Genomic DNA, 57,671 nt, shown 5'->3' on the forward strand with positions numbered 1-57,671 from the left:
TTAATATTTATAACCAAGCGGCTGAAGGCGATGAAGATAAAGTCGATCCCGCTTTTGATCGTTTTAACCAACTGATACAGCAAGAAGGCGCGACACCGTTAACCTTGGTTTATCTTGGTAGTGCCGAAACCTTAAAAGGGCGAGATGCCATGATGCCGTGGACAGCGATGAAATACGTTGAACAAGGATTAGCAAAAATTGGCAAAGGCTTAAATTTATTGGCAAATGAAAATACGCCGATATCAGAGCAAGACATTATTTCAGGCATTCCAGAATCGTATTTAACCCGCGCATTAGCAGCAGCAACGTATTCGCAACTGCCAGATATGTTCAATCACTTTGAGCGTGGTTATGACCTTTATTTAGGGCTTCTTTCTGAGTCTGAATTTCAACAGCAGCCTTATCAAGCAACAGCGTGGGTATACGGTTATGCAATACAAGCCGCATTGCGAGCGGATGATCTTAACCAAGCCAATCAGTGGTTAGACGTCATGTTAGATAAAGATAAAAATCATCCTGAAACGCGTAAAGCACAAACGTTGTTAGCGGCGAATAAGTGATCTCAATAAAAAAGAAGGAGAGTGCGATGATCAGTTTTAATGGAATACAAAAAACCTATCAATTGGGATCACAGCAAGTCGAAGCGTTAAAAAAGATAGAAGGCTTTATCATTAAAGGTTCAATGGTTGCGCTATGTGGCCCATCAGGATCAGGAAAAAGTACCTTACTAAATATCCTTGGTCTATTGGATATGGATTACAAAGGTAAGATCAGAATGGATGGGAAAGCTTATCCGAAAGATCCCATTAAAGCGGCTACGTTACGCCGTCACCAATTGGGATTTGTATTCCAGAGATTTAATCTTGTTCCTGTGATGACGGCTTTAGAGAACGTTGCTTATCCATTGCAATTAAATGGCTACAGCAGAGAAGAACAAAACAGGTTAGCCACTGAGATGCTAGAAAAAGTAGGCTTAGGAAATTTTATTCACCACAGACCGGATAACCTTTCTGGTGGTCAGCAGCAACGTGTTGCTATCGCTCGTGCGTTAGTTCATAAGCCAAGCTTAGTGATTGCTGATGAGCCGACGGCCAGTTTAGACAGTAAAACCGCAGAAGTTGTGATTGATATTATGAAGTCGTTAGGGCAAGAAATGGGGACGACGTTTATTATTGCTACGCATGATTATCGTATGGCACAACACTGTGATAGCTGTATTAATTTATTAGATGGAATGATCAGCAAGGAGAAAATATCATGGGCAAGTTAATCACCTTATTTCCTGATTCATTGCGTCTTGCTTGGCTGAATTTATTGCGAAATGGCCGCCGTAGTGCGCTTTCAATTCTTATTATCACTATTGCTGTTTTTGCGCTAACCAGTGCTGGTGGTTTTGGTCTATATACCTATGATTCACTGAAAGAATCAACAGCGCGTGATACCGGACATTTAACATTAAGTCAGCCGGGTTATTTTGAAAGCGATGAAGAGTTGCCATTAAGCAATGGTCTTTCTGATACCTCTCAATTAACCCGAAACATGATGAAGCATGATGAAGTTCGTGGTGTTCAACCTCGAATATATTTCACAGGCTTAGTCTCAAATGGAATGAAATCGACCATCTTTATGGGGACTGGGGTTAATGACCGAGAGTTCGATATGAAAGGGCCGTTTCTAGATATGAAATCAGGAAAAACCTTATCTGATATTAACTCTAGCCGTTATGATCCAATGGAACCAGAAGTGATGTTGGGCGTTGATCTTGCTAAAAACTTAAACGTAACTATTGGTGATTGGATTACCTTATTAAGCACCACCAGTGAAGGTGCATTAAATGCCTTAGATTTTAAAGTACGAGGGACGTATTCTACAGGCGTGCCTGAACTTGATAAGCGTCAACTGTATATTCATATCCAATCGTCACAAGACTTATTGATTTCAGATAAAGTCAGCACATTGTCTGTTTTTTTATTTGATACTGAACAAACGGAGCTTATGAACCAACGATTAAATGAAGAAGTAAACATCACGCAACAAGATATTGAGATTACGCCATGGCAAGACAGAGCGTTTTTCTACAATAAAGTAAAAAACCTTTACGATCTGATTTTTGGTGTGATGGGCTTTGTGATGGGATTAGTCGTTTTTGTAGCCTTGTTTAATACCATGACGATGTCCGTGACTGAGCGAACGCGTGAGATCGGCACGTTATCAGCACTTGGCAGTTACCCAAATGAAATTATCCATTCATTTTTACGAGAAGCTGGGCTATTAGCTGTCATTGGTGTAATTTTTGGGGCGTTAACCACCGCGATTACCACAGTGTTACTTATGGTTATTGATGTACAAATGCCACCGCCTCCGGGCAGAACCGACGGTTATCCATTAAATATCTATTTCTCATTTGAGTTGCTCGCTTATGCAGGCATTGGTGTGTTGTGTATCTGCTTACTTGCTGCCTATTTATCTGCTCGCAAGGGCGTAAAAAAACCAATCACGGAGGCGCTTATTTATGTCTAAATTTAACTTATTATCTGCACTGTGTTTGTTTGTTGGGCTTCAATCTCAAGTTGCAGCAACAGAGCTGAATCAATCAGAAAAAGAGGTGAGTGATACGCAAGTTAAGCAAATGATTAAAGCGGCGGATGAGTTTCGGTTAGATAACGCCGCGGCAAAAGTGGTATCAGAAGTGCTGCTGTATAAAAACAATGAGTTAGATAAAACGCGTCAATACACGGTCTATATGCGAGAAAACAGAGAATCATTAGTGCTGTTTAACTCTCAAGTAGAAGCGGGACAAAAGATGCTGATGCTGGGGGATAACTACTGGTTATTGATGCCAAAAAGTCGTCGCCCAATACGAATTACCCCAATGCAGAAACTATTGGGTGAAGCCTCTGTTGGTGATATTTCAACTCTGACATGGAGTGAAGATTATCAAGGACAATGGCAAGGGAGTGAATCGCTTACTTTAGATAGTGGTAAACAGCTAGAAACGGAAAGGCTCAAATTAAAAGCGATTACTAAAGGGGCGAGTTATTTCACTATTGATTTGTGGTTAGAGCAGGGAACTTATTTTCCAATTAAAGCGGATCTCTATTTACGCTCAGGAAAAATGGCGAAAGAAGCGTGGTTTACCAAAGGGCTTCGAGAAGGAGAAACCAGAGTGGTAGCCATGATATTGAACGACCAAATTCAAACCAATCAAAAAACAGTCATTGAGTATAAAGAGATAGTCGCTACCGAAATTGATGATAAGTATTACAACCCCGCTTATTTATCGCGCACCAAAAACTTGGATCTTTAGCTATGACTAAGAGAATGAGATCAAGAGTATTAACAATCGTGGTTTTGCTCTCGTTTAATCTGGCGGCTTCAGAGCTTACTTTTGAGTGGGATTGGATGTTGAGTACCCAAACGACGGCACAAAGAGAAACCGCTTTTGTGCCATTAACGGAATCACAACATAAAGAGTCAATTAATGGGGTGTTAGATGTTCAGATTGGTTATCAAGGTTGGAATGCAGTGGTGGCATTAAAAGGCAATGATCTGTATTACGACTCAAGCATCCCAAATCAAGATCAATCTTCAGAAGCAGAATTAATCATTAGCGAATTGTTTTGGCAGCATAGTATGGATGTCTTCGATCTGCCTTTGGATTTTCAATTAGGAAAAGTCAGAGTAGATTGGGGCGTAGGTTATGGCTATCGTCCTCTGGATATTTTTACTCCATCTCGACGCAACCCTGTTGGTATTCAAGTAGAAGAAGGGGCGGGAGTTGCCTCGGTATCTTATTTTGATAACCAAGGCGAATGGTCATTAATCTATACCGATTCTTCATGGACACAGCAAGAAGGCAGTGAACTAGAAGAGCAGAGCGAACAACAAGGGTTTGGTATAAGGCGCTATGGATTAGTGGGGGATAGCGAATATCAATGGTTGGCTTATTATGATGATGTCCGCCAAGGGTTATTAGGTGCAAGTATTGTAACTGTGATTGATGCGTCGTGGGAGTTTCATGGCTCGGCGTTGTATCAATCAAAATACTTAGCCTATCAGCAGCCTAATTATCAAAAAACTAACTATCAAAAACCAAATTCAATGTATGCGCCTGTGAGGTTGGAAAAAGAGTCCAACGCCTATCAAGCATTAGTGGGTTTTACTTGGGCAAATGAAATAGGCAATACTCTTGTTGTAGAATATTGGTATGACAGCCGCACGTGGGGAGAAAATGAATGGGAGAATGCATTGAATATTGCGTCACCTTCATATCAACAAGGGTATCTTCATGCCAATATAGTGCAGCATAACATGATGTTTCATTGGAGTTTAGACCCAAACGCATGGTCGAATTGGCAATGGAGTCAAAATATCGGGTGGTTAAGTGAGTTAACACCAACGTTTGATGTGCTTTATTCTCCACAAGATAATGGCGTAATTGCGACTCAATGGCTTAATTATCTAGTACATGATTCTGGTCACTCAAGTGTTGAAATGGAACTTGCCGCGCGTTTTTTAACAGGAAAAAGCGATTCTGCGTATGCAAACCTAACAGATAAGCATATGATCTTACTGAACCTAAAAGGAAGATTTTAATGGTTACGATAAACGAACAAAAAGAGCCAACGTTTAGATTACTAAAAAGTGTCTCTATCACCACTTTATTCTGTATTGTTATTGCGATGGTAACCAGTAATCTTTGGTCATCTCCATTTTATGAACACGTTCTTATTAGCCTTGGTTATGGCTACAGTGCGGTTTTCTCTTCATACGCGCTAGAGACACTTTTTCCCTTATTAAAAAAAGCATATTCCACCTTTCTGGCTATGGTGCTCTCTATTGGGTTAGGCACATTACATGCATTTATATGGCTAAAAAAATACGATGATTTTGCAACGTTAGAAGCATTAAAACCAGTCGTGTTATTAGGATTAATATTTACCGCGATCTGTTTTTATTACTTCCACTCGAATGAACAGAAATTATTGGCAGAACAAGAACTAGAAGTGACTAAGCGTAAGCAGTCAGAGCAAGAAAAAGCACTAGTACTGAGCCAGTTGAGCCAATTACAAAGCCAAATAGAACCGCATTTCTTATTTAATACATTGGCGAATATTAGTGCATTAATTGAGTTGGACAGTAATAAAGCAAAGTTGATGTTAGAAAAACTCACCGATTTACTGCGAGGTACATTAAAAACAAGCCGTAAACCACTAATCAGTCTAGAACAAGAGACCGAACTACTCAGCGCTTATTTAGCTATTCAGCAAATTCGCTTAGGTGACAGATTAAACTATGACATTGATAATCAGTTGACTGATTCATTGTCATTGCCCCCATTATTAATCCAACCTTTAGTAGAAAATGCCATTACACATGGTATTGAACCTAAAGCGAGTGGTGGGCAGATAAAGGTACAGTTTAATCAACTTGATGATGTCTTTAAGGCTACGATTTCTGATAACGGATTAGGTTTAAATTCAACGAGTTCTACTGCGGGTAATGGCATGAGTTTGAATAATATAAAACAGAGATTACACGATTTATTTGAAGGTAAAGCATCGTTAACTATCGCTGAAAACAAGCAAGGTGGGGTAACCGCGGAGTTATCAATACCAATGGAATGTTTAGAACTGCTGAACAAGGAATATTCATGAATCAATTGATTACCGCTATTATTGCCGACGATGAGCCTTTACTACGTTTTCATCTTGAAAAAATGCTCTCTGATTTATGGTTAGATTTAGAGATTGTCGCTACTTGTGCTAATGGTAAAGAAGCACTAGAAGCAATAGAGTTGCATCAACCAGACATCGCCTTTTTGGATATAAAAATGCCAGAGTTAGATGGCATGACGTTAGCGGCTAAATTACAAAAATCAGCTACACCACCGTTAGTGATCTTTATTACCGCCTATAATGAATTTGCCATAAAAGCCTTTGAAAATAATGCGATAGATTATGTATTAAAGCCAATATCAGAAACAAGGTTAGTAGTAACGTGTGAGAAGATAAAACAGAGAATTACTCAACAACGGTTTTCTAAACAAAGAAGTTCATCAGATCCTTTGAACGAAGTAAAAAATACGCCAGACCAAGGCATACTTAGTGATTTGTTAGTTCAAATACAGCAGTTATCAGCTCAAAAAAAACCAGACTATTTAACTTGGATTAAAGCCTATCAAGGAGACGATTTACACCTAGTCTCGATTTCTGATGTGCTTTATTTTAAAGCAGAAGATAAGTACGTTTCTGTTTATGCGCAACAAGCAAATAATAAAGTGACCGAGTATTTGATCCGTTGTTCACTTAAAGAACTGCAACAAAAGATAAACCCTGATCATTTTTGGCATATTCATCGCTCAAGTATTGTCAACGTCGCAAAAATAGACAGAGTAAAAAAAGATCTGATAGGGCATTTATATGTGCATATTGGAGAATCAAAGCTGCCCGTTAGTCGCAGCGCACAAAGTTTGTTTAAAGGGATGTAAGAATAAAAAGAGGGAGTGAGAGTATAACGCCCCATGTCAACAGCATAAGGGCGCTACAATGATGATAACTACAGTCTTACAACAATACTTTGATACGGTGCGAGTGTTAGCTGTGACCCTAAATGAGCTACTGGTTCTAAATTCGCAATTAAACACTCTACTTCTTTATTCGCTAAATGCTCTGGCAGAGTTAACGTCTGAGATTCAGCAGTAAAGTTATTTAGTACCACCAAATGTTGATCTGCATCTTTACGTTCATAAGCAAATACCGCAGGGTGATCTTCAAACAGAGGAATGAAATCACCATACACAATCACAGGATTCTGTTTTCTCAGTGCAATCAGCTTTTGGTAATGATAGAAAATGGAATCTTTATCTTCCAAAGCCGCAGCAACGTTTATCTCAGGGAAATTCGGGTTCAATGAGATCCAAGGCGATCCTTGAGTGAAACCTGCGTGCGCAGAATTATCCCAATGCATTGGTGTACGCGCGTTATCACGACTATTAGCATGAATGCCTTTCATCATGGTTTCATGACTGACGCCTGATTCCGTTTTTACTTTATAGAAGTTAAGCGTTTCAATGTCTTTGTATTCATCTAACGTATCAAACGCCACGTTAGTCATGCCAATCTCTTCACCTTGGAAGATATAAGGTGTGCCTTTTAGTAGGTGCAGCGTTGTCGCTAACATCTTCGCTGATTCAACACGATATTGACCATCACAACCGTACTTAGAAACAACACGAGGCAAATCGTGATTATTCCAAAACAGTGAGTTCCAGCCATTATTGCTTAACTCAAGCTGCCATTTAATCATCACTTGTTTAAAGGCATTAAGATCTAACGGTTTTGGTTTCCACTTATCGCCGTCTTCCCATAACAGAGTAATGTGTTCAAACTGAAACACCATCGATAGTTCGTTACGATCAGGGTTGCTATAAAGCTGCGCGGTTTCTGGCGTGGCATCCCATGTTTCACCCACGGTTAATAAATCGTTATTGCCAAAGGTCGCTTGGTTCATTTGTTGAAGAAGCGGGTGAAGACGTTCGCCATTCCCCGTGATCTTTTTGTCGATTTCTTTACCGATCAAATCAATCACATCTAAACGGAAACCACCAATACCTTGGTCTATCCACCAGTTCATCATATCAAACACTTTTTGATGAACAGCAGGGTTTTCCCAGTTTAAATCTGGCTGACGTTTTGAAAATAAGTGGAAATAGTATTGTTGATTCTCTTCATCCCATTCCCATGCAGTGCCACCAAAGATAGATCCTAACTCACTTGGGGCTTCACCGTTTTCACCAGCATCACGCCAGATATAAAAATCACGGTATTCACTGTCTTTGTTGTTTTTTGCTTCAACAAACCAAGGGTGCTCATCTGAGGTATGGTTAACCACTAAATCCATTACAATTTTAATGCCACGTTGCTCAGCTTTGTGCATTAACTCACGCATATCATCCATGGTGCCAAATTCAGCAGCAATGGCTTGATAATCAGAGATATCATAACCGTTATCATCCATTGGAGATTGATAAACAGGAGAGAGCCAAATAACGTCGATACCAAGGGTGGTTAAGTAATCGAGTTTGCTGATAATGCCTTGAAGATCACCAATGCCATCATTATTTGAATCACAAAAGCTGCGTGGGTAAATTTGATAAACCACACTATTATGCCACCAACGTTTTTCCATCTTGATATCCAATATTCATTAAAGAAAGTAACGTTAATATAGCGAAATAAAATCAGTATGAATAATTGATAATTTGAACTCTGATATAGAAAAAATTTATATCATGAGTATGGTGTAGGTAATGTTTATTATGGATTGTAATCATGGAAAAGCAGTACCGATATTTTTATGAAGTGGCTCGCCAAGGCAGCATTAAAGCCGCAGCAGATAAATTGTTCATTAGTCAACCAACACTCACGACAGCAATCAAAAAATTGGAAGATTTACTGGGAACACTTTTATTTCATCGAAAATCTAAAGGGGTTGAACTCACCAGTGCTGGCTGGGTTTACTACCGCTATATACAAGATATTTATGAAAAACATGGCCAAATGATGCATCAACTTTCTGACATGAAAGCCCGTAGCCAAGGTAAAATTAAAATCGGCATTGGTGAAGCGTGGTGGGAATGTTTTGCCGCGGATGTAATTAAACAGTTTATAGAGACGCATCCCAATAATTCGCTTTATATTGAGTTTGGTAATGGCTTATCAATGTTAAGTCATTTGCTTAATGGTGACATTGATCTCTTTATTGGTCATGAAATAGAAAATATTGATTCTCGTAACCGAGTGCGTTTTATTCCATTATTTACAGAGCGCGAAGCCTTATATGTTAGAGAGGGGCACCCTTTATTAAGTAGAGGAGAACTAAACTTGCATGATTACCCACAGATAAAAGTAACGCCAGATCATAGTCGAGATGGAAAGGTGTTGAATGATAAAGGCGCAGAAACCTTCGCCTTAAAAGCACAACAAGCCAAAGTTATTTATGAGTTTGATTCATTAAAAGCCAGCATAGATATGCTCAAAATGAGTGATACCATTATGCCGTATACCGATAAAATAAAATCGAAAATGGCACAGCAAGGAGTTGTCGTCTTACCTACTGAACAATGCAAAACTGGTGTGGTTGGGATTTACTCGAATACTGAAATATTATCAGAAAACATGGAATACTTAGTTACGTTATTCAAACACTAACTCTTGGCATATAAGTAAATAAAGTAAAGATCAGGCTGTGGTGAACTAGAATTAAGCAAAGTTATGTTACTGTAGCCGTAATATAAATAAAAATGAGAGTCACTATCATGTCGAGCCTAGCTCATTGGAAAAATCCTAAAACTTTTTTGATTTTAATTTCCATCGTTGTTCCCATTGCTTTTTCTACGTGGAATGCTTTACTAAATAACTTTGTTATCGAAAAAGCCGCTTTTACTGGAGCCGATATTGGGCTCTTACAAAGTGTGCGTGAGATCCCTGGTTTTCTAGCTTTTACTGCTGTCTTCGTCCTTCTTTTTATTCGTGAGCAGAAGTTCATGATCCTCTCTTTAGTGATGTTAGCTGTTGGTGTGGCAATTACAGGGTTCTTTCCAAGTGTTTATGGACTGTTATGCACTACATTGTTGATGTCGGTCGGCTTCCACTATTTTGAAACCTTGAAACAGTCGTTATCGCTGCAATGGTTAACAAAAGAAGAAGCACCAGAGATGTTAGGGAAACTGATCTCGATTGGTGCTCTTGCATCATTATGTACATATGGTGTGCTGTGGGTATTACTTGAGTTAGTGCAATTAGAGTTTAAATGGATTTACTTAATTGCCGGTACAATTGCCCTTATGGTGACCGTTTTTATGTGGTTGTCTTTCCCGAACTTTGAAAGTGAAACACCACAAACGAAGAAATTGGTTTTACGTAAACGTTATTGGTTGTACTACGCACTTACATTTATGAGTGGTGCTCGTCGTCAGATATTTATGGTGTTTGCAGGCTTTTTAATGGTTGAAAAATTTGGTTATTCAGCTGCTGATATCACTCTATTATTTCTTGCTAACTATACATTCAATTGGCTTTTTGCTAAAAAGATTGGCCGCTGGATTGGTGTTGTAGGTGAGCGAAAGGCATTAATGTTTGAATATATTGGTCTTATTTTTGTCTTTGTTGGCTACGCATTAGTTCAAACCTCAGAAATGGCTGCTGCGTTATATATTATTGATCATCTATTTTTCGCATTAGCTTTAGCTATTAAAACCTATTTCCAAAAAATTGCAGATCCTGCTGATATGGCATCAACTGCGGGTGTGGCATTCACCATTAACCATATAGCAGCAGTGGTTATCCCTGTAAGCTTTGGCTTAATATGGTTGGTATCGCCTGCCGCGGTGTTTTATGTAGGAGCTGGAATGGCATTTATTTCACTCTTATTGTCATTAAATATTCCTGAAGCGCCACAAGAAGGAAACGAAACTCGCATTTTTAAGTGGAACTGATTAAAGTAGAGTCATTGTAAGAATTAAGAAGGAATTTTACGATGAATACGATCACTCATGATCCAGATAACAAATGTTATTGTGTGGCCTTAGAAGGCGATGCGGTTGCTAAAGTATATTATGAAAAGAAAGGTAATATTCTTGATGTGATAAGCACACGGATTCCAGATGAGCTGCAAGGTAAAGGCTATGGAAAAGTGATGATGGAAGCCTTTTTAACAGAGATGAGGGCCTCTGGATTATTGATTGTACCCGTCTGCTCTTATGTGGTTCATTACATGAATAAAAACCTGCAGTGGCAAGATTTATTAGCCAAATAGAAAAGACCTAGGTGGAGATTCTGCCTAGGTTTTTTTGTATTAAAAATATCACTTAAAGATAATGACTTTAGATAAACAAGGAAGAACTCATGGCGTTACGTACATTTATTGAAAAATTGAATACTCAACCTGAGTTGGTCGAGTTTACTGAGACAATGGCTGTTATTGATAATAACTATGATTTTACGCCAACAGAGTTTTCAAATGGAAAGACAGTCAATCAAGCGGGTCAGAATAATGGTTCATGTAAGATCTTTGCATTTGCTGAGCTAAATAAACTTAGTGTTGAGCAGACCTTAGCGTGTTTTGGTCAATATTACCGTGAAGATGTATTACAAAACCCAACCAAGGATGATCACCAAAATATTCGAAATTTCATGGTGACAGGGTGGGCTGGTGTTCAATTTAACTCTGTGGCATTACAACCAAAATAAGACGTTAAACGATAATAAATATTAGAAACACAAAACCAATAAAGAGACCATTATGATCAAACTTGCTGTTATTGGAACAAACTGGATAACTGAACGATTCTTAGCGGGGGCAATAGAGTCGGGGAAGTATAAAGTTACTGCGGTATATTCTCGCTCATTAGAGCAAGCCAAAGCGTTTGCTGAGAAATTTGGTGCTGAGTTAACGTTTGATTGTTTGGATCAATTAGCACAATGCAAAGAAGTGGATGCTGTTTATATCGCAAGCCCAAATTCTTTTCATGCGCCTCAATCGATTCAAATGATGAAACAAAGTAAGCATGTTATTTGTGAAAAACCGATGGCATCAAATTACAGCCAAGCGCAATTAGCATATCAAACGGCACAAGAGAATAACGTGGTTTTGTTTGAGGCATTTATGTCACCATACCTACCTAACTTTCAACAAATTAAGTCAGATCTACCAAGCTTAGGGGCAATTCGAAAGGCCCACATTACTTATTGTCAGTATTCTTCGCGTTACCCTAAATATCTCAATGGTGAAAACCCAAATACCTTTAATCCTGAGTTTTCTAACGGCTCAATCATGGATATTGGTTTTTACTGCGTAGGTTCTATGATTGAGTTATTTGGTGAGCCACAATCGATTCAAGCACAAGCGCATTTGTTGGATTCGGGTGTTGATGGTAACGGCAGTATCATTTGTGGTTACGATGGCTTTGATGTGGTGGTCATGCACTCTAAAACCAGTGATTCCTATGTACCAAGTGAAATCCAAGGTGAGAACGGAGCTATTCTTGCTGAGATGATCTCTATTGGTGAGAAAGTAACTAAAATTACACGCAGTGGTGAGAGAGAAGAGCTCACCGTTGAGCAAAATCCAAATCCAATGTTCTATGAAGCGCTTAAATTTGCCGAGCAAGTAGAGTCAAACCAAATGGATGGTTATGCGGTTGAACGTTCACTGTTGATCTCTAAAGTAACGACAGAGATCCGTAAACAAACGGGAGTCGTTTTCCCTGTAGACGCTTAATTTGGTATAAAAAAGCCGAATGGTCTCATCATTCGGCTTTTAAACTGTTAACTTAATTCTAAAATAAGCGGCTATTAAATAGGGATTGTGCGCTTATAATGAGTAATACAGTCGCGACCATTATTCTTTGATTGATATAAACACTCATCAGCTCGATGAATAGCATCATCTAAATGTAGTGAAAGATTTGGCGTGTAATAAGTGCCGATAGATACAGATAAGGCCTTATTTCCTGTTGTAATACAATGAACGGCATTGAGTAATTGTTGTGATAGTTGCTCAAAATCATCTTGCTGTTGAATATCGCAAATAATGAGAAATTCTTCCCCGCCAAACCGAACCACTGACCCTTTATTTCCTATTACTTTTTTCATGACCTTTGCCAGATTTTGTAAGACTCTGTCACCTTTTATATGACCAAATTGATCATTAATCACCTTAAAGTGGTCTACATCCACCATCATTATTGCCAAGGGGTGTCCTGCTTTAATACTCGGTTCAATAACTTGTTGCAAAAAGAGTCGGTTGTATAGTTCAGTCAAAGGATCGGTCAGAGTCATCATTTTTAATTTAGCGGATTGAGCGGCAAGAGTGAGTTGTTGTGAGCGAATTTGTTGAGTTTGTTTAAATTGGTTGATGTATTCCAACTCTCGGCGAACACAAGCGGTTAAACATAAAACATATGCAGCAGTATAGAGTGTTAAACGCTCGACTTCTTTAGGTTGGTCGACAACATACATAGTTGGAGAAATACCAATAAGATAAATAATCAGTGAGCCAGTAAGTGCAACGGAGCTGTATTTGAGAGAGAGGCGAGAAAAGGTTCCTATATAAACAAGTACAAGCATGATACCGTCTTGATAGTTGGTATCGTTTATAGCAAAGGCTAGCTCTGCAATATAAACCAAGAAAAGAGATCCAGAAAGAAGTAAAAGTACTTCACCAAATTGGAGGTATTTAGGGCGATAATTTTTAACGTAGTAGGTCGCTGACAGCATAATGCTACATAAACTTATGCGGTACACAGCAGGCCAGAGAGCATCCTTTCCAAAATGCATATAATCGCCAACTAAAAAGCTCAAGAACATAAAAATAGGGACATAAGAGAACTTGGCATAAGGAAGGTAGATTTGATTTAAAAAGTAGCTATAAAATCGATGTCGTTGCATTCCAGTAAATTGCATAATATTCATTCCGTGTTTGAATGCAAAACGTTAGAGCTAATCACTATTAATATAAGAGAATTCAGAATGACACTCTGTTAATTAAATGTAAAGAGGTAATTTGTTGCAGATATTGTTTAATTCAGTATGTACATTACGGTGTAAAGTATATATAGTCACATTTATTGAATTTATATCTATTTCTTTTACGTTGTATCAAAAGGAACTTGTTATGGAACAAACCGACATTACCTCACTCATCCCCATTGCTATTACGCTTTTTATTTCTCTGACTACTCGCAATGTTGTCGTTGGGTTATTTGCTGGTGTATTAAGTGGTGTGGCAATGCTAAATGGTCTCTTTATCCATTTAGACCCATTTGAAAACTTTTGGTGTGATGGTTAAAAGCTATCTATCCCCACAGTTAACGGATAGCTATAATGCTGGAGTTATCGTTTTACTTGTGTTCATTGGTGGTTTTGTCGCTTTAATGGAAAAATCAGGTGGTGGCAACGCTTTTGCTGAGCGAGTAGTTCTTTGGGTGAGAAGTAAATTCCAAGCACAAACGTCTGCTTGGTTAGGTGGTATCGTTATCTTCTTCTCTGATTTAGGTACTCCTCTTATTGTTGGTCCGGTTTTTCGTCCTCTTTTTGATAAACTTAAAATTTCTCGTCAAAAGCTAGCTTTCATTATTGATTCAACGTCGTCACCTGTCGCTATTTTGATCCCATTCATTGGTTGGGGTGTGTATATTATGGGCTTGATCCAAAAAGAATTTACCGCCTTAAATGTTGAACTATCTGATTGGGATGCCTTTGTCGGCGCGATTCCATTTCAGTTCTATGCGATCTTAGCGATAGCGATCGTTCCATTAGTTGCATTTAAGAAATTAGATTTTGGCCCAATGGCAAAAGCAGAGCATGAAGCTGAGCGAGGTAACGCACATATATCATCAGATGTGACAAAAGAAATATTCACGCATAAAAATGCAAAGGCTTCATTTGTATGGGCACCATTACTTGTTATGGGATTGGTACTAAGTATTATGCTTGTACCTCTTGGCTTCCCATTTGAAAAGGTATCTGGCTCAGTGTTTCGCTCAGCGTTATCCACGGCTTATTTCTTTGCTGCTGCTACCTTGATCGGTTTAATGGCGTTTAATAAAGTTAGAAATTGGTCAGATGGAATCTCTGTCTATATGAAGGGAATGGGTAATATGATGCAAGTTGCGATCATCCTTATTCTGGCATGGACACTCAGTTCAGTTGGTAAAGAGTTGGGAGCTGCGGCCTATATTGCAGAGCAAGCCCAAAGTGGTTTTCCTTATTGGTTAGTTCCTGCCGTCGCTTTTTTATTAGCTGCAATTATTTCGTTTGCAACAGGCTCATCATGGGGAACGTTCGCTATCATGATGCCTCTGGTTATTCCAACAGCGATTGCGATTGATGCCCCATTATACGCTTGTATTGGTGCGGTCCTATCTGGTGGTTTATTTGGTGATCACTGTTCGCCGATATCAGAAACTACGATCCTATCGTCGACCGGGGCAGGGTGTGATCAGTTTGAACACTTTAAAACTCAGCTGCCATATGCATTATTGAACGGCGGGATTGCGTTAATCAGTTTTGTTATTGCGGGTTTTGTTGAGAATGCTCTGATCTTTGTTTTTGCTTTGTGTGTTCAAGTTACATTGGTATTTACATTAGCAAAAATAGCTGCTGAAAAAGAGAAATTAAAGAGTGTGAAAGTTATATAGAATAGAGATTCTTTATATAACATTAAATAATTCTCGTACTTTTATTACACAAAAAACGATCCTCTAATAGGATCGTTTTTTATTATGTAACTAAGGTATAAATTATTTACAAAAACAAGAGAGGTCGACCTAGGAATGACTGAATAATAGAAAATATGTTTGACTGTATTTGGACTAAGTATTTATATGGTGAGTTATTAACTTAATATAAACTCATTCGACCTGAATGTGGAGATAACAATGCTCTGCCAGTACAGATTAATTCCCGGGTTTCAACTTACTAAAAAAGATCTCGGTTATATGTTAACTCCCTTTGAGTTGATGAATTATCTACATCAAGAAAAAAGCCGACAGACACTTTTTGCCTCATTACCACCTCAACTACAGCGTAAATTAGCTATCACTTATGATCGAGGGTTAACAAGTTTAACTCAACAATTGGTGCGATTGGTTATTAATGGGGAGTGGGTTGCTCTCTCTTTTCGAGTCCAGAATAGAGATATTCACGATGTACGGCTTCCTTTTGGTTCTGGTTTGCAGCGACGAGTTAATAATGTGCTTAATCCGCCCCTTAATCGAAGTTTGGTTACAGCTCCCTCTTCTTTACTTTTAAATCGCCCTTCTTCAGTAGAAGGCAGTCTTATAGAAATAGAACCTAAAAATGATAATAAAATCGTCATAGAGTTTGCAGGACAATGGCCAAATAACGCGGCATCAATATCGATTTCAAAATTAAAGAGCATCAATGAAAAGACACAAAAGCCTAAAAAATGCAATAAAACTACGCACAGAAGCTTAGTTGAGTTTACAGATTTGGATACGCGAGAAAGGGCATTATATCTCACCTTACCAAGCATGAATTCAGCCAAAGAGATAAACCTGTTACTTGCTGGATCTTTATCTCTAGTTGATAAAAGTACAGAAATGGAAGAGTGGGACAACGTATTAGTACCTATAGTTCCTATGAAGAAGGAAGGCAATAAATATTCACTATATAAAACTGGCTTCTTTTATGTGGTTTGGAAGGGGGAAGTATGCAGGGCAACCGCATGAGTGGTTAAATTTTAACCTCTGAGAAAAAACCTGCCGTTAAAACAGATTCAAGCATTGAAGTATTCATCATGCATCGCTTTTGTTTACCCACGATACTCAGTTTTGTGGGCTCAGCTCTGAGCATGTTCAAGCTCATGTGTCGTAAGCAGGAAAGGTTTTCGGCACCATTATCTTTGAATATAGAGCAAGCATCTTCATTCATGCTGACATCGAGTACCCAGTGCATTGATTCGATCCCCCAATGCTCTCTGACCGCCACTGCTGCTTGCTCTGCACTTAATTCTTTTGAGCTAATGTAATAACGATATTCTAGACTGGGCTGTTTTCCTTTAATGGCACGAAAGCTTTCAATCATGATGATACTTTTTAAGCCTTTCCAACGAGAAAAGTTACCTTCTAGAGCTGTACTTGGTAATACATAACTTTGACGTGATTCAATACGGCCATGACCTTGCTCAAGGTTAATGAGTTTGTTTACTGTAGAGCGTTGATTTGAAAATGCTTTTTCAACAGATTTGCGTAGCGAGCCTTGATTGTTTTTTACTGCTAATAAGTAGTCTGCGCCCTTATCTATTATGACTTTGGCTATTGCCGTTTGGCATGCCATGGCATCAATAGTCACTAATGCGCCTTTAATATCAAGCATCTTAATAAGCTCTGGAATAGCTGTTATTTCATTACTTTTTTGCTCTGTTTTTAACTGCCCTAAAACCAATTTGTTTGAAGAGGCGTAAGCACTCACCATATGGATAGTACTTGAGCGGTCGTCTCGATCATAAGAGCCACGAAGTGTCTTGCCATCAATAGCAACGACTTGGCCTTGAGTTAAAGAATGCACTGAAGACATCCAAGAGACGAAGCATTGATGAAATTGCTCTGGTTCAATATTTGAAACAATCCTAGCAATCGTATCATCGACAGGAATGTCATTTAAAAACATACCATTACGTTCAAACCAAGCGTGATGACCAAGAATGTATTCTCTAATATCAAACCAGCCTTTTGCTCCTGCAATAACAGCACACATTGAGCCGAATAGAACTTCAAAAAGGCAATAGGTTACTTTTGCACCTTGTCTTTGGTCTGTTATTTCATGAAAGTGTTCTTTAAAATGGTCAATGTGCATCGAATTCTCCTCGTTAAAGGAGGTATATGATCACAGGTAAATCTGATCGTCAAATCGATCGTTTAATTGATTAAAAAACATTCGTGATCTTGCCCTGGGGAAGTATGGCGAGAAATTGCGATTAATAAAAATGGTTATTTTTGTGAATATTACCATCAAGACGACAATAAAGAATCGTCACAATCTTATCATGTAAATATTACAGGGTCGGAGTTTCTGCCAGAATCTAATGTCTCTTTTGAAAAATTTGAATTGTATCAAAAAGGGAAAAAAGTCTTTGTGGGTGAACTCGATCTATGTGAACAAGCAAGAGTGTTTGATTTAGGAGAAGAGGAGGTTATTTTAAAATTTATAGATTTTGAGCATGATGAAATACGCCTACCGACACATGAAAGTCCAACAAAAGATGATGGCTCAAATATTACGAAACGAATAAGTCACCCCATGCCCTCATATTTGGTTGCCTTATAAAATATTAGGTCAACAGCAAACCGATTGTTATGTTTATTATAGCCAAAGAGCATTGAATGAAAATGACATCAACGCATTAGAGGCCGATTATATTAATGTCGCGGTATCCACTGAAGAAATGTCTGTTTATAGCAAGAAGCAAACCTTTGAAGGCGATAGTATCTACAAATTACCTATAGTTGATAATTCAGTTTTTGGATCAGAATTAATCAATAAGCAAAGTGATAGCAACATTGCAGCAATCACTGTGATGCTACCAAAAAATCAAATCACATTACGTTACCGAATTTGCAGCACGACAGACCAACCTGATGATTTCTTTATGTTAAGGAATGAAGAGGAAAAGTGGTCACAGAAAGTTTATTTCAGACAAGCAAAAGCCGATGATGAAGGCTTCTTAAATCTCCCTTTTTCTGGTTGGCCAAAAGAAGTTGAAGAGGTGGATATTATTCGCGGCGCAAGTGCTGATTTAGGGACAACAGAATACGAATTATCCGTTTTGAAAACAAAAATTAAAATTTCAGAATTAATAGGCTAGCACAATGAAAAAAATACTATTACTTGCACTATTTAGCATCACTTTAATGGGGTGTAATGACCCTGAAAGTGTTGCAGCAGAAGCGGCTCAATTAAGAGCAGAGCAACACCCAGATCGTACCTATGTGGGTGAGCATAATTATTACATCATGGAAAGCAGTGAACATGCGGCGTTTGGGAGAAAAAAAGAATTAAAAGTAATGTATCAAGACTTTCCACGTTACTTTGTTGAAAAAGCCAAAGAGTGGCCAAAAGAAGATCTTAATGACGCTAGCTCATACGATTTACCGCGTTTTCAATTTGCATGGGCGAACTCAAGCTCAAAAGATGAATATGAGAGCGGACTTAAAATTTGGAGTATGAAAACCGATGGCACTGATTTACGCTTGGTTACGGATGTAACGGTAGAGTTGGTTAATGGCATTAAAAATTTAACGCGTTCTCCAAATAATCGTTACGTAGCATGGGCTGATCTAGGCGGCTATAAAACAGTATATGACATTAAAACAGGTAAAGTGGTGGAGCTAAGTATAGCAATGTCTCCTTTACCAATGCTGTGGTCTGAGGATAGTCGTTATTTGTATTTTGAAAGAGCTCGAAATCTTTATTCTCGTTGGGATTCGATGACTGGTGAGGTCAGTAAGGTTGATTTGAAAATTCGTACTGAAGCAGTGTTAACTGAAGATAAAATTATCAAAGTGACTGATGCCGCAGTTGTGGGTTATAACTTAAAGACAAATGAACGTTTATTTGTTTTAAGTTCAGACAGCTCATTAAGTGATAAAGAAAGAATTTTTAATGTAAAATCTATTAGTCCAACAGGAAGATTTGCATGGGGGTCTAATCAAGATTATGGCTGGCTGTTTGATACCCAAAAGCAGACAATCAAACAAATGGTTGATGATTTTGTTCCTGCTCAAATTTTAGGTAAAGATGCACACTATAGCGCTCTGAGTAAAATGACTTATATCACCGTTGTTGATCGTGTAGAGGACAACGTGTGGTCATGGCGTGCTTTTTCACATGGTGCCATGTCAGGCGAAGGGATCCTTTATAATGGGTTAGCTAACGATGGTTTGTGGTTTAAGGAGGATAAATAATGTCTGCCTTAAAAACCTATGATCACGGAATCTATCTATTAGGGGCTTACTTTAAAAGTTATCTAGATGAAGAGGGTGAGAGAATTGAAGCGACTTGGCATCAATCATCTGATGTAACCGAGGCTGATTTACAAAACGTTCGCCCAATCCCTTTTACGCCTGTTTTGGTTTATGATACTGAAAAGCCTGTTCTATGGGGTGCGGATAAAGACGGTTTATTGTGTCAACTAGGTTATTTTGATGAGAATACAGCACCTGAAGCCGTAGCAAAAAAACAAACTTTTTTACGCCATAAGCAGCCATTAAATGTGATTGATTTAATAATTAAAAACGTACAGATAATTTCACATTTAACAAAAATTAAAATTTCAGAATTAATAGGCTAGAACAATGAAAAAAATACTATTACTTGCACTATTTAGCATCACTTTAATGGGGTGCAATGACCCTGAAAGTGTGGCAGCAGAAGCGGCTCAATTAAGAGCAGAGCAACATCCAGATCGCACCTATGTGGGTGAGAATAACTATTACATTATGGAAAGCAGTGAACATGCGGCGTTTGGGCGAAAAAAAGAATTAAAAGTAATGTATCAAGACTTTCCACGTTACTTTGTTGAAAAAGCCAAAGAGTGGCCAAAAGAAGATCTTAATGACGCTAGTTCATACGATTTACCGCGCTTTCAATTTGCGTGGGCGAACTCAAGCTCAAAAGATGAGTATGAGAGCGGGCTTAAGATTTGGAGTATGAAAACCGACGGAACAGATTTACGCTTGGTGACAGATGCAACCATTGGTTTTGCATCTATTCGTAATTTAGCGCGTTCTCCAAATAATCGTTACGTTGCTTGGGCGGGATCTGGTGGTCAGAAAGGTGTGTATGATTTAAAAACAGGTAAGGTTTCGAATATGCATAAATTTACCTCGCCACTTGATATGCTTTGGTCGGAAGACAGCCGCTATTTGTATTTTGATGATGCTAGAAATAGTTATGCTCGTTGGGATTCAGAGACGGGAGAGATTAGTGAGGTTAATTTTCAATTTAGTAGCTTCGCTAAAATCACAGATGATACGTTAGTTAGTTTAAATGTTTATGGTGTGTATAAACTTAATTTGATATCAAATGAAGGCGTTTTGCTAAAGTCTTCAAAATCATTACCTAGAGAACAAAGAAAATTAGACATAAGATCGATTAGTCCAACTGGTCGCTATGCTTGGGGATCTAATCCTTCTTTTGGATTCTTTTTTGATATAAAAAAAGGAACCGTAAAACAGATGGTTGATGATTTTGTTCCTGCTCAAATTTTAGGTAAAGATGCACATTATAGCGCTCTGAGTAAAATGACTTATGTCACTATTGTTGATCGTATCGAGGATAAAGTGTGGTCATGGCGTGCTTTCTCACATGGTGCAATGTCAGGAGATGGAATTCTTTATAATGGATTAGCAAATAATGGTTTATGGTTTAAGGAGGGCAAGTAATGACTGCTTTAAAAACCTATGATCACGGAATATATCTGTTAGGTGCTTATTTTGATAAAACAGAAGATGAACAAGGTAATGAATTAGATAGAACCTGGCATCAATCATCTGATGTAACTGAGACTGATTTAAGCAATGTTCGTCCAATTCCGTTCACACCTGTTTTGATTAATGATGCTGAAAAACCAGTATTATGGGGAACTAATAAAGACGGTTTACTGTGTCAACTGGGTTACTTTGATGAGGATGCCGTACCTAAAACTGTAGCAAGGAAGCAAACCTTCTTACGCCATAAAGCGCCATTAACCGTTAATGAATTAAGTGAAAGTGAATCATATCCATTGACGTTTCCGCCGTTAAATGTGATTGGGCAGCTTGCTGAAAAACACACCAGTATTAAATCATTGAATGATGCTTTAACTGATATCTATTCAAATAAATTAAAATTAAAGAATAAAAAACCGATTGAATTTACCATCAGTAAAATCAAAGTTAGCCAGTTAGCTGAACCCTATAAAAAACCGCTGACAGATGAGCAGAATGACTACAAGGCTTGGTATGATAAAATCATAGCGAGTGGAGTAGAAGAAATTCAAGGCATTATTACTCCTGTTTTTCACTCAGTTGGGGTGGTGTTCAGCAGTGATTTGTATGTGGGTGCAGAAGTTTCTCTTATTAAAGTGAAATCAAAACAAGACAATTCAGGTGAAGTAGAAAAAATCTTGGCCACGAGTTTTATCACTAAACCTGATCCCAGTGATGATAAAACAAATAATCCAGAAGATTATAAGAAAATAACACCTAGTGTTGTATTTAATTTCGATCCTAAATTAATTGATGATGGCTACTTTTTGCTTCGCACGAGTTTTTGGGTAAAAGACTATTTAGATAAACAAAAAGAAATATTAGAAGAAGGAATAGACGCTATTTTTCCTGATTCAGTAAAACAAGGGCAATTAAAATTTAAAGCTAATGATAAGCATCCAGAGAATGAAAGGATACAAGATGTTTATACTTATGAGCTGCATGAAAAAGTCACTTTTAAACCAATAAGTGGTTTTGGTAAGCTGGCGATGGTATGCGGTGATTTGATCTCGCTTGAAGAGTGTTTAATTTATCAATACCCAACGGCACTGCCTAGCTATTCTGATTTTATGACACAGCAAGGAAACCCCGTTGCGTTAAAAGGCACTGGTGTAGCCACGCTTGGTGTCGCATCCGCAGTGCAAAAGACAGCGCAATCTTACGCTCAAGGTTTTGCGACAAAAGGCATTGGTGTATTTGGCGATTTATCTAGCCAGCAAATTGCAACCAGTGTGGCAAAAAATATTTGGGGTAAATTAACTGTTGAGGGTGTTTTACCTGAACCGCTTACTGCAGGGGCAAGTTTCTTATTTGGATTGCAATCGGTCAAAGATGCACGTGATGCCTTTACAAAAGCGGTGGAGACAGCAGAAACACTGCAAGGATTAGCACCGTCTCAGGTTGCTCGAAGTGTGGTTCGAAATGGTTTTGCCAATACACCTGTTATGCGTGATTTCTTTATTGATATGAGAGAGCATCTTCAAGAGCACGGGGTGTCTGTTAGCTCTCGAAATCTTGCTGCAAGTTGGTTTGAGGGAAGTGCTTATACAAAATTAGCTAAAGGCTTACCTATTGTAGACAGTATTGGCAGTATGTATGATTTTTATCAGCTAGTAGATAAACAAGGAAAATTAGAGAAAAAAGCGACTGAAGAAAAAGAGAACTTTAATAGTGCAACCACAGATTATTTGCAAAAAATTGTGATGGTAAAAGCAGAGGCGGACTGGTCGAAACAACTTTTTGATGCCACTAAGATTTTGAATAATGATGGTAAAGAGCAAATAGCTCGTATTATTACGCAAGGTACTCGCGCGATTATTCATATTAACTTCAAATTTAATTCGTCGGAGTTACCAAATACAGGTACGACATTACGCAGCGATATTGATAAAGTTTGTGAGAAAATTGCTGAACTACTAAAAACATATCCAGACTATCGAATTCAAATCGATGGGCATGCAGGGCGAATTGGCAGTGATAAGGCGAATAAGACGATTGCTGATGATCGCGCGAAGCAAGTTGAACAGGCAATTTTAGATAAAGCGAAAGAAGATAAAACATTAGCTGAGCGTATTATTACGTTGTCACATGGCAACACTCAACCAATAAGTGCAGACAGTGCTAAAGTCGATATGAGTGAAATAGGGGACGATTCAGCATTAGCGGAAGATAGACGTGTTGAAATCAGTCTATTGCCTCCCACATACTCATTGGCTTTACCACCTAGCCGAACAGGTATGATTGACTTAGAGAAAGTTCGCCAAGCAAAACAGGTGCTTGATGTAGGGCTAGATAATAATCAAAAAAAGCAAGTGTCAGCAGTATTCAACTCTTTAATGGGGGTGGCAATGTTAACGCCTATCGCCCCTGTCGCGGCTGGGGTTCTGTTAATTAAAGAGGGTGCTAGTATTGCGGACAGCGGGTTAAGCTTTTTAGATTCAATACTAACAGAAGGTGCTTACAAGGATTTTAAAGCCAAATATAAGAACGTTAATGAGCTAAACCAGTTAGGTAAAATTCACATTGAAGTATTGCAACAGTATCGTGGATTTAAGGTGAAAATCGAACAGCAGTTAACAAAAAAAGAAGAGGTAGAAGCGTTTCTAAAGGCGAATAAAACATCAGAAGAATTACAAAAACGTTTCTTACTTCGAGCTTTGGCATTAAATGGTTTAATTGAATTACTTGCCAGAATATCGTTAGGGAGTAATTCAAACAGTGATTATAAAAAAGAACTCACAAGCGATCGAGTTCAAGGCTACATAGAAACTTATATTCTTAATGATAATTGGGAAGCTCCTCGGTTTTCTTACAACACCATGGCTCAGAATTGGCTGAACCGAGTGAGAGATGATAAAACTGGCACATCGCAAGCACGCTCTTTCTTTGTGGAATATGCCAATAAGAATAAGAAAGCAACGTTAGATGAGGCAACGAAACATTTAGTTAAACGAGCTAAAATTCAAGGTAGGTTTAATACCGGATTCCCAGTGCAAACCAGCCTGTATATGGACGATAAAAAGAACGGTTTTGTTGATTTTGCTAAGTTGTTTGACAATACCGTTCAAGATTTAACATCGAGCGATATTGGCTTTAGCCGTTTGTTGATACTTAACGATCGAGATGATGACAAATCATGGATGCCTTATTCAGAGTGGAAACAAGAAGGTAAAACAAACCGTATCACACCATTCACTCGTGTTAAGTTACAAGTAGTATTAACCAAAGACGCGTCAGAAGATGCGAAGAAATTCTTTAAAGCAACATTAAGTTATGGTTTGTGACCGTGGCTGGCTTGATGTTAATGGGCCTCAATATCAAGTCTTATTATCAGCAAAAGAAGTGTCTGAGTTAACAGTGTGTAGATCATTAGACAAAGAGCTGGCTTCATACTACAAGCAACAATTAGGTGAAAACTATGCAGAAACAGAAGATAGGATAAAGACGTTAACTGCGTTTGAGTTTGAACCGCTTTATTGGTTTGGTGAATATGAGATCCCGGGTCTTAAACCTCTATTTTCAGCTTATCCATGGGAAAGCTTTAATTCATGGAAAAAAGAGGGAAAATATAAATCGCTGTCATATTTCTTTGAACTGAATGGACATAAGCTAACAGTAGAGCAATTGGATATTGGTGGTGTACTTTATGGCATGAGCTACATTAAGTATGGTATTGATGATAACAATACCTATGGTCGCCTTCAGTGTCGTACGAATGGTTCTATTGATAAAACAACTAAAGCTTTATATCTTTTTGATGGTTTAGGCAATCAAAGTGCGGTTATTAACGAAGCTGATTTATTAATCGAGAGTTTTGTTAAGAGTAATTTAGTAATTAAAAAAGCAGGTATTGACTCCTTCTTGGATGGTAATATAAAAGTGTTATCTGCTTTACATATTAACAATGAATTTAATTTTTTCGATGAAAAAGGTGGAAAAATTAAGTCATTTTCTTGGGAGAAAGAGCAAGAATCCTCAATTTATGTTGCGATCCTAGCAGATAAAGATAGAACTAACTCGTATTTGGATATGGGTTTAAACCCTGATAACGTTCAAATGAAGTTAAAGCTGAGTATTGAAGGGAAAAATCCAGTTTGGAGTGAGAGTAATAAAAATGGAAAGGGGCCGACTCTATTATCATCGAATATTATATATGCAACTGATATTACTTATCATACGAGTATGGAGAGTGAAGCTGGATCTAATTATCCGAAGATGGTAGCAACCTTCGATAAGGTTCAATTTTCTTCTACAAAAAAGATGCAGGATAAAGAAAAAGATGCATTTATTCAGTTAGTTTTAGGAAAAATAGAGAAAAAACCAACCGCATTTTTATCTGCAAACCAAATGAAAAGGAAGTTATTCATTGCTAAGTTTGAATTGAGGTATACCTCTCCAACAGGTAAAAAGGTTGAAGGATTACGTCCATTTGGCCCAATTGTTGACAGTAAGCAAAAGGGTATACTTGCATCTGAAGTGAGCATTACAGAGCTTATGCAAGAAGGTATTCTTTCAAATAAAAAGCTAGATGGTGTAATGAAAGGGTATAAGTTTGAATTACCTAAAGCAGCGAGTTACTTTGATGGAAATTTACCATGGACGGCTGTTGGTTTAAAGCAAGAGATAATATATCCATCAGCACAAGCTTATTGGGTGGAGCTGTCGAAGAAAGATAAAGAAGAGCAGAAAAAATGGTTGAAATATTGGATAAAAAATAAGGCTGAAACGTTATCGGCTCCAGAAAAAAAAGGCATTTCGTAGTTGATAATTAATTGAGTAAATCAACCACCTGAGTTTGGGTGGTTATACTACAATCTAGCAATAGTGGTTGCATTTAAAGTGTTATTAGTTCGACAAGATAAAATGTAACTTTTATTTTAGCTATTTACAAAAACAAGAGAGATTGTTCTAGGAAGCACAGAGTAATAGAGAATAAGTTTGACTGTATTTGGACTAAGTATTTATATGGTGAGTTATTAACTTAATATAAACTCATTCGACCTGAATGTGGAGATAACAATGCTCTGCCAGTACAGATTAATTCCCGGGTTTCAACTTACTAAAAAAGATCTCGGTTACATGTTAACTCCCTTTGAGTTGATGAATTATTTACATCAAGAAAAAAGCCGACAGACACTTTTTGCTTCATTACCACCTCAACTACAGCGTAAATCAGCCATCACTTATGATCGAGGGTTAACAAGTTTAATTCAACAATTGGTGCGATTGGTTATTAATGGGGAGTGGGTTGCTCTCTCTTTTCGAGTCCAGAATAGAGATATTCACGATGTACGGCTTCCTTTTGGTTCTGGTTTGCAGCGACGAGTTAATAATGTGCTTAATCCGCCCCTTAATCGAAGTTTGGTTACAGCTCCCTCTTCTTTACTTTTAAATCGCCCTTCTTCAGTAGAAGACAGTCTTATAGAAATAGAACCTAAAAATGATAATAAAATCGTCATAGAGTTTGCAGGACAATGGCCAAATAACGCGGCATCAATATCGATTTCCAAATTAAAAAGCATCAATGAAAAGACACAAAAGCCTAAAGAAGACAGAAAAAATAGACACAAGAGTCTCGTCGAATTTTTATCTTTAGATGACAAAGAACGGTCTCTGTATTTGACTATTCCAAGTATAAACTCTGCCAAAGAGATAAACCTGTTACTGAGTGAATCATTATCTCCCGTTGACAAAGAAACAGAAATGGAAGAGTGGGATAATGTGTTAGTGCCTGTGGTTCCTTTCAAAACGAAAAATACAGATTTTATCTATAAAGAAGCTTCTTTTTATCCATCTGGTTACATTTATATTGTGTGGAATAATAAAGTTTGGCGAGAGCTGAAAATTACGAAAGACTACCGATTTATGGATATAGATTTAACCAGTGAAAAAAAAGAAAGTGGAGAAGAAGTTTCAAACCGATTCGTAGATATTGCATTAACTCATCCAAAATATGGTTGTTATTTTTCAGATGAGCCATTTGATGTAAAACAAAATGGGGAAACTGTTTTTAGTGGAAAGCTTGATGTTTATGGACAAGCAAGAGTATATGATTTAATAGAAGATAAAGTAACAATTGAATTACCTCAAACGGCCGATCATTACTCAGTGGTTCTAGAAACAACTCAAGGCATATCTTGTATAAATCAAAGCGAAATAAGGCCAGTATCAGGGCATGCTCTCCCCCATATTTGGATACCGTACAAAATAGAAGGGAAGCCACAAACTCTTTATGCCTATCACAGTTTATCGCAGCTTACCTATAATGAGTTATTCGAATTAGCAAGTAACCCAAGTTTAATTGCACAGTCTATTGATGGTCTTGAATGCTATACGAAATCTCGGGAGTTTAATGATAGGGGATCTTCAATTATTACAATGCAACAATCACTTTCTGATGAAATATTACGATTTTCAGTTGAAAAACAAAGTGAACAAGGTATTGCTGCATTACTTATACGATCACCGATAAATGAAATTGTTTTTACTTATTGCCATCATTCGGCAGTTGATGAGCCTGATGACTATTTTGAATTATTTAATACGGAATATAAATGGTCACAAAAGGTCTACTTAGCACAGGCTTCAATACTTGATGATCATTATAAGCTCATTCGATTTTCAGGGTGGCCGAACGAAGTTGAAAAAGTTACTTTAAAGCGTGTTAATAAAGGTAATGAATATCATCCCGAACAACCACCTATTATTATTTATCAAGATATAGCAATAAGTGAATTAGTGTAGGGCATTATGAATATAAAATATTTATGGCTAGCATTGGTGGGGTTCATTATCCTCATAGGTTGTAATAAAAAAGATTCAGCCCTACAAACTTCAGCAGCTGAGCCCCCAAAGACAGAGGTTGAATTACTCAACGAGCAAGCGTGGGAAGACAACCGAGTTTACGTCAGTAAAGACAATTACATACTTACCAAAGAAGCCAATGGCACCATACCGGGCATCATGAAACCTTGCTTTGTGGTAAACAGCGCCAAAGAGTGGCCAAGAGAAGACCTGTCAAATGTCGATTCATACGACTTACCGAGAGTGGATTTTAGATGGAATAATGGAAAGTTTGTGAGTGCCTCAGCAAGTGAAAAGGCCATATATGAATCTTACGATAAAGTGTGGAGCGTAAAAACAGATGGTACGGATTTACGGTTAGTTACAGATGATTTTAGTGGCGATATTCGTATAATGCGCCGCTCCCCTAATAATCGATACTTAGCTTATTCATACGGTTCAAGAACCAGCGGTGGGACAGATAAAGTGGTATTTGATGTACAAACTCAGAAATCCACATTACTTGGTACAGACTTAGGCCATTCCCAATTCTTATGGGCCGAAGACAGCAGCTATCTGTATTTTGAAGACAGAGCCAAATATTGGAAGTATGACGTAACGACGGGTGAAACGATTCTAATGGACGATGACTTTCATTTTTCTGAAGTGGGGGTGATATATGGAGGTAAGCGTTACGTGGTTGCAGAGTTAGGGGTTAGTGTCTACGACGAAGCTACAGGTAGAGAATTATATGGGGTAAGTGTCTTACCTATAGAGTTAGAAAAACGTGATTATTTGAATATTAATCACGAGCGTAAAATGAGATATGTTTTAAAAAACCGTTCAATCAGTCCTGATGGTAAGTATGCGTGGGGTGAATCGAATGAATATCGATTCTTTATAAACACTGAAACTCAAGAAGTTAACAGTGAAAGAATAGTGCGCTCCGAGGTAGGACAGTATCAATATTTTGAGCAGTTAGGGTTAAATGCTAATTACGTAAGAGATGGGGCAGGAGGGGTTATTTTCCTTAAATTAAACGAAGATAAAACGGTCCCGAAGGATGAATGGGTAAACTGGCCGCAAATCTGCTCAGGCCATTCAGCCACATTGTCATGGTTATACAACGGGTTTGCCAATGATGGTGCATTTATTAAGGAAGATAAATAATGCTTTCAAATAAAGCACTGCTAATCGTATGCATAGTCATGCTCTTAAGCGGATGTAATCAAGAGGCTCCCACAACACCAGAAACTACAGTGGTTGCCGCCCCAAAAACAGAGGTTGAATTACTCAACGAGCAAGCGTGGGAAGACAACCGAGTTTACGTCAGTAAAGACAACTACATACTCACCAAAGAAGCCAATGGCACCATACCGGGCATCATGAAACCTTGTTTTGTGGTAAACAGCGCCAAAGAGTGGCCAAGAGAAGACCTGTCAAATATCGATTCTTATGACTTACCGAGAGTGGATTTTAGGTGGGACAATGGAGAATTTACCAATGCTTCATCAGATGAAAAAGCCATATATGAAGCGAGGGATAAGATTTGGAGTATAAAAACAGATGGCACCGACTTGCGGCTAGTTACAGATTTTCTAGATGTCGTACCACCAAGAGCACATAACAGAACTGTTGTTGTAAAGATGATGCGCCGCTCTCCTAATAATCGTTATTTAGCTTGGAGTAATAATGTTGAAAAAGTCATTTTTGATTTAAAAACGCAAGAGTCAATAGTATTGGGCGACGACTTAGGCCATTCCCAATTCTTATGGGCGGAAGACAGCAGCTATCTGTATTTTGAAGACAGAGCCCAATATTGGAAGTATGACGTAACGACGGGTGAAACGATTCTAATGGACGATGACTTTCATTTTTCCGAAGTCGGGGTGATATATGGTGGAAAGCGTTACGTGGTCTCTGATTTTGGAGTCGTAATTTATGATGAATTAACCGATGAGAGATTAGAGTCATTTGGATACCCTTCTAAAGAAGATGAAATATATCCACGATTTATTAAAGACGATAAATTTAGAAAAGCTTTTCATATGAAATCACGATCAATCAGTCCTGATGGTAAGTATGCGTGGGGTGAATCGAATGAATATCGATTCTTTATAAACACTGAAACTCAAGAGATTAACAGTGAAAGAAAAGATCCCAAGAAAAAAAGCCAATACCGATTCTTTGATGTGTTAGGTCTCAATGCGGATTATGTTCGCTCAGCATCGGCGGGAAGCGCAAGGCAATATCAATTAACCCCAGAGAAAAAACTATTTGAGCAAAGTCAGCATTGGGGGCAAATTTGCTCAGGCCACTCAGCCACATTGTCATGGTTATACAACGGGTTTGCCAATGATGGTGCATTTATCAAGGAGGATAAATCATGAGATTAAATCATAAAATCCTCATTACAAGCGCATTTGTTTTTCTTAATGGCTGTAATCCACAGCACTCAACGCAAGAAACTACAGTGATTTCCGCCCCAAAAACAGAGGTTGAATTACTCAACGAGCAAGCGTGGGAAGACAACCGAGTTTACGTCAGTAAAGACAACTACATACTCACCAAAGAAGCCAATGGCACCATACCGGGCATCATGAAACCTTGTTTTGTGGTAAACAGCGCCAAAGCGTGGCCAAGAGAAGACCTGTCAAATGCGGATTCTTACGACTTACCGAGAGTGGATTTTAGGTGGGACAATGGAGAATGTACCAATGCTTCATCAGATGAAAAAGCCATATATGAAGCTAGGGATAAGATTTGGAGTATAAAAACAGATGGTACTGACTTGCGGCTAGTTACAGATTTTCTAGATGTCGTACCACCAAGAGCACATAACAGAACTGTTGTTGTAAGGATGATGCGCCGCTCTCCTAATAATCGCTATTTAGCTTGGAGTAATAATGTTGAAAAAGTCATTTTTGATTTAAAAACGCAAGAGTCGATAGTATTGGGCGACGACTTAGGCCATTCCCAATTCTTATGGGCCGAAGACAGCAGTTACCTGTATTTTGAAGACAGAGCCCAATATTGGAAGTATGACGTAACGACGGGTGAAACGATTCTAATGGACGATGACTTTCATTTTTCCGAAGTCGGGGTGATATATGGTGGAAAGCGTTACGTGGTCTCTGATTTTGGAGTCGTAATTTATGATGAATTAACCGATGAGAGATTAGAGTCATTTGGATACCCTTCTAAAGAAGATGAAATATATCCACGATTTATTAAAGACGATAAATTTAGAAAAGCTTTTCATATGAAATCACGATCAATCAGTCCTGATGGTAAGTATGCGTGGGGAGAATCGAATGAATATCGATTCTTTATAAACACTGAAACTCAAGAAGTTAACAGTGAAAAAATAGTGCGTTCCGAGGTAGGAAAGTATCAATATTTTGAGCAGTTAGGGTTAAATGCTAATTACGTAAGAGATGGGGCGGGAGGGGTTATTTTTCTTAAATTAAACGAAGATAAAACGGTTCCGAAGGATGAATGGGTAAACTGGCCGCAAATCTGCTCAGGCCATTCAGCCACATTGTCATGGTTATATAACGGGTTTGCCAATGATGGTGCATTTATCAAGGAGGATAAATAATGTTTTTAAATAAGTCGCTTCTAATCGCATGCATAGTTGTGTTCCTAAATGGATGTAACCAAGACGCTCCCACAACACCAGAAACTACAGTGATTTCCGCCCCAAAAACAGAGGTTGAATTACTCAACGAGCAAGTGTGGGAAGGCAACCGAGTTTACGTCAGTAAAGACAATTACATACTCACCAAAGAAGCCAATGGCACCATACCGGGCGTGATGAAACCTTGCTTTGTGGTAAACAGCGCCAAAGAGTGGCCAAGAGAAGACCTGTCAAATATCGATTCTTATGACTTACCGAGAGTAGATTTTAGGTGGAATAATGGAAAGTTTGTGAGTGCCTCAGCAAGTGAAAAGGCCATATATGAATCTTACGATAAAGTGTGGAGCATAAAAACAGACGGTACGGATTTACGGTTAGTCACGGATGATTTTAGTGGCGATATTCGTATAATGCGCCGCTCCCCTAATAATAGATACTTAGCTTATTCATACGGTTCAAGAACCAGCGGTGGGACAGATAAAGTGGTATTTGATGTACAAACTCAGAAATCCACATTACTTGGTACAGACTTAGGCCATTCCCAATTTTTATGGGCTGAAGACAGCAGCTATCTGTATTTTGAAGACAGATCCAAATATTGGAAGTATGACGTAATGACGGGTGAAACGACTCTAATGGACGATGACTTTCATTTTTCCGAAGTCGGGGTGATATATGGAGGTAAGCGTTATGTTGTCTCTGATTATGGTCTGACTATTTTTAATGAAGTGACTGGTAAGCGGCTTTATGGAATAGCTTTAGGTACAGAAAAGGAAAATCAATTAGCACGAAAGCATATTTCAGCCGCTTATGATAAAAAATACTACTTAAAGAATAAATCAATCAGTCCGGATGGTAAATATGCTTGGGGTGAATCGGCGCAATATCGTTATTTTATAAACACAGAAACTCAAGAGGTTAACAGTGAAAGAAAAGATCCAAGGAAAAAAAGCCAATACCGTTTCTTTGATGTGTTAGGTCTTAATGCGAATTATGTTCGCTCAGCATCGGCGGGAAGCGCAAGACAATATCAATTAACTCCAGAGAAAAAACTATTTGAGCAAAGTCAGCATTGGGGGCAAATCTGCTCAGGCCACTCAGCCACATTGTCATGGTTATACAACGGGTTTGCCAATGATGGCGCATTTATCAAGGAGGATAAATGATGTTTTTAAATAAAGCACTTTTAATTGCATGCATAGCCATGCTCTTAAATGGATGTAACCAAGACGATCCCACAATGCCAGAAACTACAGTGGTTGCCGCCCCAAAAACAGAGGTTGAATTACTCAACGAGCAAGCGTGGGAAGACAACCGAGTTTACGTCAGTAAAGACAACTACATACTCACCAAAGAAGCCAATGGCACCATACCGGGCATCATGAAACCTTGTTTTGTGGTAAACAGCGCCAAAGCGTGGCCAAGAGAAGACTTGTCAAATGCCGATTCTTACGACTTACCGAGAGTAGATTTTAGGTGGAATAATGGAAAGTTTGTGAGTGCCTCAGCAAGTGAAAAGGCCATATATGAATCTTACGATAAAGTGTGGAGCGTAAAAACAGATGGTACGGATTTACGGTTAGTCACGGATGATTTTAGTGGCGATATTCGTATAATGCGGCGCTCTCCTAATAATAGATACTTAGCTTATTCATACGGTTCAAGAACCAGCGGTGGGACAGATAAAGTGGTATTTGATTTAAAAACTCAGAAATCTACATTGCTTGGTACAGACTTAGGCCACTCCCAATTCTTATGGGCGGAAGACAGCAGCTACCTGTATTTTGAAGACAGAGCCCAATATTGGAAGTATGACGTAACGACGGGTGAAACGATCCAAATGGACGATGACTTTCATTTTTCCGAAGTCGGGGTGATATATGGAGGGAAGCGCTATACGGTCTCTGATTTTGGAGTGGGTGTTTATGATGAGAAAAGTGATGAGCGTTTATATGGTGTAAGTATCTACCCAAAAGAATTACAAGAGCAGAAAAAAGAGCAAGGTTATTTAGTTGTTACTAGAGAGCATTCATTTAAATATGAATTAAAAAACAGGTCAATCAGTCCGGATGGTAAGTATGCGTGGGGTGAATCGAATGAATATCGATTCTTTATAAACACTGAAACTCAAGAGATTAACAGTGAAAGAAAAGATCCCAAGAAAAAAAGCCAATACCGATTCTTTGATGTGTTAGGTCTCAATGCGGATTATGTTCGCTCAGCATCGGCGGGAAGCGCAAGGCAATATCAATTAACCCCAGAGAAAAAACTATTTGAGCAAAGTCAGCATTGGGGGCAAATTTGCTCAGGCCACTCAGCCACATTGTCATGGTTATACAACGGGTTTGCCAATGATGGTGCATTTATCAAGGAGGATAAATCATGAGATTAAATCATAAAATCCTCATTACAAGCGCATTTGTTTTTCTTAATGGCTGTAATCCACAGCACTCAACGCAAGAAACTACAGTGATTTCCGCCCCAAAAACAGAGGTTGAATTACTCAACGAGCAAGAATGGGAAGACAACCGAGTTTACGTCAGTAAAGACAACTACATACTCACCAAAGAAGCCAATGGCACCATACCGGGCATCATGAAACCTTGTTTTGTGGTAAACAGCGCCAAAGCGTGGCCAAGAGAAGACCTGTCAAATATCGATTCTTATGACTTACCGAGAGTGGATTTTAGGTGGGACAATGGAGAATTTACCAATGCTTCATCAGATGAAAAAGCCATATATGAAGCTAGGGATAAGATTTGGAGTATAAAAACAGATGGTACTGACTTGCGGCTAGTTACAGATTTTCTAGATGTCGTACCACCAAGAGCACATAACAGAACTGTTGTTGTAAAGATGATGCGCCGATCTCCTAATAATCGCTATTTAGCTTGGAGTAATAATGTTGAAAAAGTCATTTTTGATTTAAAAACGCAAGAGTCGATAGTATTGGGCGATGACTTAGGCCATTCCCAATTTTTATGGGCGGAAGACAGCAGTTATCTGTATTTTGAAGACAGAGCCAAATATTGGAAGTATGACGTAACGACGGGTGAAACGACTCTAATGGACGATGACTTTCATTTTTCCGAAGTCGGGGTGATATATGGAGGTAAGCGTTACGTGGTCTCTGATTATGGTCTGACTATTTTTAATGAAGTGACTGGTAAGCGGCTTTATGGAATATCTTTAGGCACAGAAAAGGAAAATCAATTAGCACGAAAGTATATTTCAGCCGCTTATGATAAAAAATACTACTTAAATAATAAATCAATCAGTCCGGATGGTAAATATGCTTGGGGTGAATCGGCGCAATATCGTTATTTTATAAACACTGAAACTCAAGAAGTTAACAGTGAAAAAATAGTGCGTTCAGAAGTCGGAAAGTATCAATATTTTGAGCAGTTAGGGTTAAATGCCAATTACGTAAGAGATGGTGCGGGAGGGGTTATTTTCCTTAAATTAAACGAAGATAAAACGGTCCCGAAGAATGAATGGGTAAACTGGCCGCAAATCTGCTCAGGCCACTCAGCCACCTTGTCATGGTTATACAACGGGTTTGCCAATGATGGCGCATTTATCAAGGAGGATAAATCATGATACCACATCATAAAATCCTCATAGCAAGCGCACTTATTTTTCTTAATGGCTGTAACCCACAACACTCAGCACCAGAAATTACAGTGGTAGAACTTCCAAAGACAGAGGTTGAATTACTCAACGAGCAAGTGTGGGAAGACAACCGAGTTTACGTCAGTAAAGACAACTACATACTCACCAAAGAAGCCAATGGCACCATACCGGGCATCATGAAACCTTGCTTTGTGGTAAACAGCGCCAAAGAGTGGCCAAGAGGAAGACCTGTCAAATGCCGATTCTTACGACTTACCGAGAGTGGATTTTAGGTGGGACAATGGAGAATTTACCAATGCTTCATCAGATGAAAAAGCCATATATGAAGCGAGGGATAAGATTTGGAGTATAAAAACAGATGGTACTGACTTGCGGCTAGTTACAGATTTTCTAGATGTCGTACCACCAAGAGCACATAACAGAACTGTTGTTGTAAAGATGATGCGCCGCTCTCCTAATAATCGCTATTTAGCTTGGAGTAATAATGTTGAAAAAGTCATTTTTGATTTAAAAACGCAAGAGTCAATAGTATTGGGCGACGATTTAGGCCATTCCCAATTTTTATGGGCTGAAGACAGCAGCTATCTGTATTTTGAAGACAGAGCCCAATATTGGAAGTATGACGTAACGACGGGTGAAACGACCCAAATGGACGATGACTTTCATTTCTCGGAAGTGGGAGTGATATATGGAGGGAAGCGTTACGTAGTCTCTGATTTTGGAGTGGGTGTTTATGATGAGAAAAGTGATGAGCGTTTATATGGTGTAAGTACTCTTCCAATAAAATTACAAAAAAAGGAAGATGAGCAAGGCTACTTAACTATAACTAGAGAATATTCATTTAAATATGAATTAAAAAACAGGTCAATCAGTCCGGATGGTAAATATGCTTGGGGAGAATCGAATGAATATCGATTCTTTATAAACACTGAAACTCAAGAAGTTAACAGTGAAAAAATAGTGCGTTCAGAAGTCGGAAAGTATCAATATTTTGAGCAGTTAGGGTTAAATGCCAATTACGTAAGAGATGGTGCGGGAGGGGTTATTTTCCTTAAATTAAACGAAGATAAAACGGTCCCGAAGAATGAATGGGTAAACTGGCCGCAAATCTGCTCAGGCCACTCAGCCACCTTGTCATGGTTATACAACGGGTTTGCCAATTATGGCGCATTTATCAAGGAGGATAAATCATGATACCACATCATAAAATCCTCATAGCAAGCGCACTTATTTTTCTTAATGGCTGTAACCCACAACACTCAGCACCAGAAATTACAGTGGTAGAACTTCCAAAGACAGAGGTTGAATTACTCAACGAGCAAGTGTGGGAAGACAACCGAGTTTACGTCAGTAAAGACAACTACATACTCACCAAAGAAGCCAATGGCACCATACCGGGCATCATGAAACCTTGTTTTGTGGTAAACAGCGCCAAAGCGTGGCCAAGAGAAGACCTGGCAAATACCGATTCTTACGACTTACCGAGAGTGGATTTTAGGTGGGACAATGGAGAATTTACCAATGCTTCATCAGATGAAAAAGCCATATATGAAGCTAGGGATAAGATTTGGAGTATAAAAACAGATGGTACTGACTTGCGGCTAGTTACAGATTTTCTAGATGTCGTACCACCAAGAGCACATAACAGAACTGTTGTTGTAAAGATGATGCGCCGCTCTCCTAATAATCGCTATTTAGCTTGGAGTAATAATGTTGAAAAAGTCATTTTTGATTTAAAAACGCGAGAGTCGATAGTATTGGGCGATGACTTAGGCCATTCCCAATTCTTATGGGCCGAAGACAGCAGTTACCTGTATTTTGAAGACAGAGCCAAATATTGGAAGTATGACGTAACGACGGGTGAAACGACCAAAATGGACGATGATTTTCATTTTTCCGAAGTCGGGGTGATATATGGCGGGAAGCGTTACGTAGTCTCTGATTTTGGAGTGGGTGTTTATGATGAGAAAAGTGATGAGCGTTTATATGGTGTAAGTATCTACCCAAAAGAATTACAAGAGCAGAAAAAAGAGCAAGGTTATTTAGTTGTTACTAGAGAGCATTCATTTAAATATGAATTAAAAAACAGGTCAATCAGTCCGGATGGTAAATATGCGTGGGGTGAATCGAATGAATATCGATTCTTTATAAACACTGAAACTCAAGAGATTAACAGTGAAAGAAAAGATCCAAGGAAAAAAAGCCAATACCGTTTCTTTGATGTGTTAGGTCTTAATGCGAATTATGTTCGCTCAGCATCGGCGGGAAGCGCAAGGCAGTATCAATTAACCTCAGAGAAAAAGTTATTTGAGCAAAGTCAGCATTGGGGGCAAATCTGCTCAGGCCACTCAGCCACATTGTCATGGTTATACAACGGGTTTGCCAATGATGGCGCATTTATCAAGGAGGATAAATGATGTTTTTAAATAAAGCACTTTTAATTGCATGCATAGCCATGCTCTTAAATGGATGTAACCAAGACGATCCCACAATGCCAGAAACTACAGTGGTTGCCGCCCCAAAAACAGAGGTTGAATTACTCAACGAGCAAGCGTGGGAAGACAACCGAGTTTACGTCAGTAAAGACAACTACATACTCACCAAAGAAGCCAATGGCACCATACCGGGCATCATGAAACCTTGTTTTGTGGTAAACAGCGCCAAAGCGTGGCCAAGAGAAGACTTGTCAAATGCCGATTCTTACGACTTACCGAGAGTGGATTTTAGATGGAATAATGGGAAACATGATGCGTATTCAGTAATGACTGAAAAACAAATTTATGAAGCGAGAGACAAGATTTGGAGCATCAAAACAGATGGTAGTGATTTACGTTTAGTAACGGATTTTTTAGATGTTGTTCCAATGAATAAGCAACATGAAGCCGTTCCAATACGAATGATGCGTCGTTCACCGAATAACCGTTATTTAGCTTGGAGTGACAGTGTAAATAAAGTCATTTTTGATTTAAAAACGCAAGAGTCAATAGTATTGGGCGATGACTTAGGCCACTCGCAATTCTTATGGGCCGAAGACAGCAGCTACCTGTATTTTGAAGACAGAGCTCAATATTGGAAGTATGACGTAACGACGGGTGAAACGATTCTAATGGACGATGACTTTCATTTCTCAGAAGTGGGAGTGATATATGGAGGAAAGCGTTACGTGGTCTCTGATTTTGGAGTGGGTGTTTATGATGAAAGAAGTGATGAGCGTTTATATGGTGTAAGTATCTACCCAAAAGAATTACAAGAGCAGAAAAAAGAGCAAGGTTATTTAGTTGTTACTAGAGAGCATTCATTTAAATATGAATTAAAAAACAGGTCAATCAGTCCGGATGGTAAATATGCATGGGGAGAATCGAATGAATATCGATTCTTTATAAACACTGAAACTCAAGAGATTAACAGTGAAAGAAAAGATCCAAGGAAAAAAAGCCAATACCGTTTCTTTGATGTGTTAGGTCTTAATGCGAATTATGTTCGCTCAGCATCGGCGGGAAGCGCAAGACAATATCAATTAACTCCAGAGAAAAAACTATTTGAGCAAAGTCAGCATTGGGGGCAAATCTGCTCAGGCCACTCAGCCACATTGTCATGGTTATACAACGGGTTTGCCAATGATGGCGCATTTATCAAGGAGGATAAATGATGTTTTTAAATAAAGCACTTTTAATTGCATGCATAGCCATGCTCTTAAATGGATGTAACCAAGACGATCCCACAATGCCAGAAACTACAGTGGTTGCCGCCCCAAAAACAGAGGTTGAATTACTCAACGAGCAAGCGTGGAAAGATAACCGAGTTTACGTCAGTAAAGACAACTACATACTCACCAAAGAAGCCAATGGCACCATACCGGGCATAATGAAACCTTGTTTTGTGGTAAACAGCGCCAAAGAGTGGCCAAGAGAAGACCTGTCAAATACCGATTCATACGACTTACCGAGAGTGGATTTTAGGTGGGACAATGGAGAATTTACCAATGCTTCATCAGATGAAAAAGCCATATATGAAGCGAGGGATAAGATTTGGAGTATAAAAACAGATGGCACCGACTTGCGGCTAGTTACAGATTTTCTAGATGTCGTACCACCAAGAGCACATAACAGAACTGTTGTTGTAAAGATGATGCGGCGCTCTCCCAATAATCGCTATTTAGCTTGGAGTAATAATGTTGAAAAAGTCATTTTTGATGTACAAACTCAGAAATCCACATTACTTGGTACAGACTTAGGCCATTCCCAATTCTTATGGGCCGAAGACAGCAGCTATCTGTATTTTGAAGACAGAGCCAAATATTGGAAGTATGACGTAACGACGGGTGAAACGACCCAAATGGACGATGACTTTCATTTTTCCGAAGTCGGGGTGATATATGGAGGGAAGCGTTACGTGGTCTCTGATTATGGTCTGACTATTTTTAATGAAGTGACTGGTAAGCGGCTTTATGGAATAGCTTTAGGCACAGAAAAGGAAAATCAATTAGCACGAAAGTATATTTCAGCCGCTTATGATAAAAAATACTACTTAAAGAATAAATCAATCAGTCCGGATGGTAAATATGCTTGGGGTGAATCGGCGCAATATCGTTATTTTATAAACACAGAAACTCAAGAGGTTAACAGTGAAAGAAAAGATCCAAGGAAAAAAAGCCAATACCGTTTCTTTGATGTGTTAGGTCTTAATGCGAATTATGTTCGCTCAGCATCGGCGGGAAGCGCAAGGCAATATCAATTAACCCCAGAGAAAAAACTATTTGAGCAAAGTCAGCATTGGGGGCAAATTTGCTCAGGCCACTCAGCCACATTGTCATGGTTATACAACGGGTTTGCCAATGATGGTGCATTTATTAAGGAAGATAAATAATGCTTTCAAATAAAGCACTGCTAATCGTATGCATAGTCATGCTCTTAAACGGATGTAATCAAGAGGCTCCCACAACACCAGAAACTACAGTGGTTGCCGCCCCAAAAACAGAGGTTGAATTACTCAACGAGCAAGCGTGGGAAGACAACCGAGTTTACGTCAGTAAAGACAACTACATACTCACCAAAGAAGCCAATGACACCATACCGGGCGTGATGAAGCCTTGTTTTGTGGTAAACAGCGCCAAAGAGTGGCCAAGAGAAGACCTGTCAAATGCCGATTCTTACGACTTACCGAGAGTAGATTTTAGATGGAATAATGGAAAGTTTGTGAGTGCCTCAGCAAGTGAAAAGGCCATATATGAATCTTACGATAAAGTGTGGAGCATAAAAACAGACGGTACGGATTTACGGTTAGTCACGGATGATTTTAGTGGCGATATTCGTATAATGCGCCGCTCCCCTAATAATCGATACTTAGCTTATTCATACGGTTCAAGAACCAGCGGTGGGACAGATAAAGTGGTATTTGATGTACAAACACAGAAATCCACATTGCTTGGTACAGATTTAGGTCATTCCCAATTCTTATGGGCCGAAGACAGCAGTTACCTGTATTTTGAAGACAGAGCCAAATATTGGAAGTATGACGTAACGACGGGTGAAACGACCAAAATGGACGATGATTTTCATTTTTCCGAAGTCGGGGTGATATATGGCGGGAAGCGTTACGTAGTCTCTGATTTTGGAGTGGGTGTTTATGATGAAAAAAGTGATGAGCGTTTATATGGTGTAAGTACTCTTCCGATAAAATTACAAGAAAAGGAAGATGAGCAAGGTTATTTAACTATAACTAGAGAATATTCATTTAAATATGAATTAAAAAACAGGTCAATCAGTCCTGATGGTAAGTATGCGTGGGGTGAATCGAATGAATATCGATTCTTTATAAACACTGAAACTCAAGAAGTTAACAGTGAAAGAAAAGATCCAAGGAAAAAAAGCCAATACCGTTTCTTTGATGTGTTAGGTCTTAATGCGAATTATGTTCGCTCAGCATCGGCGGGAAGCGCAAGGCAATATCAATTAACCCCAGAGAAAAAGTTATTTGAGCAAAGTCAGCATTGGCCGCAAATCTGCTCAGGCCACTCAGCCACATTGTCATGGTTATATAACGGGTTTGCCAATGATGGCGCATTTATCAAGGAGGATAAATCATGAGATTAAATCATAAAATCCTCATAGCAAGCGCACTTATTTTTCTTAATGGCTGTAACCCACAACACTCAGCACCAGAAACTACAGTGGTAGAACTTCCAAAGACAGAGGTTGAATTACTCAACGAGCAAGCGTGGGAAGACAACCGAGTTTACGTCAGTAAAGACAACTACATACTCACCAAAGAAGCCAATGGCACCATACCGGGCATCATGAAACCTTGTTTTGTAGTAAACAGCGCCAAAGCGTGGCCAAGAGAAGACCTGTCAAATGCCGATTCTTACGACTTACCGAGAGTAGATTTTAGGTGGAATAATGGAAAGTTTGTGAGTGCCTCAGCAAGTGAAAAGGCCATATATGAATCTTACGATAAAGTGTGGAGCATAAAAACAGACGGTACGGATTTACGGTTAGTCACGGATGATTTTAGTGGCGATATTCGTATAATGCGCCGCTCCCCTAATAATAGATACTTAGCTTATTCATACGGTTCAAGAATCAGCGGTGGGACCGATAAAGTGGTATTTGATGTACAAACTCAGAAATCTACATTACTTGGTAAAGACTTAGGCCACTCCCAATTCTTATGGGCTGAAGACAGCAGCTATCTGTATTTTGAAGACAGAGCCAAATATTGGAAGTATGACGTAACGACGGGTGAAACGACCCAAATGGACGATGATTTTCATTTCTCGGAAGTGGGGGTGATACATGGAGGGAAGCGTTACGTAGTCTCTGATTATGGAGTCGTAATTTATGATGAATTAACCGATGAGAGATTAGAGTCATTTGGATACCCTTCTAAAGAAGATGAAATATATCCACGATTTATTAAAGACGATAAATTTAGAAAAGCTTTTCATATGAAATCACGATCAATCAGTCCTGATGGTAAGTATGCGTGGGGTGAATCGAATGAATATCGATTCTTTATAAACACTGAAACTCAAGAAGTTAAAAGTGAAACAATAGATCCTAAGAAAAAAAGCCAATACCGATTCTTTGATGTGTTAGGTCTCAATGCGGATTATGTTCGCTCAGCATCGGCGGGAAGCGCAAGGCAATATCAATTAACCCCAGAGAAAAAACTATTTGAGCAAAGTCAGCATTGGGGGCAAATTTGCTCAGGCCACTCAGCCACATTGTCATGGTTATACAACGGGTTTGCCAATGATGGTGCATTTATCAAGGAGGATAAATCATGAGATTAAATCATAAAATCCTCATTACAAGCGCATTTGTTTTTCTTAATGGCTGTAATCCACAGCACTCAACGCAAGAAACTACAGTGATTTCCGCCCCAAAAACAGAGGTTGAATTACTCAACGAGCAAGAATGGGAAGACAACCGAGTTTACGTCAGTAAAGACAACTACATACTCACCAAAGAAGCCAATGGCACCATACCGGGCATCATGAAACCTTGTTTTGTAGTAAACAGCGCCAAAGAGTGGCCAAGAGAAGACCTGTCAAATGTCGATTCATACGACTTACCGAGAGTGGATTTTAGATGGAATAATGGAAAGTTTGTGAGTTCCTCAGCAAGTGAAAAGGCCATATATGAATCTTACGATAAAGTGTGGAGCGTAAAAACAGATGGTACGGATTTACGGTTAGTTACAGATGATTTTAGTGGCGATATTCGTATAATGCGCCGCTCCCCTAATAATCGATACTTAGCTTATTCATACGGTTCAAGAACCAGCGGTGGGACAGATAAAGTGGTATTTGATGTACAAACACAGAAATCCACATTACTTGGTAAAGACTTAGGTCACTCCCAATTTTTATGGGCTGAAGACAGCAGCTATCTGTATTTTGAAGACAGAGCCAAATACTGGAAGTATGACGTAACGATGGGAAAAACGACCCAAATGGACGATGACTTTCATTTTTCCGAAGTCGGGGTGATATATGGTGGAAAGCGTTACGTAGTCTCTGATTTTGGAGTCGTAATTTATGATGAATTAACCGATGAGAGATTAGAGTCATTTGGATACCCTTCTAAAGAAGATGAAATATATTCACGATTTATTAAAGACGATAAATTTAGAAAAGCTTTTCATATGAAATCACGATCAATCAGTCCTGATGGTAAGTATGCGTGGGGTGAATCGAATGAATATCGATTCTTTATAAACACTGAAACTCAAGAAGTTAAAAGTGAAACAATAGATCCTAAGAAAAAAAGCCAATACCGATTCTTTGATGTGTTAGGTCTTAATGCGAATTATGTTCGCTCAGCATCGGCGGGAAGCGCAAGGCAGTATCAATTAACCTCAGAGAAAAAGTTATTTGAGCAAAGTCAGCATTGGGGGCAAATCTGCTCAGGCCACTCAGCCACATTGTCATGGTTATACAACGGGTTTGCCAATAATGGTGCATTTATTAAGGAAGATAAATAATGCTTTCAAATAAAGCACTGCTAATTGCATGCATAGTTGTGTTCCTAAATGGATGTAACCAAGACGATCCCACTGCGCCAAGTACAGCAGCTGAGCCCCCAAAAACAGAGGTTGAATTACTCAACGAGCAAGAATGGGAAGACAACCGAGTTTACGTCAGTAAAGACAACTACATACTCACCAAAGAAGCCAATGGCACCATACCGGGCATCATGAAACCTTGTTTTGTGGTAAACAGCGCCAAAGCGTGGCCAAGAGAAGACTTGTCAAATGCCGATTCTTACGACTTACCGAGAGTGGATTTTAGATGGAATAATGGGAAACATGATGCGTATTCAGTAATGACTGAAAAACAAATTTATGAAGCGAGAGACAAGATTTGGAGCATCAAAACAGATGGTAGTGATTTACGTTTAGTAACGGATTTTTTAGATGTTGTTCCAATGAATAAGCAACATGAAGCCGTTCCAATACGAATGATGCGTCGTTCACCGAATAACCGTTATTTAGCTTGGAGTGACAGTGTAAATAAAGTCATTTTTGACGTACAAACTCAGAAATCCACATTACTTGGTACAGACTTAGGCCATTCCCAATTCTTATGGGCCGAAGACAGCAGTTACCTGTATTTTGAAGACAGAGCCAAATATTGGAAGTATGACGTAACGACGGGTGAAACGATTCTAATGGACGATGACTTTCATTTTTCCAAAGTGGGGGTGATATATGGAGGTAAGCGCTATACGGTCTCTGATTTTGGAGTGGGTGTTTATGATGAAAAAAGTGATGAGCGTTTATATGGTGTAAGTACTCTTCCGATAAAATTACAAGAAAAGGAAGATGAGCAAGGTTATTTAACTATAACTAGAGAATATTCATTTAAATATGAATTAAAAAACAGGTCAATCAGTCCGGATGGTAAATATGCGTGGGGAGAATCGAATGAATATCGATTCTTTATAAACACTGAAACTCAAGAGATTAACAGTGAAAGAAAAGATCCAAGGAAAAAAAGCCAATACCGTTTCTTTGATGTGTTAGGTCTTAATGCGAATTATGTTCGCTCAGCATCGGCGGGAAGCGCAAGGCAGTATCAATTAACCTCAGAGAAAAAGTTATTTGAGAAAAATCAGCATTGGGGGCAAATTTGCTCAGGCCACTCAGCCACATTGTCATGGTTATACAACGGGTTTGCCAATGATGGTGCATTTATCAAGGAGGATAAATCATGAGATTAAATCATAAAATCCTCATTACAAGCGCATTTGTTTTTCTTAATGGCTGTAATCCACAGCACTCAACGCAAGAAACTACAGTGATTTCCGCCCCAAAAACAGAGGTTGAATTACTCAACGAGCAAGAATGGGAAGACAACCGAGTTTACGTCAGTAAAGACAATTACATACTCACCAAAGAAGCCAATGGCACCATACCGGGCGTGATGAAACCTTGCTTTGTGGTAAACAGCGCCAAAGAGTGGCCAAGAGAAGACCTGTCAAATGCCGATTCTTACGACTTACCGAGAGTAGATTTTAGATGGAATAATGGAAAGTTTGTGAGTGCCTCAGCAAGTGAAAAGGCCATATATGAATCTTACGATAAAGTGTGGAGCATAAAAACAGACGGTACGGATTTACGGTTAGTCACGGATGATTTTAGTGGGGATATTCGTATAATACGCCGCTCCCCTAATAATCGATACTTAGCTTATTCATACGGTTCAAGAACCAGCGGTGGGACAGATAAAGTGGTATTTGATGTACAAACTCAGAAATCCACATTGCTTGGTACAGACTTAGGTCACTCGCAATTTTTATGGGCTGAAGACAGCAGCTATCTGTATTTTGAAGACAGAGCCCAATATTGGAAGTATGACGTAACGACGGGGAAAACGACCCAAATGGACGATGACTTTCATTTTTCCGAAGTCGGGGTGATATATGGAGGGAAGCGTTACGTGGTTGCAGAGTTAGGGGTTAGTGTCTACGACGAAGCTACAGGTAGAGAATTATATGGGGTAAGTGTCTTACCTATAGAGTTAGAAAAACGTGATTATTTGAATATTAATCACGAGCGTAAAATGAGATATGTTTTAAAGAACCGTTCAATCAGTCCTGATGGTAAGTATGCGTGGGGTGAATCGGCACAATATCGTTATTTTATAAACACTGAAACTCAAGAAGTTAACAGTGAAAGAAAAGATCCAAGGAAAAAAAGCCAATACCGATTCTTTGATGTGTTAGGTCTTAATGCGAATTATGTTCGCTCAGCATCGGCGGGAAGCGCAAGGCAATATCAATTAACCTCAGAGAAAAAACTATTTGAGCAAAGTCAGCATTGGCCGCAAATCTGCTCAGGCCACTCAGCCACATTGTCATGGTTATACAACGGTTTTGCGAATAATGGCGCATTTATTAAGGAGGATAAATAATGCTTTTAAATAAGGCTCTTCTAATTGCATGCATAGCTGCGTCCCTAAATGGATGTAACCAAGACGACCCCACAGCGCCAAGTACAGCAGCTGAGCCCCCAAAGACAGAGGTTGAATTACTCAACGAGCAAGCTTGGGAAGACAACCGAGTTTACGTCAGTAAAGACAACTACATACTCACCAAAGAAGCCAATGGCACCATACCGGGCATCATGAAACCTTGTTTTGTAGTAAACAGCGCCAAAGCGTGGCCAAGAGAAGACCTGTCAAATGCGGATTCTTACGACTTACCGAGAGTGGATTTTAGGTGGGACAATGGAGAATTTACCAATGCTTCATCAGATGAAAAAGCCATATATGAAGCGAGGGATAAGATTTGGAGTATAAAAACAGATGGCACCGACTTGCGGCTAGTTACAGGTTTTCTAGATGTCGTACCACCAAGAGCACATAACAGAACTGTTGTTGTAAAGATGATGCGCCGCTCTCCTAATAATCGCTATTTAGCTTGGAGTAATAATGTTGAAAAAGTCATTTTTGATTTAAAAACGCAAGAGTCGATAGTATTGGGCGATGACTTAGGCCATTCCCAATTCTTATGGGCCGAAGACAGCAGTTATCTGTATTTTGAAGACAGAGCCAAATATTGGAAGTATGACGTAACGACGGGTGAAACGACCCAAATGGACGATGATTTTCATTTTTCCGAAGTTGGGGTGATATATGGAGGTAAGCGTTACGTGGTTGCAGAGTTAGGGGTTAGTGTCTACGACGAAGCTACAGGTAGAGAATTATATGGGGTAAGCTGTCTTACCTATAGAGTTAGAAAAACGTGATTATTTGAATATTAATCACGAGCGTAAAATGAGATATGTTTTAAAGAACCGTTCAATCAGTCCTGATGGTAAGTATGCGTGGGGTGAATCGGCGCAATATCGTTATTTTATAAACACTGAGACTCAAGAAGTTAACAGTGAAAAAATAGTGCGTTCAGAAGTCGGAAAGTATCAATATTTTGAGCAGTTAGGATTAAATGCTAATTACGCAAGAGATGGTGCGGGAGGGGTTGTTTTTCTTAAATTAAACGAAGATAAAACGGTCCCGAAGGATGAATGGGTAAACTGGCCGCAAATCTGCTCAGGCCATTCAGCCACATTGTCATGGTTATATAATGGGTTTGCCAATGATGGCGCATTTATTAAGGAGGATAATAATGAGTAATAAAACAGTATTGGCTGAGGGGATCTATTTATTTTCTACGCAGTTTGGATTTGTTCTTGACCAGAATAATAAAAGAATATATCAAAGTTGGCATACCAGCCCAAAAATAAGTAATTTTGGGAATGATAGAAAAAACAGTGGTGTCGACAATATTCGTCCCGTTCCTTTTACTCCCTTAATTGCCAATATAAAAGAGTTAAGCGAACAAGTAAAAAAGGAAGAAACCAATGGCATTTGGGGGACAGACAAATATGGGCTGATCCATGCACTTGAGGTGGGCGTACAAGCGATTACTGAAAGTGGTGATTTTGAATACCTTCAACATAAAAGTGTGGTCAACGATTTAGACGATGGCCTGTATTCATTGTGTTTTCCGCCTTTAGCTATATTGAGTCGCTTAACTCTCGACAATAAATCACCAATAGAGGTGGCAAAAAAACTGCTTAGTTATTCCACCATAATAAAAAAAGAAAAAGAAAAAGAAAAAGAAAAAGAAAAAGAAAAAGAAAAAGAAAAAGAAGTTAAATTTGCTTTAACAGAAATAGGGTTAGAACAATTAGCTAAGCCTTATAAACCCTCATTAGATGGCACATTAACGGATGTTCAAAAAGAGTATAACCAATGGTATGAAGAGGTGTCTAAACAGGGTAAATCACTAAAAGGGTTCTTATTGCCATCGCAAGCTATTTGTAGTGTTGTTTTTTCTTCGAAAGTTTATATTAACGCTAGAGTAAGTGTGTTGAAGTTTAAACAAGATAAAAATAGCGTTAAATGGGAAGCTATAGCAAATGATATACCTGTAACTTTTCCTGACAATGGAAGTGATGATTTTCCTAGTGCACTTATAAACGTAGACCCTGAATCCTTTCAAGAAGGGTACTATAGTATTCGAGTTACGTTTGATCCACGTGATTTCGATAATCAAATTATCCCAGAATACATTCAAAATAGTAATATCGAGAAAATCAAATGCGGCTTACTAGATGGTTACCAATACGAACTCAGAGAATATATTCGATTTGATAATCATACCCCATTAGGAAAAATGGCCATAGTCTGTGGCGATATGATCTCTCTAGAGGAATCCCTAATTTGCCAGTTTCCACAATATCTTTCTCATTTAACAGCACACTTAAAAGGAAAAGAAACAGATACCAAAGCCCTTCAAAGCCCAGCACTAACAAGTTTAGCGGTATTAACCGGAACCAAAAAAGCAAGCATGATACTTGGTATGGATTTATTGGCCGGCGGCCTCACACCACAACTTAATAACGGCCCAACGGCAATGATAAATAACATCGCTAAGTTGTATTGGGCGGAGATAAAAAACAAAAATCTTCCGACTGCAATGCAAGCAACGGGAGAGATCATCTTTGGTCTTCAATCTATTAATGAAGGTATTGGCAAATTAAACAATCTGATGCAATTGCAAGAAGGCAGTGTAGCTTATCGCGCTGAACTTGGTGGTTCTGCTCTGTTTAAAGCAACCGTTTTTGATAACGAGAAATACAATAAATTTAAAGAATACCTCGCAAAAGCTAATCAAGAATTTAAAGATGGAAAATACAAAGTGGTTGTTGGGAGACTTTCAAAATCATGGTTTGAAGGTTCAAACCTAGCAGGAAGAGGGCTAGTTATTACTGATACGGCTAAAAATATCTCATTGCTATTTAATCATGCAAAGCAAATTACAGAACAAAAGAAAAAAGCAGAAAAAGCTCGTGGGGATATGGTTAAAGTCGCCAGCGAATACCTCACTCATATTCCCGTATGGACAGAAACACAGTTAGCACTAAATAAAGAGAATCAGCAAGATTTTGAGCTGATAAATATTAAAAGTAAAACCCTATTTAATGATGAAAGCGGTTCGGGTTTTGATGTTGTGTTTGAGTTCGATAATAAAAGTACAGATACATCGCAAGTTCGCCAAAAGATTGCTGATATAGTCACTTTTATAGAAAAACAACCAAGTGTACAGATTATTATTGAAGGGCATACGTGCCAAGTCGGCACTCACAAATACAATATGGAGCTCTCACAACAAAGGGCGCAGAGTATTGCAGATCTTTTTCCTGAAAAGTTACAAAATAAAATAGACATAATTCCTTTTGGTGAAACACAACCATTAATTGCTGCCTCAGGAAGAGAGATTACCTCTAACAACCCTAAACTAAAACCTAATCGCCGAGTAAAAATAAAAACTTATTTAAAAGTGCTTGATATAGTGTATTCCCCTAGCCGAAGTGGAATGGGTGTATTAGAGCGTTCGCGCTTAATTACCTTAAATGCGATGAAAAAAGAAGATGATCTAACACTAGCTGCACAACTTGCATTATTAGAATCTCTCATCGGTGTAGCTTGTTTTATTCCAGTGATAGGGCCAGCAGCAAGAGGAATGTTATTGGCAAAAGATGGCTCAAAGATAGTCCAATCTGGCTTGAGTTTCTTAGATGAAATGATATTTGAGTACTCATATGAGAAAGTTAAACAGGTAAATGGGAATAAAAAAGATTTAAGTAATTTAGCTAAAATTCAGATGGAACTATTAAGGGAGCTAAGAAAATTTGATACCAAACTAGAAAAACAAAGTCACTAGCTATGGCGACTTAACGGCGTATCTATCTGATGATACAACCAAAAATGAGATATTAAAACGTTATCAACTTCGAGCGCTCGCTTTTAATGGGTTAATGATGGTGTTGCTCTATGCTTATGATGAGAGCGAAACCTCGTATTCAGGTAAGAGTTTTAATCAAACGTTAGAAAAATATGACGTTAAAGGTTATATCGTAAAATATTTGCAGAATGATACATGGGCAGTCAATAGCATTAATAATAATGATTTAGGATTTGATTGGATAAACCAATGTAAACAGAGAATTACACAAGATATTCAACCGTATTACCAAGTGCTTCCTATAGCAAGACCAATGACTAGCTATATCCAAGGCCAAAAATACCAAGAGAAAGGAAAAGTAGAAGGGCGATTTAACCGAGCTTTCCCTGTTCAAGGTCTATTGTATGAGCTACCAAGTGATAATAAAGAGGCTAAAACCTTATTTGAAGAATTTGCACGAAATTTTTCACCATTACCAGTAACACTCAATTTGGATAAGATTGTATTTCAGCGAATTTTAGTATCAGATCAAGAGGGAAAAAATTGGGTTGAGTATTCAAAATGGTACAAAAATGAGAACAGCTATATAACGAATCGACTTTCTCCATTTCATCGATTAAAAATTCAGGTTGTTTTAGATAAAAGTGTCAAAACGGTATTTCCATATGAGATAGCTTACCAAAGGGTTGATGGGATAAATATCGCGGGACCTAAGTTTAACGTGTTATTTAAACCAATGAAGTACGATGACTTTTCTTATAAAGATGCAAAGTTACAAAAAGCCATTGGTAATCATGATGCAGTGACAGCCATTGAATTTGAGCCATTTTACTACTTTGGAAGTCAGCGCATTTATGGGCTAAAACCTATCGTGAGTAAAGATCGGGTTAACGCTTTATATTTCCTACATTGGTTAGGAATAGAAAAGATTTTGGCTGTAAAAGAGACTGCCTATGAAGAATATGTTTCAACTGGTGGCTTTAAAAATATGCGTTACCAGTTATTACTTAAAAAACCAAAGAGTAAGCACCAACAAGCGTTGATGATGAATAAATCAGCAGATGTGTTCAAATTTGGCGTTCATAGTGAGAACAGTCATACCGTGATACTAGAAAATGAAAAAACAGGCTCAACAAAGACGCTGCCTTTTATCTCGGAAGGACGCTTATTAGAGGTGGAAGAGTTTACCTACTCTACAGAAACTGGAAAAAGACTCCCTATAAATGTTATTGATAAAGTCTTGTATCAAAGTATAGGCGCAGAATATAAAAACACCTGTTATTTAGCAAAACAGAAAAACTCCACACAGACAATAAAGGATTTTTCTTGGGATAAAGCAGATGAGTTAGATACACTACATATTTTACTATGTGGTAAAAGCAATAAAAAAGAGTATGAAACAGCATTAAAAGAGGATTGGAAAAGCGTTGATGTAATGGTGCAATTACAAGCGACAAAGTATGTTCCTGAAGAGGATAAAGTCACAAACCATTACCACCATAAAACAAATATCAATAGTTCATCACTTTATGATAAAAATCCGAGCGCAAACATAAGTATTAAAACCGTTGGTGGGCCAATATATAAATCTACATTGAAGTATGTGGGTGAGATACGCTTTGATGGGATTTGGAAAATATCGATACCAGATAGTACCGTTATAACAAGTAAAGTCAGTGTATTTTTAACGAAATCCATAGAGGAACTTAATAGACGCCGTATATCACTGGATAAGAAAAAGAGTCATGCGATCCATATTGCGTCTTTTAAACTAAAATATGGAACACCTGTGGGCATTCAGGCTTCTGGATTACGACCATTTGGTGACATCATTAAAGGAAATGATAGCTTATTTAATTTACAGGCAGTTAAGTTCAAGCAATTAAATACTGAGAATCATGTATTTTTAAATCAAAAAAGTTCAAGTAATTTTGCAATGCCCACGTTAAATAATACAAAACTGCTTGAACCTATTATGCCGTGGATGGAGCCAGGAGCAAAAGGGAAAAATGGAGTCAATGGTGATGTAGCAAGTGAATGGGGAGTGCTATCAGATGATAAACAACGTAAAGAGAGAATTAAAAAGTGGATAAAAAAAGAGCCCTCAGTTATTGAGCTCAAAGCAAAACGGTTTATATAATTATACCAATTCCAGTAATTCTCTAGTCATTATTACTGGTTAAATCACATAATAGCTTCGTTAAAAATTATTTAAGTAGAATAACTACTTATCAGGATTTTTGCCTTGCTATTAAGTGGTTTTCCTGCGTAATAAATAGACCATTTAATTAATGGCAATGGTATTACTAGAATCAATATAAGCATAAGAAAAACTGCTCCCTAAGTTTCAATGTCTGGAACTAGGGAGTGATTTCCTATGAGAATGTCATAATATGATTAATATTTACAACATTTGTTTAAATAACGTGCAATCAATTAGTTAAGTATAAAAAAAGCTTTACCTCAGCGCTCAGTGTGGCATTATCTATCTCGTTCGACGATGTGCGTACATCGTATAATGGCTATTACCTCAGCCTTCCAAGCTGATGATGCGGGTTCGATTCCCGCTGTACGCTCCAATCTCTTTTTATCCTCCTCAAGAGATTGTTCCTGTTTTTACTTATCAATAAATCACATTGACTTCATATTATTCCTTTAATTTTATCTATTAAAAACCGTTTTTAAAGGCATTAACATTTGAGTACTGTCTTTTCATATTTGAAATTGTATAGCTACGGTTACTTAATAAATAATTGATATATAACGAATTATTTATTCTCATAGGTAAGGGTATACCCATAATGGCTTGTTATGGGTATAAACGAGGATTTACCACATATCCCATACTTGAGCTTCTACTTTATCTTCAACATCATCAGGTAGGTCGCTAAAGAAATCGATTTGAGTTGCTTGCTCAACTTCATCGACAGTTGTGATAAAGGAGGATAATTCAGAAGAAGATATTTTTCTGTGTGGTAGGATAAACGCAATAGCTTCATTATAGTTAGGGTCAAGAATAACTTTGTAGAAACGTTTTGGTACATAGACACCATTGCCAATATAGGATTCACTTCCATCCCAAATAGGCCCTGATACGACATATAACTCATTATAAGTATTTGCCCATTCTCGTACTTTTTCTTCTAACCCCTTCCAACCACCACGGTTAAATCCTGGTAATTGTGGTGCCATGTTAGACATTAGAAAACTTTGTTGCATAGACTCTTTTGAGATATCCATTGTACCCGAAGGGGCTAAATGCCCTCGGTCATAGCCTGTTTTTGAATAATCATTGCTGGTTGCTCGGAAACTGGTAGGAAGCTCTTTATCAATACGAAAATTATTGGAACGTTTATAGAACGTATTCACACTTTCCTTAGTTATATGGTAAGCAACCCAATTTGATACTTTGTTTTGGTAATTATAACCTACAGCATAGCCATCCCTACAGAGTATCTGGTCGCTGTTATTTGGTGTGCCTTTTTCAAGATGCTGATGGCATTCTTCAGCATAAATGGCAGGGGATAGTGATAGGCTTAATATAGCAAGTAGTATCGGCTTCATGTTAATCATTCCTTACAATTTAATTGTATTAAAAATGAGATTTTATGAATTTAATTTGTATTTTAATATCAATTAGATATGAAGTTGTGATGCTTAATTTTTTTACTTTCCCATGATGGGATTTAGAGCACTTTATCAACAAGGCTAGTAAATTACTTCGCCTGCATATAGGTTCAGTAGAAATTGATTTATTTCAATGCAGTTTGAGTGGATATAGAACACACCTGTAACCGACAATTGAGGTATTGTCGGAATAAGTAACAGATGTGAATTAGATTAATGGGTATGTTCAGATGAGATATTATGCTTTTTCATCTTATGGTTTAAGGTACTTAGTGGCAAAGCAAGATATTCGGCGACTCGTTTGGTTTGCCAGTTATAGGTATTTAAGCATTCAAGAAGAATGTTTTTTTCATAATTACCTACAATGTGTTTGAGGGAGTTATTGCCATCTAATTCATTTTCAGAAAAAGAATTAATAGTTGGTATATTTAGATTTTCTGTGTGAATGGATTCATTATCTCCAAACTCGATAAATGAGATCGTTTCAAAATCAGAAAGAAAAACAGCTCGTTCTACGATGTTTTTAAGCTCTCTAACGTTACCAGGGTACGAATATTTAAGTAGTTGCTGTCGGACGTGATTATTAAGTAGTGGTGGTTCGATATCTAGGCTTTTGCTGATGTGTTTAATGAAAAACTCAGAAAGAGGAATAATGTCAGCTTCTCTGTCTCTTAATGGCGGTATGGTAATCGGAAACACATTCAAGCGATAAAATAAATCAGCTCTAAATTCATTCTTTTTAATTTTATCCATTAAATTTGCGTGTGTGGCAGCTAATACTCTTACATCAACGACTACTTCTTTATTTGCACCAACAGGTCTAAATTTACGTTCTTGCAATACACGTAATAGTTTTGCTTGTAATAATAGGGGCATATCACCAATTTCATCTAGAAATAATGTGCCCCCATTGGCTGCTTCAAACAAACCTATTTTATCTTTATCCGCACCTGTAAATGATCCTTTTTTATGACCAAAAAGTTCAGATTCTAATAGCTGCTCTGGAATTGCGGCACAGTTTTGTACAATTAATGGCTGTGTTGCTCGGTCAGAGTTTTCATGTATGTATTTAGCAATAACTTCCTTACCAACGCCAGTTTCTCCTCGAATAAGTACATCAACAGGTAAAGCTAGCACTTTGTTTAACCGATTTAATGTGTTTAGCATTATTTCACTTTCAGCAATAGGGCCATTATATTGGCTTTGATTACGTCGTTTAAGTTGTTTATTTTCTCGTACAAGGCTAGCGTTATCCTTTGATAACTCTTTAACCATATAACCGTAGGTTTCAAGCCATACTGCTTGGCGAATGTTAGTTGCTGCCATTTGACAAAAACCAGTTAAGCTTGTTTCATCATCAATAATATTTAAGTTGAATAAAACCAATAATCCTACTGTTTTTTGTTCGTTATCAATTAATGGCCAAGCTAATAGGTTTTGACTTTTTCTATTTAATATGGATTCTGATTGATAAATATCATCACAATAATAGCCATTATATTGGTAGAGATCATTAATCAATATGACTTCACCATTATGGTTCGCATAGTTGAAAGGATCGGTTTCATTTGTTGAATCTAATGTTAAAGGCAACCAAGGATGTTCCGCCAATATACGTTCATTATGGTGTACGACATTTGGCAGGAGAGCTTGTCCTGTTTGGTCTAAAACATAAACAATGCCGTGGTCAGCAAAAGTAAGCTGACGTGCTGCTGCCAAAATAGCATCAAGAGTTAGTGCTAATTGACTGCGATCAGCCAGAGATTGGCTGATCGCAAGTAGGGCATTATTTAGGTTGTCTGGCTTAGCTAAAGACATAACCTAAAGTTCCTTGCTCATCAATAGAAATGACAATATTCGAATGTGCTTCATCTCTGTCATGAGTAAGAAGTTGAGTTGAAAGTTGAGGTAGCAATTGGCGATTGATGACAGCATCAATATTACGGGCACCAGTTTCAGATAAGCGACAATTTGAAAGGATAAATGAAACTAACTTTTTATCATAACTTAACGTTAACTTATGGTGTTTCTTTAAACGTTTAGATACGTTATTTAGTTTGTGGACGATGATATCTGTCATTGCTTCATCATTTAATGGTAAGAAAGGCAATACATTCATGCGTGCTAGTAGGGCTGGTTTGAAGTGAGTATTTAGCGTTGGTCGAATTGCTTCTGCAACAATATGAGCATCAATATCTTTTGATTGCTGCACGAGAGATTCAATTTCATGTGTCGCTAAATTACTCGTCATAATGATCAAGGTGTTTTTAAAGTCGATGGTACGGCCCTCGCCATCATTTAATGTACCTTTATCAAAGACTTGGTAGAATAAGTTTAGTACTTCTGGATCGGCTTTTTCAACTTCATCTAATAAAACGACTGAATAAGGGCGTTGACGTACTGCTTCAGTTAACATGCCACCTTCACCATAACCGACATAACCAGGGGGTGATCCAATAAGGCGAGATACAGTATGTTTCTCTTGGAATTCAGACATATTGATGGTGGTCATGAAACGTTCACCACCAAACATTTGATCGGCAATGGCACGAGCTGTTTCTGTTTTACCTACACCACTTGGTCCAACTAATAAGAACACACCTGTTGGAGCATCTGGGTTGACTAACCCTACTTTAGCTGTTTGTAATCCTTCAGTTAAAGCCTTAATTGCAAAAGATTGACCTTTAATGTTTTCTGTTAAGGCAGATTCGAGATTTAGCGTTGTTTGAGATTCATCTTGCAGCATTTTTCCCATTGGAATACCAGTCCAATCTGAAATGACTTGGCTGATTTCATCTGGACCAACTTCAAAATGAACAAGAGGATGCTTACCACGAATATTGTCTAACTGTTCATTACAAGAGTGAATTGCTTGGCGAGTCTCTTCTTCAGAAAAATCATAACACCTTGGTTTATTTTCTTCGTCATCGATATCATTTGTTGAATCTACATTGTTTTCTAATGTTAGGCTGTGAAGGTGAGTGCGTAGTTCAATCATTTCATAGATCGAAGCTTGTTCTTTTTTCCATTGATTTTGAAGTACAGCCTGTTCTTGAAGTGCTTCTTCCATTCTCTTTCTTAATTCAGGAATGACAGCTAAAGAATATTTATCACCTGTTTGTTGTAATTTATCACGCTCTAGTGCTTCTAATTCACGCTCTAATGCTGCTATTTCTTGTTGTAAAGTTTCAATAGGTGCTGGGATGGCATTTAAACTGATGTTGACACGCGCACAAGCAGTATCTAATACATCAATGGCTTTATCTGGTAATTGTCGACCAGAAATGTAGCGATCAGATAATGTTGCAGCCGCAGTAATTGCATCATCACGGACATATACATTATGTGAGCTTTCATAGGCAGGACGTAAGCCTCGAATGATTAATGCAGCTTGTTCTATGGATGGTTCATCAAGTTTAACTAATTGGAATCGTCGTGCTAGTGCTGGATCTTTTTCAAAATATTTTTTGTATTCAGACCATGTTGTTGCAGCAATAGTTTTTACCTCTCCACGAGCAAGAGCTGGCTTTAATAGGTTTGCAGCATCACTACCACCGGCTTGGTTACCACCACCAACTAAGGTATGCGCCTCATCGATAAAAAGGATAATTGGAGTTGGGGAGTTTTTCACTTCGTCAAGTACCGCGTTTAAGCGCTTTTCAAATTCGCCTTTGACACTTGCTCCTGCTTGTAATAGCCCCATGTCTAAGCCATACAATTCAACACCTTTTAGGCAATCTGGCACTTCGCCTTGTACTATTTTAAGTGCAAGTCCTTCGACGACAGCTGTTTTACCTACACCAGGTTCACCGACAGCAATTGGATTATTTTTACGACGACGGGCTAAAATATCAATGATCTGACGGATTTCTTGATCACGACAAAAAACAGGATCAATTTCACCTTTACGTGCTTTACCCGTAAAATCAGTCGTGAATTTATTTAATGCTGAGCCATCTTCTCGCACATGAGTTTGTTCAGATGTCGCAATTTGAGATTCAATAGAACGAGAAGTTAATTCAGTAAAGTTTCGCTTTAGAGTGTCAGGATTAATAGTTTCTAATAATGAAGAGTATCCGTGTTGACCATATCGAAGTGGATTACTTATTAAAGTAAGCAATAAGGCACCTGAACGAATTCTATTTTCTGAGAGATCCAGTGAAGAGACTAACCAAGCTTC

General features: G+C 38.4%; 45 protein-coding genes, 1 tRNA gene and 2 pseudogenes (2 of these 48 cut by a window edge). 42 read left to right on the plus strand and 6 right to left on the minus strand.

Translation table 11 applies throughout. The features are described 5' to 3' along the window. The 7 genes in view from ACU5DF_RS00260 to ACU5DF_RS00290 are tightly spaced (at most 26 nt apart) and all read left to right on the plus strand, a layout consistent with a single transcriptional unit that may run on beyond the window. Positions 1-560: the 3' portion of a hypothetical protein gene (locus ACU5DF_RS00260; RefSeq protein ID WP_446712452.1), read on the plus strand. The gene continues 82 nt to the left of window position 1, outside the view; the window shows 560 of its 642 coding nt (coding positions 83-642); the start codon falls outside the window, past its left edge; its stop codon occupies positions 558-560. Positions 561-586: 26 nt separating this feature from the next. Then, a complete protein-coding gene (locus ACU5DF_RS00265; protein ID WP_061004393.1) occupies positions 587-1,270 on the plus strand; it encodes an ABC transporter ATP-binding protein in 684 nt (227 codons plus the stop codon). After that, a complete protein-coding gene (locus tag ACU5DF_RS00270; RefSeq protein ID WP_446711332.1) occupies positions 1,258-2,520 on the plus strand; it encodes an ABC transporter permease in 1,263 nt (420 codons plus the stop codon). The genes ACU5DF_RS00265 and ACU5DF_RS00270 overlap by 13 nt, the downstream gene beginning before the upstream one ends. Further along, positions 2,513-3,307 (plus strand): outer membrane lipoprotein-sorting protein, encoded by a 795-nt coding sequence (locus ACU5DF_RS00275; RefSeq protein ID WP_446711333.1) that lies wholly within the window; start codon positions 2,513-2,515, stop codon positions 3,305-3,307. The genes ACU5DF_RS00270 and ACU5DF_RS00275 overlap by 8 nt, the downstream gene beginning before the upstream one ends. 2 nt (positions 3,308-3,309) lie before the next feature. After that, on the plus strand, positions 3,310-4,596 hold the full coding sequence (locus tag ACU5DF_RS00280; RefSeq protein WP_446711334.1) for a hypothetical protein: 1,287 nt from the start codon (positions 3,310-3,312) through the stop codon (positions 4,594-4,596). 8 nt (positions 4,597-4,604) lie between these two features. Further along, complete coding sequence (locus ACU5DF_RS00285) at positions 4,605-5,657, plus strand: sensor histidine kinase (protein WP_446712453.1); 1,053 nt, start codon at positions 4,605-4,607, stop codon at positions 5,655-5,657. Continuing rightward, positions 5,654-6,490, plus strand: a complete 837-nt coding sequence (locus tag ACU5DF_RS00290; protein ID WP_446711335.1) for a LytR/AlgR family response regulator transcription factor — start codon at positions 5,654-5,656, stop codon at positions 6,488-6,490. Before ACU5DF_RS00285 ends, ACU5DF_RS00290 begins: the two co-directional genes overlap by 4 nt. Positions 6,491-6,558: 68 nt before the next feature. Here ACU5DF_RS00290 and ACU5DF_RS00295 read toward each other — a convergent pair whose 3' ends face one another. Beyond that, entirely contained in the window at positions 6,559-8,190 is a 1,632-nt protein-coding gene (locus tag ACU5DF_RS00295) for a glycoside hydrolase family 13 protein (RefSeq protein ID WP_446711336.1), read from the minus strand. Positions 8,191-8,333: 143 nt separating this feature from the next. On the opposite strand from ACU5DF_RS00295, the gene ACU5DF_RS00300 reads away from it, so the two are divergent. The 5 genes from ACU5DF_RS00300 (at position 8,334) to ACU5DF_RS00320 (ending at position 12,282) form a co-directional block, all read left to right on the plus strand. Further along, a complete protein-coding gene (locus ACU5DF_RS00300) occupies positions 8,334-9,212 on the plus strand; it encodes a LysR family transcriptional regulator (RefSeq protein WP_446711337.1) in 879 nt (292 codons plus the stop codon). Positions 9,213-9,319: 107 nt separating this feature from the next. Then, complete coding sequence (locus ACU5DF_RS00305; protein WP_446711338.1) at positions 9,320-10,498, plus strand: MFS transporter; 1,179 nt, start codon at positions 9,320-9,322, stop codon at positions 10,496-10,498. Positions 10,499-10,539: 41 nt separating this feature from the next. Next, the gene (locus tag ACU5DF_RS00310; RefSeq protein WP_446711339.1) at positions 10,540-10,818 is read left to right on the plus strand and encodes a GNAT family N-acetyltransferase; all 279 of its coding nucleotides are present in this window, start codon (positions 10,540-10,542) and stop codon (positions 10,816-10,818) included. A gap of 89 nt (positions 10,819-10,907) precedes the next feature. Beyond that, positions 10,908-11,252 carry a HopJ type III effector protein gene (locus ACU5DF_RS00315; protein WP_446711340.1) on the plus strand — a complete coding sequence of 115 codons (345 nt, stop codon included), beginning with the start codon at positions 10,908-10,910 and terminating at the stop codon, positions 11,250-11,252. A 52-nt stretch (positions 11,253-11,304) separates the two neighbouring features. Then, on the plus strand, positions 11,305-12,282 hold the full coding sequence (locus ACU5DF_RS00320; RefSeq protein WP_446711341.1) for a Gfo/Idh/MocA family protein: 978 nt from the start codon (positions 11,305-11,307) through the stop codon (positions 12,280-12,282). 74 nt (positions 12,283-12,356) lie between these two features. Here the strand turns inward: ACU5DF_RS00320 and ACU5DF_RS00325 are convergent, their stop codons facing one another. After that, complete coding sequence (locus ACU5DF_RS00325) at positions 12,357-13,466, minus strand: GGDEF domain-containing protein (protein WP_446711342.1); 1,110 nt, start codon at positions 13,464-13,466, stop codon at positions 12,357-12,359. Between the two features lie 211 nt (positions 13,467-13,677). Here ACU5DF_RS00325 and ACU5DF_RS00330 point away from each other — a divergent pair. Both ACU5DF_RS00330 and ACU5DF_RS00335 read left to right on the plus strand, forming a co-directional pair. Then, a pseudogene (locus ACU5DF_RS00330) lies at positions 13,678-15,202 on the plus strand (Na+/H+ antiporter NhaC family protein). Between the two features lie 300 nt (positions 15,203-15,502). Continuing rightward, positions 15,503-16,255 (plus strand): hypothetical protein, encoded by a 753-nt coding sequence (locus tag ACU5DF_RS00335; RefSeq protein ID WP_446711343.1) that lies wholly within the window; start codon positions 15,503-15,505, stop codon positions 16,253-16,255. Positions 16,256-16,259: 4 nt separating this feature from the next. Here the strand turns inward: ACU5DF_RS00335 and ACU5DF_RS00340 are convergent, their stop codons facing one another. Beyond that, positions 16,260-17,381: an ISAs1 family transposase gene (locus tag ACU5DF_RS00340; protein WP_446711344.1), complete on the minus strand. Its 1,122-nt coding sequence runs from the start codon at positions 17,379-17,381 to the stop codon at positions 16,260-16,262. A 252-nt stretch (positions 17,382-17,633) separates the two neighbouring features. On the opposite strand from ACU5DF_RS00340, the gene ACU5DF_RS00345 reads away from it, so the two are divergent. The 28 genes and pseudogenes from ACU5DF_RS00345 to ACU5DF_RS00480 all read left to right on the plus strand — a co-directional run bounded on the left by ACU5DF_RS00345 (position 17,634) and on the right by ACU5DF_RS00480 (position 52,443). After that, the gene (locus ACU5DF_RS00345) at positions 17,634-17,852 is read left to right on the plus strand and encodes a hypothetical protein (protein WP_446711345.1); all 219 of its coding nucleotides are present in this window, start codon (positions 17,634-17,636) and stop codon (positions 17,850-17,852) included. A gap of 52 nt (positions 17,853-17,904) precedes the next feature. Next, entirely contained in the window at positions 17,905-18,390 is a 486-nt protein-coding gene (locus ACU5DF_RS00350; RefSeq protein ID WP_446711346.1) for a hypothetical protein, read from the plus strand. Between the two features lie 4 nt (positions 18,391-18,394). After that, positions 18,395-19,489 carry a TolB-like translocation protein gene (locus ACU5DF_RS00355; protein WP_446711347.1) on the plus strand — a complete coding sequence of 365 codons (1,095 nt, stop codon included), beginning with the start codon at positions 18,395-18,397 and terminating at the stop codon, positions 19,487-19,489. Further along, on the plus strand, positions 19,489-19,875 hold the full coding sequence (locus ACU5DF_RS00360; protein ID WP_446711348.1) for a hypothetical protein: 387 nt from the start codon (positions 19,489-19,491) through the stop codon (positions 19,873-19,875). The genes ACU5DF_RS00355 and ACU5DF_RS00360 overlap by 1 nt, the downstream gene beginning before the upstream one ends. Positions 19,876-19,879: 4 nt before the next feature. After that, entirely contained in the window at positions 19,880-20,968 is a 1,089-nt protein-coding gene (locus tag ACU5DF_RS00365) for a TolB-like translocation protein (RefSeq protein WP_446711349.1), read from the plus strand. Continuing rightward, entirely contained in the window at positions 20,968-24,336 is a 3,369-nt protein-coding gene (locus tag ACU5DF_RS00370) for an OmpA family protein (RefSeq protein WP_446711350.1), read from the plus strand. Before ACU5DF_RS00365 ends, ACU5DF_RS00370 begins: the two co-directional genes overlap by 1 nt. Next, on the plus strand, positions 24,326-25,813 hold the full coding sequence (locus ACU5DF_RS00375; protein WP_446711351.1) for a hypothetical protein: 1,488 nt from the start codon (positions 24,326-24,328) through the stop codon (positions 25,811-25,813). The genes ACU5DF_RS00370 and ACU5DF_RS00375 overlap by 11 nt, the downstream gene beginning before the upstream one ends. Before the next feature lie 318 nt (positions 25,814-26,131). Continuing rightward, on the plus strand, positions 26,132-27,796 hold the full coding sequence (locus ACU5DF_RS00380; RefSeq protein ID WP_446711352.1) for a hypothetical protein: 1,665 nt from the start codon (positions 26,132-26,134) through the stop codon (positions 27,794-27,796). Positions 27,797-27,802: 6 nt separating this feature from the next. Further along, the gene (locus tag ACU5DF_RS00385; protein WP_446711353.1) at positions 27,803-29,005 is read left to right on the plus strand and encodes a TolB-like translocation protein; all 1,203 of its coding nucleotides are present in this window, start codon (positions 27,803-27,805) and stop codon (positions 29,003-29,005) included. Beyond that, positions 29,005-30,225, plus strand: coding sequence for a TolB-like translocation protein (locus ACU5DF_RS00390; RefSeq protein ID WP_446711354.1), 1,221 nt, complete (start codon positions 29,005-29,007; stop codon positions 30,223-30,225). Before ACU5DF_RS00385 ends, ACU5DF_RS00390 begins: the two co-directional genes overlap by 1 nt. Then, the gene (locus ACU5DF_RS00395; RefSeq protein ID WP_446711355.1) at positions 30,222-31,436 is read left to right on the plus strand and encodes a TolB-like translocation protein; all 1,215 of its coding nucleotides are present in this window, start codon (positions 30,222-30,224) and stop codon (positions 31,434-31,436) included. Before ACU5DF_RS00390 ends, ACU5DF_RS00395 begins: the two co-directional genes overlap by 4 nt. Further along, on the plus strand, positions 31,436-32,641 hold the full coding sequence (locus tag ACU5DF_RS00400; RefSeq protein ID WP_446711356.1) for a TolB-like translocation protein: 1,206 nt from the start codon (positions 31,436-31,438) through the stop codon (positions 32,639-32,641). The genes ACU5DF_RS00395 and ACU5DF_RS00400 overlap by 1 nt, the downstream gene beginning before the upstream one ends. Then, positions 32,641-33,861, plus strand: a complete 1,221-nt coding sequence (locus ACU5DF_RS00405; RefSeq protein WP_446712454.1) for a TolB family protein — start codon at positions 32,641-32,643, stop codon at positions 33,859-33,861. Before ACU5DF_RS00400 ends, ACU5DF_RS00405 begins: the two co-directional genes overlap by 1 nt. Further along, positions 33,858-35,075 (plus strand): hypothetical protein, encoded by a 1,218-nt coding sequence (locus ACU5DF_RS00410; RefSeq protein ID WP_446711357.1) that lies wholly within the window; start codon positions 33,858-33,860, stop codon positions 35,073-35,075. Before ACU5DF_RS00405 ends, ACU5DF_RS00410 begins: the two co-directional genes overlap by 4 nt. Beyond that, positions 35,072-36,302, plus strand: a pseudogene (locus tag ACU5DF_RS00415) (hypothetical protein). Before ACU5DF_RS00410 ends, ACU5DF_RS00415 begins: the two are co-directional and overlap by 4 nt. After that, positions 36,299-37,525, plus strand: a complete 1,227-nt coding sequence (locus ACU5DF_RS00420; RefSeq protein WP_446711358.1) for a hypothetical protein — start codon at positions 36,299-36,301, stop codon at positions 37,523-37,525. The pseudogene ACU5DF_RS00415 and the gene ACU5DF_RS00420 overlap by 4 nt, the downstream one beginning before the upstream one ends. After that, a complete protein-coding gene (locus ACU5DF_RS00425) occupies positions 37,525-38,757 on the plus strand; it encodes a hypothetical protein (protein WP_446712455.1) in 1,233 nt (410 codons plus the stop codon). Before ACU5DF_RS00420 ends, ACU5DF_RS00425 begins: the two co-directional genes overlap by 1 nt. Beyond that, positions 38,757-39,974 carry a hypothetical protein gene (locus ACU5DF_RS00430; protein WP_446712456.1) on the plus strand — a complete coding sequence of 406 codons (1,218 nt, stop codon included), beginning with the start codon at positions 38,757-38,759 and terminating at the stop codon, positions 39,972-39,974. The genes ACU5DF_RS00425 and ACU5DF_RS00430 overlap by 1 nt, the downstream gene beginning before the upstream one ends. Continuing rightward, a complete protein-coding gene (locus ACU5DF_RS00435; RefSeq protein ID WP_446711359.1) occupies positions 39,974-41,194 on the plus strand; it encodes a TolB-like translocation protein in 1,221 nt (406 codons plus the stop codon). Before ACU5DF_RS00430 ends, ACU5DF_RS00435 begins: the two co-directional genes overlap by 1 nt. Continuing rightward, a complete protein-coding gene (locus tag ACU5DF_RS00440) occupies positions 41,191-42,396 on the plus strand; it encodes a TolB-like translocation protein (protein ID WP_446711360.1) in 1,206 nt (401 codons plus the stop codon). The genes ACU5DF_RS00435 and ACU5DF_RS00440 overlap by 4 nt, the downstream gene beginning before the upstream one ends. Then, entirely contained in the window at positions 42,393-43,595 is a 1,203-nt protein-coding gene (locus ACU5DF_RS00445) for a TolB-like translocation protein (RefSeq protein WP_446711361.1), read from the plus strand. The genes ACU5DF_RS00440 and ACU5DF_RS00445 overlap by 4 nt, the downstream gene beginning before the upstream one ends. After that, the gene (locus ACU5DF_RS00450) at positions 43,595-44,827 is read left to right on the plus strand and encodes a hypothetical protein (protein WP_446711362.1); all 1,233 of its coding nucleotides are present in this window, start codon (positions 43,595-43,597) and stop codon (positions 44,825-44,827) included. The genes ACU5DF_RS00445 and ACU5DF_RS00450 overlap by 1 nt, the downstream gene beginning before the upstream one ends. After that, positions 44,824-46,026, plus strand: coding sequence for a TolB family protein (locus ACU5DF_RS00455; protein ID WP_446711363.1), 1,203 nt, complete (start codon positions 44,824-44,826; stop codon positions 46,024-46,026). Before ACU5DF_RS00450 ends, ACU5DF_RS00455 begins: the two co-directional genes overlap by 4 nt. Continuing rightward, positions 46,026-46,862 (plus strand): hypothetical protein, encoded by an 837-nt coding sequence (locus ACU5DF_RS00460; RefSeq protein ID WP_446711364.1) that lies wholly within the window; start codon positions 46,026-46,028, stop codon positions 46,860-46,862. The genes ACU5DF_RS00455 and ACU5DF_RS00460 overlap by 1 nt, the downstream gene beginning before the upstream one ends. A gap of 28 nt (positions 46,863-46,890) precedes the next feature. Further along, entirely contained in the window at positions 46,891-47,247 is a 357-nt protein-coding gene (locus tag ACU5DF_RS00465; RefSeq protein WP_446711365.1) for a hypothetical protein, read from the plus strand. Next, positions 47,240-49,843 carry an OmpA family protein gene (locus tag ACU5DF_RS00470; protein WP_446711366.1) on the plus strand — a complete coding sequence of 868 codons (2,604 nt, stop codon included), beginning with the start codon at positions 47,240-47,242 and terminating at the stop codon, positions 49,841-49,843. The genes ACU5DF_RS00465 and ACU5DF_RS00470 overlap by 8 nt, the downstream gene beginning before the upstream one ends. Positions 49,844-49,937: 94 nt before the next feature. After that, positions 49,938-52,004 carry a hypothetical protein gene (locus ACU5DF_RS00475; protein WP_446711367.1) on the plus strand — a complete coding sequence of 689 codons (2,067 nt, stop codon included), beginning with the start codon at positions 49,938-49,940 and terminating at the stop codon, positions 52,002-52,004. A 364-nt stretch (positions 52,005-52,368) separates the two neighbouring features. Further along, positions 52,369-52,443: transfer RNA gene (locus ACU5DF_RS00480), tRNA-Gly, on the plus strand. Positions 52,444-52,693: 250 nt separating this feature from the next. Here ACU5DF_RS00480 and ACU5DF_RS00485 read toward each other — a convergent pair. The 3 genes from ACU5DF_RS00485 to tssH all read right to left on the minus strand — a co-directional run. Beyond that, positions 52,694-53,428, minus strand: coding sequence for a DNA/RNA non-specific endonuclease (locus tag ACU5DF_RS00485; RefSeq protein ID WP_446711368.1), 735 nt, complete (start codon positions 53,426-53,428; stop codon positions 52,694-52,696). A gap of 276 nt (positions 53,429-53,704) precedes the next feature. Beyond that, on the minus strand, positions 53,705-55,309 hold the full coding sequence (locus ACU5DF_RS00490) for a sigma-54-dependent Fis family transcriptional regulator (protein WP_446711369.1): 1,605 nt from the start codon (positions 55,307-55,309) through the stop codon (positions 53,705-53,707). Then, a protein-coding gene (gene tssH / locus ACU5DF_RS00495) for a type VI secretion system ATPase TssH (RefSeq protein ID WP_446711370.1) crosses the window boundary here: on the minus strand, positions 55,296-57,671 show its 3' portion. It continues 291 nt past the right edge of the window; 2,376 of the gene's 2,667 nt are visible here — the last part of the coding sequence; the start codon falls outside the window, past its right edge; it ends in the stop codon at positions 55,296-55,298. Before tssH ends, ACU5DF_RS00490 begins: the two co-directional genes overlap by 14 nt.

Source organism: Aliivibrio wodanis, assembly GCF_052920805.1.

Excerpts from the sequence above, each read along its gene's own strand:
- ACU5DF_RS00450 (WP_446711362.1), top strand. The coding sequence starts at position 43,595 with ATGCTTTCAAATAAAGCACTGCTAATTGCATGCATAGTTGTGTTCCTA.
- ACU5DF_RS00395 (WP_446711355.1), top strand. The coding sequence starts at position 30,222 with ATGAGATTAAATCATAAAATCCTCATTACAAGCGCATTTGTTTTTCTT.
- ACU5DF_RS00465 (WP_446711365.1), top strand. The coding sequence starts at position 46,891 with ATGAGATATGTTTTAAAGAACCGTTCAATCAGTCCTGATGGTAAGTAT.
- ACU5DF_RS00445 (WP_446711361.1), top strand. The coding sequence starts at position 42,393 with ATGAGATTAAATCATAAAATCCTCATTACAAGCGCATTTGTTTTTCTT.
- ACU5DF_RS00405 (WP_446712454.1), top strand. The coding sequence starts at position 32,641 with ATGTTTTTAAATAAAGCACTTTTAATTGCATGCATAGCCATGCTCTTA.
- ACU5DF_RS00340 (WP_446711344.1), bottom strand. The coding sequence starts at position 17,381 with ATGCACATTGACCATTTTAAAGAACACTTTCATGAAATAACAGACCAA.
- ACU5DF_RS00310 (WP_446711339.1), top strand. The coding sequence starts at position 10,540 with ATGAATACGATCACTCATGATCCAGATAACAAATGTTATTGTGTGGCC.
- ACU5DF_RS00270 (WP_446711332.1), top strand. The coding sequence starts at position 1,258 with ATGGGCAAGTTAATCACCTTATTTCCTGATTCATTGCGTCTTGCTTGG.
- ACU5DF_RS00335 (WP_446711343.1), top strand. The coding sequence starts at position 15,503 with ATGTTAACTCCCTTTGAGTTGATGAATTATCTACATCAAGAAAAAAGC.
- ACU5DF_RS00290 (WP_446711335.1), top strand. The coding sequence starts at position 5,654 with ATGAATCAATTGATTACCGCTATTATTGCCGACGATGAGCCTTTACTA.
- ACU5DF_RS00400 (WP_446711356.1), top strand. The coding sequence starts at position 31,436 with ATGTTTTTAAATAAGTCGCTTCTAATCGCATGCATAGTTGTGTTCCTA.
- ACU5DF_RS00380 (WP_446711352.1), top strand. The coding sequence starts at position 26,132 with ATGTTAACTCCCTTTGAGTTGATGAATTATTTACATCAAGAAAAAAGC.
- ACU5DF_RS00365 (WP_446711349.1), top strand. The coding sequence starts at position 19,880 with ATGAAAAAAATACTATTACTTGCACTATTTAGCATCACTTTAATGGGG.
- ACU5DF_RS00315 (WP_446711340.1), top strand. The coding sequence starts at position 10,908 with ATGGCGTTACGTACATTTATTGAAAAATTGAATACTCAACCTGAGTTG.
- ACU5DF_RS00265 (WP_061004393.1), top strand. The coding sequence starts at position 587 with ATGATCAGTTTTAATGGAATACAAAAAACCTATCAATTGGGATCACAG.
- ACU5DF_RS00375 (WP_446711351.1), top strand. The coding sequence starts at position 24,326 with ATGGTTTGTGACCGTGGCTGGCTTGATGTTAATGGGCCTCAATATCAA.
- ACU5DF_RS00455 (WP_446711363.1), top strand. The coding sequence starts at position 44,824 with ATGAGATTAAATCATAAAATCCTCATTACAAGCGCATTTGTTTTTCTT.
- ACU5DF_RS00320 (WP_446711341.1), top strand. The coding sequence starts at position 11,305 with ATGATCAAACTTGCTGTTATTGGAACAAACTGGATAACTGAACGATTC.
- ACU5DF_RS00390 (WP_446711354.1), top strand. The coding sequence starts at position 29,005 with ATGCTTTCAAATAAAGCACTGCTAATCGTATGCATAGTCATGCTCTTA.
- ACU5DF_RS00385 (WP_446711353.1), top strand. The coding sequence starts at position 27,803 with ATGAATATAAAATATTTATGGCTAGCATTGGTGGGGTTCATTATCCTC.
- ACU5DF_RS00490 (WP_446711369.1), bottom strand. The coding sequence starts at position 55,309 with ATGTCTTTAGCTAAGCCAGACAACCTAAATAATGCCCTACTTGCGATC.
- ACU5DF_RS00425 (WP_446712455.1), top strand. The coding sequence starts at position 37,525 with ATGTTTTTAAATAAAGCACTTTTAATTGCATGCATAGCCATGCTCTTA.
- ACU5DF_RS00430 (WP_446712456.1), top strand. The coding sequence starts at position 38,757 with ATGTTTTTAAATAAAGCACTTTTAATTGCATGCATAGCCATGCTCTTA.
- ACU5DF_RS00410 (WP_446711357.1), top strand. The coding sequence starts at position 33,858 with ATGAGATTAAATCATAAAATCCTCATTACAAGCGCATTTGTTTTTCTT.
- ACU5DF_RS00475 (WP_446711367.1), top strand. The coding sequence starts at position 49,938 with ATGATGGTGTTGCTCTATGCTTATGATGAGAGCGAAACCTCGTATTCA.
- ACU5DF_RS00370 (WP_446711350.1), top strand. The coding sequence starts at position 20,968 with ATGACTGCTTTAAAAACCTATGATCACGGAATATATCTGTTAGGTGCT.
- ACU5DF_RS00485 (WP_446711368.1), bottom strand. The coding sequence starts at position 53,428 with ATGAAGCCGATACTACTTGCTATATTAAGCCTATCACTATCCCCTGCC.
- ACU5DF_RS00275 (WP_446711333.1), top strand. The coding sequence starts at position 2,513 with ATGTCTAAATTTAACTTATTATCTGCACTGTGTTTGTTTGTTGGGCTT.
- ACU5DF_RS00360 (WP_446711348.1), top strand. The coding sequence starts at position 19,489 with ATGTCTGCCTTAAAAACCTATGATCACGGAATCTATCTATTAGGGGCT.
- ACU5DF_RS00280 (WP_446711334.1), top strand. The coding sequence starts at position 3,310 with ATGACTAAGAGAATGAGATCAAGAGTATTAACAATCGTGGTTTTGCTC.
- ACU5DF_RS00420 (WP_446711358.1), top strand. The coding sequence starts at position 36,299 with ATGATACCACATCATAAAATCCTCATAGCAAGCGCACTTATTTTTCTT.
- ACU5DF_RS00460 (WP_446711364.1), top strand. The coding sequence starts at position 46,026 with ATGCTTTTAAATAAGGCTCTTCTAATTGCATGCATAGCTGCGTCCCTA.
- ACU5DF_RS00440 (WP_446711360.1), top strand. The coding sequence starts at position 41,191 with ATGAGATTAAATCATAAAATCCTCATAGCAAGCGCACTTATTTTTCTT.
- ACU5DF_RS00470 (WP_446711366.1), top strand. The coding sequence starts at position 47,240 with ATGAGTAATAAAACAGTATTGGCTGAGGGGATCTATTTATTTTCTACG.
- ACU5DF_RS00305 (WP_446711338.1), top strand. The coding sequence starts at position 9,320 with ATGTCGAGCCTAGCTCATTGGAAAAATCCTAAAACTTTTTTGATTTTA.
- ACU5DF_RS00355 (WP_446711347.1), top strand. The coding sequence starts at position 18,395 with ATGAAAAAAATACTATTACTTGCACTATTTAGCATCACTTTAATGGGG.
- ACU5DF_RS00435 (WP_446711359.1), top strand. The coding sequence starts at position 39,974 with ATGCTTTCAAATAAAGCACTGCTAATCGTATGCATAGTCATGCTCTTA.
- ACU5DF_RS00300 (WP_446711337.1), top strand. The coding sequence starts at position 8,334 with ATGGAAAAGCAGTACCGATATTTTTATGAAGTGGCTCGCCAAGGCAGC.
- ACU5DF_RS00325 (WP_446711342.1), bottom strand. The coding sequence starts at position 13,466 with ATGCAATTTACTGGAATGCAACGACATCGATTTTATAGCTACTTTTTA.
- ACU5DF_RS00295 (WP_446711336.1), bottom strand. The coding sequence starts at position 8,190 with ATGGAAAAACGTTGGTGGCATAATAGTGTGGTTTATCAAATTTACCCA.